The 57671-nt window shown below is 48.8% G+C and carries 57 protein-coding genes and 1 pseudogene (2 of these 58 cut by a window edge); 54 read left to right on the top strand and 4 right to left on the bottom strand.

Annotated elements, in window-relative coordinates:
* The 32 genes and pseudogenes from Gferi_RS03805 to Gferi_RS28435 form a co-directional block, all read left to right on the top strand.
* Positions 1 to 1757, top strand: partial view of a VirB4-like conjugal transfer ATPase, CD1110 family gene (locus Gferi_RS03805; protein WP_069974343.1) — the 3' portion only. The gene continues 715 nt to the left of window position 1, outside the view; the window shows 1757 of its 2472 coding nt (coding positions 716-2472); the start codon falls outside the window, past its left edge; it ends in the stop codon at positions 1755 to 1757.
* 42 nt (positions 1758 to 1799) lie between these two features.
* Positions 1800 to 2630, top strand: a complete 831-nt coding sequence (locus Gferi_RS03800; RefSeq protein WP_069974342.1) for a DUF6674 family protein — start codon at positions 1800 to 1802, stop codon at positions 2628 to 2630.
* Between the two features lie 57 nt (positions 2631 to 2687).
* Positions 2688 to 5117, top strand: a complete 2430-nt coding sequence (locus Gferi_RS03795; RefSeq protein ID WP_069974341.1) for a M23 family metallopeptidase — start codon at positions 2688 to 2690, stop codon at positions 5115 to 5117.
* A 25-nt stretch (positions 5118 to 5142) separates the two neighbouring features.
* Positions 5143 to 5379, top strand: coding sequence for a DUF4315 family protein (locus Gferi_RS03790; RefSeq protein ID WP_069974340.1), 237 nt, complete (start codon positions 5143 to 5145; stop codon positions 5377 to 5379).
* Positions 5369 to 6268, top strand: coding sequence for a DUF4366 domain-containing protein (locus tag Gferi_RS03785; protein WP_069974339.1), 900 nt, complete (start codon positions 5369 to 5371; stop codon positions 6266 to 6268). Before Gferi_RS03790 ends, Gferi_RS03785 begins: the two co-directional genes overlap by 11 nt.
* An 80-nt stretch (positions 6269 to 6348) precedes the next feature.
* Entirely contained in the window at positions 6349 to 6789 is a 441-nt protein-coding gene (locus Gferi_RS03780) for a hypothetical protein (RefSeq protein WP_069974338.1), read from the top strand.
* 92 nt (positions 6790 to 6881) lie between these two features.
* A complete protein-coding gene (locus Gferi_RS03775; RefSeq protein ID WP_330389572.1) occupies positions 6882 to 8975 on the top strand; it encodes a DNA topoisomerase 3 in 2094 nt (697 codons plus the stop codon).
* Positions 8972 to 9268 carry a DUF4316 domain-containing protein gene (locus Gferi_RS03770; protein WP_069974337.1) on the top strand — a complete coding sequence of 99 codons (297 nt, stop codon included), beginning with the start codon at positions 8972 to 8974 and terminating at the stop codon, positions 9266 to 9268. The genes Gferi_RS03775 and Gferi_RS03770 overlap by 4 nt, the downstream gene beginning before the upstream one ends.
* A 22-nt stretch (positions 9269 to 9290) precedes the next feature.
* A complete protein-coding gene (cpaB, locus tag Gferi_RS03765) occupies positions 9291 to 10001 on the top strand; it encodes a Flp pilus assembly protein CpaB (RefSeq protein WP_069974336.1) in 711 nt (236 codons plus the stop codon).
* Positions 9991 to 10725 carry an AAA family ATPase gene (locus tag Gferi_RS03760; protein WP_069974335.1) on the top strand — a complete coding sequence of 245 codons (735 nt, stop codon included), beginning with the start codon at positions 9991 to 9993 and terminating at the stop codon, positions 10723 to 10725. Before cpaB ends, Gferi_RS03760 begins: the two co-directional genes overlap by 11 nt.
* Positions 10722 to 12110: an ATPase, T2SS/T4P/T4SS family gene (locus tag Gferi_RS03755; RefSeq protein ID WP_069974334.1), complete on the top strand. Its 1389-nt coding sequence runs from the start codon at positions 10722 to 10724 to the stop codon at positions 12108 to 12110. Before Gferi_RS03760 ends, Gferi_RS03755 begins: the two co-directional genes overlap by 4 nt.
* Positions 12107 to 13021, top strand: coding sequence for a type II secretion system F family protein (locus tag Gferi_RS03750; protein ID WP_069974333.1), 915 nt, complete (start codon positions 12107 to 12109; stop codon positions 13019 to 13021). Before Gferi_RS03755 ends, Gferi_RS03750 begins: the two co-directional genes overlap by 4 nt.
* 12 nt (positions 13022 to 13033) lie before the next feature.
* Positions 13034 to 13939, top strand: coding sequence for a hypothetical protein (locus tag Gferi_RS28755; protein WP_236932686.1), 906 nt, complete (start codon positions 13034 to 13036; stop codon positions 13937 to 13939).
* 55 nt (positions 13940 to 13994) lie between these two features.
* Complete coding sequence (locus Gferi_RS03740; RefSeq protein WP_236932685.1) at positions 13995 to 14246, top strand: hypothetical protein; 252 nt, start codon at positions 13995 to 13997, stop codon at positions 14244 to 14246.
* A gap of 86 nt (positions 14247 to 14332) precedes the next feature.
* Entirely contained in the window at positions 14333 to 14542 is a 210-nt protein-coding gene (locus Gferi_RS03735) for a hypothetical protein (protein WP_069974332.1), read from the top strand.
* 92 nt (positions 14543 to 14634) lie between these two features.
* Positions 14635 to 14844 (top strand): hypothetical protein, encoded by a 210-nt coding sequence (locus tag Gferi_RS03730; protein ID WP_069974331.1) that lies wholly within the window; start codon positions 14635 to 14637, stop codon positions 14842 to 14844.
* Positions 14845 to 14933: 89 nt separating this feature from the next.
* A complete protein-coding gene (locus Gferi_RS03725) occupies positions 14934 to 15143 on the top strand; it encodes a hypothetical protein (protein ID WP_069974330.1) in 210 nt (69 codons plus the stop codon).
* Positions 15144 to 15189: 46 nt separating this feature from the next.
* Entirely contained in the window at positions 15190 to 15672 is a 483-nt protein-coding gene (locus Gferi_RS03720; protein WP_069974329.1) for a DUF4320 family protein, read from the top strand.
* A 25-nt stretch (positions 15673 to 15697) separates the two neighbouring features.
* Positions 15698 to 16183, top strand: coding sequence for a hypothetical protein (locus Gferi_RS03715; protein WP_069974328.1), 486 nt, complete (start codon positions 15698 to 15700; stop codon positions 16181 to 16183).
* Positions 16180 to 19317 carry a hypothetical protein gene (locus tag Gferi_RS03710; protein WP_069974327.1) on the top strand — a complete coding sequence of 1046 codons (3138 nt, stop codon included), beginning with the start codon at positions 16180 to 16182 and terminating at the stop codon, positions 19315 to 19317. The genes Gferi_RS03715 and Gferi_RS03710 overlap by 4 nt, the downstream gene beginning before the upstream one ends.
* Positions 19317 to 19730: a prepilin peptidase gene (locus Gferi_RS03705; RefSeq protein ID WP_236932684.1), complete on the top strand. Its 414-nt coding sequence runs from the start codon at positions 19317 to 19319 to the stop codon at positions 19728 to 19730. Before Gferi_RS03710 ends, Gferi_RS03705 begins: the two co-directional genes overlap by 1 nt.
* Before the next feature lie 24 nt (positions 19731 to 19754).
* Complete coding sequence (locus Gferi_RS03700) at positions 19755 to 20045, top strand: hypothetical protein (protein ID WP_069974326.1); 291 nt, start codon at positions 19755 to 19757, stop codon at positions 20043 to 20045.
* On the top strand, positions 20032 to 20427 hold the full coding sequence (locus Gferi_RS03695; RefSeq protein WP_069974325.1) for a hypothetical protein: 396 nt from the start codon (positions 20032 to 20034) through the stop codon (positions 20425 to 20427). The genes Gferi_RS03700 and Gferi_RS03695 overlap by 14 nt, the downstream gene beginning before the upstream one ends.
* Positions 20428 to 20462: 35 nt before the next feature.
* Complete coding sequence (locus tag Gferi_RS03690; protein ID WP_069974324.1) at positions 20463 to 22979, top strand: YodL domain-containing protein; 2517 nt, start codon at positions 20463 to 20465, stop codon at positions 22977 to 22979.
* A pseudogene (locus Gferi_RS28750) lies at positions 22976 to 23503 on the top strand (DUF3849 domain-containing protein). The gene Gferi_RS03690 and the pseudogene Gferi_RS28750 overlap by 4 nt, the downstream one beginning before the upstream one ends.
* Before the next feature lie 2 nt (positions 23504 to 23505).
* Positions 23506 to 23709: a transposon-transfer assisting family protein gene (locus tag Gferi_RS03675; RefSeq protein WP_069974321.1), complete on the top strand. Its 204-nt coding sequence runs from the start codon at positions 23506 to 23508 to the stop codon at positions 23707 to 23709.
* 765 nt (positions 23710 to 24474) lie between these two features.
* Positions 24475 to 24897 (top strand): TnpV protein, encoded by a 423-nt coding sequence (locus Gferi_RS27445; RefSeq protein WP_456297974.1) that lies wholly within the window; start codon positions 24475 to 24477, stop codon positions 24895 to 24897.
* Positions 24898 to 25070: 173 nt separating this feature from the next.
* Positions 25071 to 33593 (top strand): SNF2-related protein, encoded by an 8523-nt coding sequence (locus Gferi_RS03670; protein ID WP_083273813.1) that lies wholly within the window; start codon positions 25071 to 25073, stop codon positions 33591 to 33593.
* 146 nt (positions 33594 to 33739) lie between these two features.
* Positions 33740 to 34075 carry a plasmid mobilization protein gene (locus tag Gferi_RS03665; protein ID WP_069974319.1) on the top strand — a complete coding sequence of 112 codons (336 nt, stop codon included), beginning with the start codon at positions 33740 to 33742 and terminating at the stop codon, positions 34073 to 34075.
* A gap of 315 nt (positions 34076 to 34390) precedes the next feature.
* A complete protein-coding gene (locus tag Gferi_RS03660) occupies positions 34391 to 34711 on the top strand; it encodes a nucleotidyltransferase family protein (protein WP_028309363.1) in 321 nt (106 codons plus the stop codon).
* A complete protein-coding gene (locus Gferi_RS29380; protein ID WP_069974318.1) occupies positions 34704 to 35036 on the top strand; it encodes a HepT-like ribonuclease domain-containing protein in 333 nt (110 codons plus the stop codon). The genes Gferi_RS03660 and Gferi_RS29380 overlap by 8 nt, the downstream gene beginning before the upstream one ends.
* Positions 34982 to 35173: a hypothetical protein gene (locus tag Gferi_RS28435; protein ID WP_169832943.1), complete on the top strand. Its 192-nt coding sequence runs from the start codon at positions 34982 to 34984 to the stop codon at positions 35171 to 35173. Before Gferi_RS29380 ends, Gferi_RS28435 begins: the two co-directional genes overlap by 55 nt.
* A 128-nt stretch (positions 35174 to 35301) precedes the next feature.
* Here the strand turns inward: Gferi_RS28435 and Gferi_RS03650 are convergent, their stop codons facing one another.
* Positions 35302 to 35628 carry a helix-turn-helix domain-containing protein gene (locus Gferi_RS03650; protein WP_069974317.1) on the bottom strand — a complete coding sequence of 109 codons (327 nt, stop codon included), beginning with the start codon at positions 35626 to 35628 and terminating at the stop codon, positions 35302 to 35304.
* A gap of 146 nt (positions 35629 to 35774) precedes the next feature.
* Between Gferi_RS03650 and Gferi_RS03645 the strand changes: the two genes are divergently transcribed.
* The 22 genes from Gferi_RS03645 (at position 35775) to Gferi_RS03545 (ending at position 56097) form a co-directional block, all read left to right on the top strand.
* Positions 35775 to 36248 (top strand): SLOG family protein, encoded by a 474-nt coding sequence (locus Gferi_RS03645; protein WP_169832961.1) that lies wholly within the window; start codon positions 35775 to 35777, stop codon positions 36246 to 36248.
* A 106-nt stretch (positions 36249 to 36354) separates the two neighbouring features.
* A complete protein-coding gene (locus Gferi_RS03640; protein WP_069974315.1) occupies positions 36355 to 36756 on the top strand; it encodes a hypothetical protein in 402 nt (133 codons plus the stop codon).
* 143 nt (positions 36757 to 36899) lie between these two features.
* Positions 36900 to 38240: a relaxase/mobilization nuclease domain-containing protein gene (locus tag Gferi_RS03635; protein WP_236932683.1), complete on the top strand. Its 1341-nt coding sequence runs from the start codon at positions 36900 to 36902 to the stop codon at positions 38238 to 38240.
* A 310-nt stretch (positions 38241 to 38550) separates the two neighbouring features.
* Complete coding sequence (locus tag Gferi_RS03630; protein ID WP_330389571.1) at positions 38551 to 39462, top strand: LysR family transcriptional regulator; 912 nt, start codon at positions 38551 to 38553, stop codon at positions 39460 to 39462.
* Between the two features lie 122 nt (positions 39463 to 39584).
* Complete coding sequence (locus Gferi_RS03625; protein ID WP_028309357.1) at positions 39585 to 40850, top strand: O-acetylhomoserine aminocarboxypropyltransferase/cysteine synthase family protein; 1266 nt, start codon at positions 39585 to 39587, stop codon at positions 40848 to 40850.
* A gap of 183 nt (positions 40851 to 41033) precedes the next feature.
* A complete protein-coding gene (locus tag Gferi_RS03620; RefSeq protein WP_028309356.1) occupies positions 41034 to 41621 on the top strand; it encodes a LysE family transporter in 588 nt (195 codons plus the stop codon).
* 535 nt (positions 41622 to 42156) lie between these two features.
* Positions 42157 to 42375 (top strand): hypothetical protein, encoded by a 219-nt coding sequence (locus Gferi_RS29375; protein ID WP_330389569.1) that lies wholly within the window; start codon positions 42157 to 42159, stop codon positions 42373 to 42375.
* Positions 42314 to 42577, top strand: a complete 264-nt coding sequence (locus Gferi_RS29370; protein ID WP_330389689.1) for an RNA polymerase sigma factor — start codon at positions 42314 to 42316, stop codon at positions 42575 to 42577. The genes Gferi_RS29375 and Gferi_RS29370 overlap by 62 nt, the downstream gene beginning before the upstream one ends.
* Before the next feature lie 502 nt (positions 42578 to 43079).
* A complete protein-coding gene (locus tag Gferi_RS03610; RefSeq protein ID WP_069974313.1) occupies positions 43080 to 43280 on the top strand; it encodes a hypothetical protein in 201 nt (66 codons plus the stop codon).
* 145 nt (positions 43281 to 43425) lie between these two features.
* Positions 43426 to 43689, top strand: coding sequence for a DUF6870 family protein (locus Gferi_RS03605; RefSeq protein ID WP_028309353.1), 264 nt, complete (start codon positions 43426 to 43428; stop codon positions 43687 to 43689).
* 130 nt (positions 43690 to 43819) lie between these two features.
* Positions 43820 to 45517: a recombinase family protein gene (locus Gferi_RS03600; RefSeq protein WP_069974312.1), complete on the top strand. Its 1698-nt coding sequence runs from the start codon at positions 43820 to 43822 to the stop codon at positions 45515 to 45517.
* Positions 45518 to 45790: 273 nt separating this feature from the next.
* Positions 45791 to 46372: a TetR/AcrR family transcriptional regulator gene (locus Gferi_RS03595; protein ID WP_207640887.1), complete on the top strand. Its 582-nt coding sequence runs from the start codon at positions 45791 to 45793 to the stop codon at positions 46370 to 46372.
* 23 nt (positions 46373 to 46395) lie between these two features.
* Positions 46396 to 46743: a phasin family protein gene (locus tag Gferi_RS03590; protein WP_069974311.1), complete on the top strand. Its 348-nt coding sequence runs from the start codon at positions 46396 to 46398 to the stop codon at positions 46741 to 46743.
* A gap of 162 nt (positions 46744 to 46905) precedes the next feature.
* Positions 46906 to 47892 (top strand): 3-oxoacyl-ACP synthase III family protein, encoded by a 987-nt coding sequence (locus Gferi_RS03585; protein WP_069974310.1) that lies wholly within the window; start codon positions 46906 to 46908, stop codon positions 47890 to 47892.
* Positions 47893 to 47949: 57 nt separating this feature from the next.
* Positions 47950 to 49650 (top strand): 2-polyprenylphenol 6-hydroxylase, encoded by a 1701-nt coding sequence (gene ubiB / locus Gferi_RS03580; protein WP_069974309.1) that lies wholly within the window; start codon positions 47950 to 47952, stop codon positions 49648 to 49650.
* Positions 49651 to 49683: 33 nt separating this feature from the next.
* Positions 49684 to 50409: a putative ABC transporter permease gene (locus Gferi_RS03575; protein WP_083273346.1), complete on the top strand. Its 726-nt coding sequence runs from the start codon at positions 49684 to 49686 to the stop codon at positions 50407 to 50409.
* Complete coding sequence (locus tag Gferi_RS03570; RefSeq protein WP_069974308.1) at positions 50357 to 50878, top strand: HD domain-containing protein; 522 nt, start codon at positions 50357 to 50359, stop codon at positions 50876 to 50878. Before Gferi_RS03575 ends, Gferi_RS03570 begins: the two co-directional genes overlap by 53 nt.
* A gap of 54 nt (positions 50879 to 50932) precedes the next feature.
* A complete protein-coding gene (locus Gferi_RS03565; RefSeq protein ID WP_069974307.1) occupies positions 50933 to 51880 on the top strand; it encodes a YidC/Oxa1 family membrane protein insertase in 948 nt (315 codons plus the stop codon).
* Positions 51843 to 53774, top strand: a complete 1932-nt coding sequence (gene dxs, locus Gferi_RS03560; protein ID WP_083273345.1) for a 1-deoxy-D-xylulose-5-phosphate synthase — start codon at positions 51843 to 51845, stop codon at positions 53772 to 53774. Before Gferi_RS03565 ends, dxs begins: the two co-directional genes overlap by 38 nt.
* A 15-nt stretch (positions 53775 to 53789) precedes the next feature.
* Positions 53790 to 54107, top strand: coding sequence for a PadR family transcriptional regulator (locus tag Gferi_RS03555; protein ID WP_028309346.1), 318 nt, complete (start codon positions 53790 to 53792; stop codon positions 54105 to 54107).
* 190 nt (positions 54108 to 54297) lie between these two features.
* Positions 54298 to 54888: a dihydroxyacetone kinase transcriptional activator DhaS gene (gene dhaS / locus Gferi_RS03550; protein ID WP_069974306.1), complete on the top strand. Its 591-nt coding sequence runs from the start codon at positions 54298 to 54300 to the stop codon at positions 54886 to 54888.
* Positions 54889 to 54990: 102 nt separating this feature from the next.
* Positions 54991 to 56097 carry a DUF2974 domain-containing protein gene (locus tag Gferi_RS03545; RefSeq protein ID WP_069974305.1) on the top strand — a complete coding sequence of 369 codons (1107 nt, stop codon included), beginning with the start codon at positions 54991 to 54993 and terminating at the stop codon, positions 56095 to 56097.
* Between the two features lie 32 nt (positions 56098 to 56129).
* Here Gferi_RS03545 and Gferi_RS03540 read toward each other — a convergent pair whose 3' ends face one another.
* The 3 genes in view from Gferi_RS03540 to Gferi_RS03530 are tightly spaced (at most 44 nt apart) and all read right to left on the bottom strand, a layout consistent with a single transcriptional unit that may run on beyond the window.
* A complete protein-coding gene (locus Gferi_RS03540) occupies positions 56130 to 56837 on the bottom strand; it encodes an acyl-[acyl-carrier-protein] thioesterase (RefSeq protein WP_069974304.1) in 708 nt (235 codons plus the stop codon).
* 19 nt (positions 56838 to 56856) lie between these two features.
* Complete coding sequence (gene pgsA, locus Gferi_RS03535; protein WP_069974303.1) at positions 56857 to 57420, bottom strand: CDP-diacylglycerol--glycerol-3-phosphate 3-phosphatidyltransferase; 564 nt, start codon at positions 57418 to 57420, stop codon at positions 56857 to 56859.
* A gap of 44 nt (positions 57421 to 57464) precedes the next feature.
* A protein-coding gene (locus Gferi_RS03530) for a hypothetical protein (RefSeq protein WP_069974302.1) crosses the window boundary here: on the bottom strand, positions 57465 to 57671 show its 3' end. 828 nt of this gene lie beyond the right edge of the window; only the last 207 of its 1035 coding nucleotides appear in the window; the start codon falls outside the window, past its right edge; it ends in the stop codon at positions 57465 to 57467.

The raw sequence follows: 57671 nt of genomic DNA, 5'->3' as shown, positions 1-57671 counted from the left end.
CGTGGGAGGATATCCCCAAAACCGGACTTTCCACCAAGGACTATATCGCTCCCACCGGCTTTGACTTCCGGGACGGCAAGACCTTCCGCATGGGGGAACACTATGGCGCGGTCAGCTTTTTATCCATCCTGGCCCCGGAGCTTACCGACCGGATGCTGGCGGATTTTCTGGATTTGGATACGGCTGTCACCGTAAACCTGCACATCCGCAGCATTGACCAGGCGGAAGCCATCAAGACCGTCAAGCGCAAGCTGTCCGATCTTGACAAGATGAAAATTGAGGAACAGAAAAAGGCTGTAAGAAGCGGCTACGATATGGACATCATTCCTACCGACCTTGCCACCTACGGCAACGAAGCCAAAACACTTTTAGAGGATTTGCAGAACCGCAACGAGCGTATGTTCCTCGTCACCGTCCTTGTACTCAACACGGCAAAAAAGAGACAGCAGTTGGAAAACGACATCTTTCAGGCGGCAGGCGTCGCGCAGAAATACAACTGTGCGCTGAAACGCCTTGACTACCAGCAGGAGCAGGGACTGATGAGCAGTCTCCCATTAGGGCTGAACCAGATCGAGATCAAACGCGGGCTCACCACCTCGTCGGTGGCGATTTTTGTACCCTTTACCACCCAGGAGCTGTTCCAGCAGGGAGAAGCCCTGTACTACGGTTTGAACGCCCTATCCAATAACCTCATTATGGCCAGCCGCAAGCGCCTGAAAAACCCCAACGGCTTGTTTTTAGGCACCCCGGGCTCCGGCAAGTCCTTTGCCGCCAAACGGGAAATTGTCAACGTGTTCCTCTTAACCAACGACGACATCATCATTTCCGACCCGGAAGCCGAATATTTTCCCCTTGTCAACCGGCTGGGGGGCCAGGTGGTCAAGCTGTCGCCGGTATCGGCACAGCACATCAACCCTATGGATATCAACCCGGATTACAGTGATGATGAAGACCCTTTGACCCTGAAAAGCGACTTTATCCTCAGCCTGTGCGAGCTGATTGTGGGCGGCAAGGAGGGCTTGCAGCCGGTGGAAAAAACCATCATTGACCGGTGCGTCCGCCTTGTCTACCGGGAATACCTTGCCAACCCTTCCTCGGAGAAAATGCCCATCCTGCAGGATTTGTACAACCTGCTCCGCAAGCAGACCGAACCGGAAGCCCAGCACATTGCCACCGCGCTTGAAATCTACGTCACAGGCTCCCTCAACGTGTTCAACCACCGTACCAACGTGGACATCACAAACCGTTTGGTATGCTATGACATCAAGGAGCTGGGCAAGCAGCTGAAAAAGCTGGGGATGCTGATTTTGCAGGATCAGGTATGGGGCCGTGTGACCGCCAACCGTGCCGCTCACCGCACCACCTGGTTCTACCAGGATGAATTCCACCTGCTTTTGAAGGAAGAACAGACCGCCGCCTATTCGGTGGAAATCTGGAAGCGGTTCAGAAAATGGGGCGGCATCCCCTCAGCCCTCACGCAGAATGTCAAAGATTTGCTGGCTTCCCGTGAAATCGAGAACATTCTGGAAAATTCCGACTTCATCTATATGCTGAACCAGGCGGGCGGCGACCGGCAGATACTCGCAAAGCAGCTGGGCATTTCCAATCACCAGTTGTCCTATGTCACCCACTCCGGTGCCGGCGAAGGCTTGCTGTTTTACGGCAATACCATCATCCCCTTCATTGATCGGTTCCCAAAAGATACAGAGCTGTACCGCATCATGACCACAAAGCCGGATGAAGTAAAGGGCGCATGAGTCTGATCCTTCAAATATAAGCAACAGGAGGTGTCTTAATCTATGAACGATACTACAACCCAAAGCGCGCCGCTTTTGGAAAATGAACATGTAAAAGAGCTTTTAGCGATCCTGAAAGAAAACAGCGTAAGCTCCAAGGATTTTTTGGACGTCATCGGATATGTGGGCGCAATGGAACGTCAGCTTGACGCGGCAGTGGGCGAGCTTTCAGCCATGCGCCGGGAGCTTGCCGACATGCGGGAAGAAAAAAATCATCCGGTCAGGACTTCCCTGCAAAAGGCAATCCAGGCGCTGGAAAACAAAATTACCGAAACAAGGGAACGGCTGGAAGCAGTAAAGGCCGGCATCGTTGAGGGCTGTAAAAATGCTGTGGCTGCTTTTAAGGAAAAAGGTATCGCGGCACTGGACGGTCTTGCGTCCTTCTTCCACATCCGACAGGGACTGGAGAAGGTGCAGGAAAGTATGGACCGGAATATCCATTATGATGAACAGTCCATGAAAAAGATCGCGGCTGTCAGCACCGAATACCATGAGATCGGCAAACATGTAAAAAATATGGGCCGTGCAATCCAGGGAAAAGAATCCATTCAGGAGGCAAAGCCCATGGGCAGGCTGGCAAAGCTCATTCAGGCTCCCTACAAGCTGGATCAAGCCTGCTCCGCCGCAATTAAACGGCAGGCGGCTTCGGCCCTTAACAGTCTCGGAAAACTAGAGCAACGTGCTGTCAGGCACCGGGAAACCCAAAAAGAGGCAGGAAAGAGTGAGAAAAAACCGTCCGTCCTAAAAAACCTGCAAGCGTTCAAAGAACAGGCGGCACAAACAGCGCAGAACGCTCCTGCCCCCCAGCGGAAAAAGGCGGAGGTCAGTCTGTAAATCTGCATCAGGGCGTACATGCCGCCCGGTGCCTTGCAACGGAGGTGAGAAAACGAATTGTCACGCAAAAACAGGTTTAAGGCAAAGGATAAGATTACCCACAAAATGACCCGCGACGGGCTGGTGGAGGTCAACGCCTCTACCGGTGAAAAAAACCGTATCAGCCAGCGAGAGCAGGATTTTAATTTACAAAAGGGAAAAGCACTGCAGCAGGAAGCGTCTGCACATGAGCCAGGCAGACCGGACACCGCGCGCTTTCGTACTTCCTCTCCGTTTAAAAACACGGAACCGTCCAAACATGTGGAACCGGTGCCCGGTGCAGAGCATCCGGCAGGTAAGGTTAGTTCGTCTGATACCCCTCCGCATATAGTCCGGGGAATACCGGATGACCGAGCGCCCGACCGGACGGAGGAAAGCGGATTGCATCCGAAAACCCAGGCTCATTCCGGCAATCCCTTCGGCATCCGTTATGACCTCCCTATCGACAACAGCCAGAGCGGTCAGACGATACAAAGCGGCAAAGCCAACGGAAATCCACAGGATATTTACCAGACAGATACACCTTCTGAAAATCCGGCTGATGCTTCCCTTCATGGTCGGTTGCATTTTGACAGGAAACAGACTGTTCCGGTTGATAAACCTGAACCGCAGCAAGGAACGGCATATTACCAAAGGTTTAACCAGGATGCGCCTCGTCCTCCGGAAAGACAGCCTGCACCTCAAGCAGGCGGCAGCGACGTAAAGAATATCCTTCCGTCCATACCGTCTCCGCAGGACGTTCCGGTTTCGCGCCAGACCGCCCCATCAGAGAAAATCTCAAGCGGCGCTCCAAAACCGGGTAGGCTCCAATTTGCCCCGGAGGAACGGGCCACCCAAAATAAAAAGCTCGCAAAGGCGCAGCAAAAAGCCGAAAAGACCGCAGACAGGCTGGATAAGGTGAGGAATCGACTTCCGGCCAAGAAAAAGACCGGGAAAGAACGCATCTTTGACGAGAAAAAGAACAAATATGGACACAAAATCCGCTTTGAAGCAGAGGTTAAACCCCAACAGTCCCATCTCAAAGATGCGCTTCCGCTCCGTCCTGCAAAGGCCGGTGCGAACCTTTCTATTGGATATGCACATAATAAACTGTTTCAGGTTGAACGGGAAAATGTGGGCACACAGGCCGCTCATAAGGGTGAACTGCTTGCCGAAGGCGGGCTGCGCACAGCCTACCGCCTGCACAAAACCGCGCCCTATCGCCGTGTGGCGAAGCTGGAGCGGCTTTCGGCAAAGCACAATGCCAAACTAGCCTATCAGAAGCTGCTGCATGAAAATCCCCGGCTTAGAACCAATCTGCTGTCCCGGTTTATACAGAAACAAAAAATCAAGCGCCGGTACGCAAAAGCGGCGCGAGAATCCAAACAAGCGGCACAGTTGATGAAACAAGCCGGTGCAGCGGGCGGTAAAATTATTAAACTTGCGTCGGGCTTTGTACGCAGTCATCCGATGGTGATCGGCGGGATCGCGCTGCTGCTCCTGATGGTATTTTCTTTTTCAACGCTCCTTACCTCCTGTACCAACATGGCAATGGGAGGGTTTTCGTCCGTCCTGATGTCCAGCTACACCGCCGAGGATGAGGATATCGACGATGCGGAGCTGACTTATACGGAATGGGAAACCAACCTGCTAATGCGGATTCAGAACGCGCAGGCGGAACACCCCGGCTATGACGAGTACCGGTACAATGTAGACGATATCAGCCACAATCCATTTGAACTGATGGCCTACCTCTCCGCGAAATACCAGGACTTCACTTTTGCCACCATAAAAACTGAGCTTCAGCGGATTTCCAACGAACAGTACCGGCTTGAATTTGTGGCGCAAACAGAAATCCGCTACCGCACCGAAACCCGAACCGACCCGGAAACCGGAGAGAGCTATACGGTGGAAGTGCCCTATGAATGGCATATCCTTAATATCAACCTTACCTCCAAATCCTTCACCGATGTGGTTCAGCCGAATATGAACGCCGACGAGCGGGAAATGTACGGCCTGAATATGCAGACAAAGGGCAACCGGCAGTATATTACAAGTCCTTTTGACTTTGACTGGATACCCTATGTTACCTGTTATTACGGCTGGCGAATCCATCCTGTCACAGGCGCAAAGGATTATCACAAGGGCATCGACATCGGCGTTCCCGTAGGCACGGACATTTTGGCAGGGCATGACGGGAAGGTAATCCAGGCGGCCTTTGACGCAGGCGGCTACGGCTACTATATCGCCATCGAAGGCAAGGACGGGCTGGTTTCAAAGTATGCCCACTGTGACCGGCTGCTTGCAAGCGTCGGACAACAGGTAAAAAAAGGCGACGTAATTGCCAAGTCCGGCAACACCGGGCGCTCCACTGGGCCGCACCTGCACCTGGAGGTACTGAAAAACGGACGGTATCTCAATCCGCTGTTCTTTGCCGAAACTCCGGACAGCGCAAATGACCGTCAATAACCGATAAAAGGAGGAATTTTAGACTATGAACCCCAGAATACAAAAAGTTATGGGAGAAATCGAAAAGACGAAAACAAAAATCTCGGAATTTCAGGCCCGTTTAAGGGAACTGGAACGGCAGAAAATCGAGCTGGAAAATGCCGAAATCGTAGCCATATTTAGAAAGGAAAAAATGACGGAGGACGAGTTCGCAAGGTTTGTTAGCGCCCTGGGCGCAAAAGCCGCTCCCGCTTCCGGCAAGGAGGTCAGCCATGAGGAATAAAGTAATGACTCTCCTAGCGCTCATGCTCTTTATGAGCGCATTTTTACTGCACACGACAGCCTACGCGTCTGCTCCCACGGATACCAAAGCCCCGACGCTCACCGCCAGACTTTCCGGTGAAACCCTTCATATCGAAGCAAAAGATGAGGATTCCGGTGTAGAGGCAGTCTACATTGACGGCCACAAGATCAGTTACCCCGCAAAGGGATCGCTGGATGCCACTCTCTGGAATTATGCCGGAACCGGACAGTGTGTTTCGGTCTATGCCGTGGACTTTGCGGGAAACCGGTCGGGAACCGTGCAGGTGGAGAATCCGTATTACAAGGCTTCGTCAGCTGCCGCAAATACACCGGCGGCATCTACCCCGAAAACCTCGGAATCCGCTGTTCCGTCACAGGCCAAGCCCTTTACGCCGGAGGGCACCGGTACGACGGTGGATAATGCCACGGATGGCGATGGCAAGGAGTTTTTCACCATCACTACACCGGACAAGAATGTCTTTTACCTCATCATTGACCGCCAGAGAAAAAGTGAGAATGTCTACTTTTTAAATGCTGTCACAGAGGATGATTTGCGCTCCCTTGCCAAAAAAGGGAACAGCAATAGTGGCATAAGCGCCGTGCCTGCACCTCAGACCACCTCCAAGGCGGAAACAACATCCAAAACCGAACCAAAACCTCAGCCGGAAAAGGGCGGCGACAGCACGCCGGTCTTCGTGCTTCTGGCGGTTGCAGCCGCAGGGGGCGCGGGATATTACTTCAAAATATATAAGCCGAAACATGCGGCTGTGGATACGGACGAGGATGAACCCGAATATGAGGAGGAAGATACGCCCTTGTCCGGCGAGACTGTGCCAGGGGACGATCCGACCGCAGCGGAAGAAGAATAACCCTACGGCAATACGCGAAGCTGCGGGCTGGAACTATTATCCTGATTATGCTACAATATTTTAACAAGCAGGTGATGAAAATGAACAATGGAGATATTGTCGGCAAGGTACATGATTCCATGTATAGTCAGCTTCAAAAGAAAGGCGTGGCTTCGCCCGTTCAGGTGCTGATGGATTTAGGCGTATTATCCGCCGGGGATTATGAAAGCTGGCGTTTCGGACGTGTGGATTATCTGGAACGGGTATGCCGCGTGAACCTTCATAAGCTGACTTTCATTATGAAGGAAATCCGCGCCTATGCCCGAAAAAACAACCTGAAAGCGTCGTGGACTTTTTACAAGCAGTGGGGACGCAAGGGGAAAAAGCCGTTGGCCAAACTGCGTTTTTCCAAATCCGGTGACGAAAACATCGAGAAAATGTACGCCACCCATTATATTTCCCCAAAACGCATATCAGAGCGTCAGAGGAATGGCGACAACGCCTGTGACATCACAACACTCCCCGATACCCAAACCGAATAGCGTATACCATAGGCGAAAGCGCCGGTAATTTGCAAAACAGGCAGATTACCGGCGCTTTTCTCATGCACAGAAAGAAACGGAGGGATTACATTTTGAAACTGATTATCGCGGAAAAAAGCAGCGTAGGTCAGGCCATCGCTTTCGTCCTTGGCGCAACGGAGCGCGGGGACGGTTATCTGGAGGGCGGCGGCTATCTTGTGTCCTGGTGCGCGGGCCATCTGGTGGAGCTTGCACAGGCCGAGGCCTACGACGAAAAGTACGGCAAATGGCGCTATGAGGACTTGCCCATCCTGCCGGAACACTGGAAATATACCGTGTCCCGTGAAAAGGCAAAGCAGCTGAAAGTCTTGCGGGAACTGATGAAACGCCCGGAGGTGGACAGCATCGTCAATGCCTGCGACGCCGGACGGGAGGGCGAGTTGATTTTCCGGCTGGTGTACGAATATTGCGGCTGCAAAAAGCCCATGCAAAGGCTCTGGACATCCTCCATGGAGGAAAGCGCCATTGCGGAGGGCTTCCGCAGCCTGCGCCCCGGCACGGATTACGACCGGCTCTACCGGGCTGCCCTGTGCCGCTCACAGGCCGATTGGCTGGTGGGTATCAATGCCACAAGGCTGTTTTCGGTGCTGTACCGCCAGACACTCAATGTGGGACGCGTCATGACGCCAACCCTGGCTCTGCTCGTACAGAGGGAACAGGAAATTGCCGCCTTTGTCAGGGAGCCCTTTTATACACCTGAAATGGACTGCGGTACATTTACCGCTTCCGGTGAAAAGCATAAGGACAGGAAGGCCGCTGAAAGCATCCGTAGCGCCTGCAACGGCAAAACCGCCGTTGTAAAATCCGTGGAGCGGCAGAAAAAAACCGTTGCGCCGCCCAGGCTCTACGACCTCACCACACTCCAGCGGGAGGCAAACCGCCTGTTCGGATTCACCGCCCAGCAGACGCTGGACTATATGCAATCGCTCTATGAAAAGAAGCTGGCCACCTATCCCCGTACCGACAGCAGATATCTAACCGAGGATATGGCGGCGGGACTTCCCGCCCTTGTAGAAACTGCGGCGGCTGTACTGCTTTTTTCAACCGGAGCAAAGCTTTCCGTTGACGCCCGGCGTGTGGTGGACAACAGTAAAGTCACAGACCACCATGCCATTCTTCCCACCGGACAGGTCAAGGAAGCCGACCTTGCCGCGCTTCCTGCCGGTGAACGGAGCCTCCTGTTCCTGCTGGCCGTCCGGCTGATTTGCGCCGTGGGTGAACCCCACCTCTATGCCGAAACCGTTGTAATGCTGGACTGTGAGGGCCATTCTTTTACAGCAAAGGGCAAAACCGTCCTGCAAAACGGCTGGAAGGCCATCGAATCGGCTTACCGGGCCACGCTGAATAACAAGCCCGAGAAGGACGGAGAGGATAAGGCGCTGCCGGAGCTTTCCGAGGGGCAGGCATTTGCGAATGTCCGTACCGCTGTGAAGGAAGGCTTTACCTCACCGCCCAAGGCCTATTCCGAGGACACCCTGCTCAAGGCGATGGAGACAGCCGGGTCGGAAGATATGCCGGAGGATGCCGAGCGCAAAGGCCTGGGAACTCCCGCCACCCGCGCCGGCATCATTGAAAAGCTGGTCAAGACCGGTTTGGCGGAACGGAAAAACAGACAGCTGCTGCCCGCAAAAAAAGGCGTCAGCCTGATTGCCGTGCTGCCCGAGGTCGTCAAGTCTCCGGCACTTACCGCCGAATGGGAGCACCGGCTGAAGCAGGTGGAGCGTGGAGGGCTTTCCGGCCCGGAATTTATGGCAGGGATCGCAGAGCTGACGGTTAGCCTTGTGAAAAGCTACAGCGCGCCGAATCCCGGCTTCATGAGCCTGTTCCCCGCACCGGTGGGAAGCCGCAGTGAACCGGTGGGCATCTGCCCGCGCTGCGGCGGCAAGGTGCGGGAGGGCAAAAAGGGGTTCTTCTGCGAAAAGCAGGACTGCGGCTTTGCCCTGTGGCGGGATAACCGTTTCTTTGCCTCGAAGAAAAAAGAACTCACAAGAACCGTTGCCGCCGCGCTTCTTGGAGAGGGACGCGCCCCTATGTCCGGGCTTTACAGTGAAAAGACCGGCAAGACCTACAGTGCCGTAGTTGTCATGGAGAACACGGGCAAATACGTCAACTTCAAACTGGAGTTTGAGAAGGGAGCTAAAAAATGAGTAAGCGTAGAAAAAATCAGGAGCGAAGACTCCCTATTCAAAACGGCAACTATCTCAAGAACGCGGAAATGAGCCTAGAGGGCAACTACAATCAAATCGACGGTATCCTGGGGAACGCCCCCTCCTGTGACGCCGACTTAACGGACGGTCAGACCTATGACGATCTGCGGGAGCTGGCCCCGGAAACCTTGCCGGAGGAAAAGCGTTCGGTGCTGGAGCGGCTGGAACAGGCGCGGGAACGCCAAAGGGCTGCCGCCGAACCGGAGGATGCTTGCCGGTCGATGGAACGATAACTGGAAGGAGGAAGCATACAGCTTGAAACTATTAAAAAACCGAATCTTGTTAAGTGTCCTCTGCCTTGTACTGGCGGCGGGCATTTCTTTTTTACTCCTGCCGCGCTTCTATGGGGATAAAGGCGCGACGGTAACGGTGCTGCGGGCGGCCCAGGACATTCCTGCCGGAACGGAGCTTACCAAGCAGCACCTTGTATCCGCGGAGGTGGGCAGCTTCGGCCTTCCGGAGGGCATACTGAACGATCCGGCGCAGATTGTGGGCAAGGTGGCGCAGACCGCCATTGCCAAGGGGGACTATTTCTTCCCGCAGAAGCTGGGCAGCTATCTTGCCAACGAACAGCTTGACCGCATCGCAAAAAACAACCAGCGCCTTGTCACCATTAGTGTCGAGAGCATCGCAGCAGGGCTTTCCTCCCATCTTCGGGCCGGTGACATTGTGACGGTGGCCGTGTTTATGGAAAAAGCATCCGACGGAAAGGCTTCCGCACCCCAGGTCATTGTTTACCCCGAGATGAAAGGGCTGGAAACCTACAGCGTTGAGAACGCCAGGACACAGGACACCGCAAAGATGCGGGAGCAGCAAAAGGACAGCCAATCGGCAAACAGCGATCCAGTGGCCAGGGCCGTGACTCTCATTGTCACCGAAGCCCAGGCGGAAAAGCTCATTCAGGCGGAATACACCGGCAAGCTGCATTTAATCTTTGAGAAACGGGGTGTGAGCCATGGGAAGTAAAATCCTTGCCGTTTGGGGAGGCAAGCACAGCGGGAAAACCACCTTTGCTGTGAACCTGGCCTGCGCCCTATCAAAACGGAACGTGCTGGTGGGGCTCATTTCCTCCAATCTCACCTATGGAGAGCTTCAGACCTTTTTCGGTCAGACGGTTCCACCGAAGAAGGGGCTATTTGAAGCATTGGGTGCGGAGAATCCCAACACCGGGGAAATGTTCACCGCCTGCGGGGAAAGCAAAAATCTGTTTTTCCTGTCCGCACCCACCCGGTATTCCGGCCTGCTTAGCGACACCGTGACCCTGGAGGAAGCAGAGAGGATGCTGAATGCCGTTTCCCTTGTGTTTGATGTCCTGATCGTGGACACAAGTGCGGAGGTCAACAATCCGGTATCCGGTGTGGGCCTGTGGCTTGCCGATACGGTTTTCACCCTGCACAGACCGTCCATTGCTGCACAGATGTGGTATATAGCCGTCTCTGATTTTATACGGGAGCTGCACCTTGAAGAAAAGCAGACCCATATCCTGCTATCCCCCAACGGTGAATTTGACGAAAAGACCTACCGCCATATGACAGGGCTGGCCTTTGCTTACGAGCTGCCCCATATCCGGCGGGCCGCGGAGCTGGAGAACGCCGGGACGCCCCTGTATTTCTTCCGTGACCGTTCCTGCAAGCGTTACGGAAAGGTGCTGGAACAAATTGCAGGCAGGATTGGAGGCGGGAAGCCATGAACGGCAGATTTTCAGTTAATGACCTGATTTACCGGGCCAACAAGCGGCGCTCCGACACAGGGGAAAGCGTCCCGGCCAGGGATTACGGCGAAATCCTCGACAGACTCCAGCGGCTGATTGCTAAAAACCACTCTGCGGAGCTGGCGGAGGTGCTATATTCGGAGGAAGCCGAAGGAAAGCTGAAAGACCTTATCATGCGCTATCTCAACAGTGAACAGCTGGTAGCCAGGGATGTGCGCAATATCTCCGAGTTGACCGACGCCATCTATTTTGATATGGCTGGTATGGGCCTGTTGTCCCCGTACTTGCAGGACAGCGAGACGGAGGAAATCAATGTCAACGGCTCCGGGGGCATATGGGTGCTGTATAAAGACAGAAAAGTCAGGCTGAACGAAACCTTTGGGAACCCGGAAGCCTGTGCCAACATCGTGCGGAAAATGAGCCGCTTCGGGAATGTCATTCTGGACGGCTCTAAGCCCATCGGGGACAGCTTCATCGCCAAAGGTATCCGCATGTCCGGTGCAATCATGCCCTGCGTTGACCCCGACGCCGGGGCCATTGCCTCTGTTAGAAAGCAAAAGCCCTCGTATATTACGCGGGAAAACCTTATCGGCTGGGATACGGCCACCGCAGAGGAACTGGACTTTCTGACCCTGTGCGTCAACAACGGCGTTTCCGTTGCCATTGCCGGAGCCACCGGCAGCGGCAAGACCGCGGACATGGGCTATATTCTGAGCTGTGTACCCTATGAAAGGCGCATTGTCACCATTGAGGATACCCGTGAGCTGTCTTTAGCCCAATATGATGAAAACGGCGTGATGCTAAACGATGTGATCCACCTGCTCACCAAGGAGGAACCCAATCCCGTCACCATGCTGGACTTGTTAAAGCTGTCCCTGCGGCTGCATCCCCAAATCCTCGTCCCTGCCGAAATGCGCGGCAAGGAAGCCCTTACGGTACAGGAAGCCGGACGTACCGGACATATCATTGTCAGCACCCTCCACGCCAACGGTGCACGGGCGGCATATGACCGTATCCTGACCATGTGCTTGGAGGCCGGGACTTCACTTTCCGAAGAACGTCTCCTGAAAAACATTGTGGAAGCCTTTCCCATCATGCTGTTTAAGATGCAGCTTCCCGACAAGTCCAGAAAATACATGGAGATATTTGAAGCCACCGGCGTCAAAAACGGCGAAGTCACAGGCAACACCCTATACAAATATGTAGTTGACCACTACGAGAGAGACAAGGAAGGCAGGATTACAAAGGTTATCGGCAGCCACCGGCGCGTGGGCAATCTCTCCCCGGCCCTTGCCGAACGTCTTTTGGTGGGCGGCGTACCGCAAAGTGAAATCCGCCGTTTTTCAGAAGGAGGCGTAGCATGAACCCGATTACTATCACCCTTATGGCTGTGTTTGCCCTCATCAGCCTTGCCTTGTTTCTCCTGCTGAAGCTGAATCCCTTTATCATGGAGCAGAACCCTTTGAAAAAGCGCCGCATGGTTTTGACAGGGACAAAACTGAAATTCACCGAACGGATAGGCCTTCACTTTTCGACGCTGTTCCGGCAGACCCGTTGTACGGCAAAGAAATTCCTTGCCATGGTGTTTGCCTCCATGGCTGGGGGCTTCCTGGCAGGAGTGCTGCTGTTTGGCAGCGCGGGGCTTGCGGGGGTGATGGCTGTCTGTGTGCTGCCGGCCCCGTACTTTTACCTGACGGTGAAAAGCTCGGCGGCGGCCAGGGAGGAAATCGAAGGGTTAGAGAACACCATGAGCATCATCACCAACGCCTACGCGGGCTGTGATGACATCATCAAGGCGGTGGAAGCCTATGTGGAGAAAAAGAACCGGTATGTGCCGGTGCATTTGAGAACTGTCACACCCTTTGATGAATTCATTACGGAGATCCGGCTGGTCAATCCCAACGTGGAGCATGGCCTGTACCGGCTGGCGGCAAAAATCAAGAACCGCTACTTTAGCGAATGGGTAAAGACCCTGATTCTCTGCTATCATGACCGCCGCTTGAAATTCGCCCTGTTTCCTATCATCCGGGCCATGAATGACGCAAAATCCATGCAGGTCGAGAGCGACGGCATGATGGTTCGGGTATGGCGGGACTACCTGATGACGGTGGGCCTGATGATCTCTATTATCCCTATGATGAAATTCGCCAACGCCGAGTGGTTTTACCTGCTGACCCAAACCATGGTGGGCCGGCTGCTGATTGTCCTCATGCTGCTGACCGCCCTCGCCACCGCCTTCTATGTCATGAAGGCCACATTACCGAACAACCGATAAGGAGGGATGCCGTTGTTTTACCAAATCATTGTATTTATTCTGCTGACTGCGGCAGGAATTCTGATTTGCAGGCAGCTTTTAAAAATCCCGAAACTGAGCATGAAAAAGAACATCAAAAATGTACAGGCCGAAAAGGAAGCGATGGGCAATCGGCTGTTAAACCGCTTCATCATGCCCCTTGCAAGACCGGTTTCCCGGTTTGTTCCTCTCGATCCCGTCAAGGAAGCGAGGATGGCCTCCATACTGCGGCGGGGCGGTCTGGAGCTGACTCCGAAAGAATATTATGCCAGAGCCATTGTATGCGCGTCTTTCACCCTGCCCCTTGCGCTGCTGTTTATATTCCTCGGGGCGGTTAAGCTGGCACCCCTCATCCTGCTCCTTGCGCTGCTTGTCTACCGCCATTTTATGACCGACCTCAAAGACCGGATGAAAGAGAAAAAGAAGCGCATTGAAATGGAACTGCCGGGCTTTGTGCGCTCCATCCTGTACCGGCTGGAGGACAACCGGCACGACGGCAGCCGCCTGGTGGTGCAGGTGGATTTAATCCAGATTTTCGAGGATTATCTCAAGGTGGTAAGCGACGCTTTCCGGGAGGACGTGGCGATCCTTGTCATGGAAATGAAGGCAAAGGACATTGAAACCGCCCTGCGCAGCTTCAACGAACGCCTTGGCATCACCGACGTTTCTTTTCTGGTCAACGCCCTGATCGGCCTGCACCGGGGGGAACATCAGGGGGAGGCGCTTTCCTACCTGGCACGGGATATGGACATCAAGGCCAAAGAAGCAATGAAAAAGAAACTGGATACCCTGCCCCGCAGAGTGAAAATTGCCAGTATCCCCCTTGTAGCTATCACCATTGTAAGCCTGCTTTATGTCATTGGCTCCCACCTGATCCGTTCCATGGGGGGCCTTTTCTAATCCGTGAAAACGGGGCAATGCCCCTTTTCAAATACAATCTTAGAAGGTATGACCCATGCAAAGCATCAAAACTGTAATGAAAAATCCAGCAGAAAGGAGGACGATTTCCATGAGAAAATACATGTCAAACGCTCTTTGGGGAGCGAAAACCGCACTGATGAATCCCAGCGGCGATCAGATGACCGGCTGGCTCATCGTGGTACTGGTTGTCGTGGTAGTAGGTGCGGTGTTCATGACCCTGTACCAGGGTTCAATCACCACAATCTGGAACAGCATTGTTTCCAAAATCACCGGTTTGTTAGGCTAAGCCTGGCTTAACGGCACAATGTCATGGGAAGCAGCAGCTTCCCTTTTTCTTTTATTCAAAATCAAATTTACGAGGAGGTATGTACTATGTTTAAGACAATGAAAAACAAAATCCAGATGACGGCCATGAAGGCCCAGAATGCATTGATGAACCAGAACGGCGATCAGATGACCGGCTGGCTCATCGTTGTACTGATTGTTGTAGTTGTGGGTGCGGTGTTTATGACGCTCTACCAAAGCTCCATCACACAGATTTGGAACAGTATTGTTTCCAAAATCACCGGCTTGCTGAACTAGCAGACGGCTTAATCCTTGTTCGGGAGGGAGCGCAAAGCTCCTTCCTTTTCCTTACTCAAAATCAAAAAACAAATTAAATGGAGGTATGTACTATGTTCAAGAAAATGGAAAACAAAATCCAGATGGCGGCTGTGAAAGCCGGGAATACACTGATGAACCCCAGCGGCGATCAGATGACGGGCTGGCTCATCGTTGTGCTTATTGTTGTAGTGGTGGGCGCGGTGTTTATGACGCTCTATCAGAACTCCATCTCCACAATCTGGAATAGCATCGTTTCCAAGATTACAGGACTGCTGAACTAGCGGATGGTTATCCTTGTAGGTTCGGGAGGGGGCATACAGTTCCCTCCGCTTCTTTACCCAAAAAATATAAATTTACGGAGGTATGTACTATGTTCAAGACAATGAAAAACAAAATCCAGATGGCGGCTATGAAGGCCAGGAACACACTGATGAACCCCAGCGGCGACCAGATGACCGGCTGGCTCATTGTGGTGCTGGTTGTTGTAGTGGTAGGCGCTGTATTCATGACCCTGTATCAAAGCTCTATCACCACAATCTGGAATAATATCGTAACCAAAATCACCGGTCTGCTCAGCTGATGAGCGTTTCAAAGGCAAATTTACAGAAACAGGAGGTGCAAGGCCAATGAACAGCAGGCACCGGGGCATACGGGGGAGATTTTCTCCCCCGTTGTCCTTTCAAAAGCTGCTTTCCGATAAGAAAGGCAGCAGCTACTTCGATTTAATCATAAAAACTCTTGTAGTGCTATCGCTCATGGTTACGGTCATGAGCTTTTTAAGCGTTTTTACCACATATCTAAACCTGAACCATGTCTGCCGCCGCGTTGTCCGTGTGGTAGAACTGGAGGGGCAGGTTTCCGACCGGGCCTATGACGTGTTTTACAGGCTCAAGCAGCAGACCGGCCTATCGCCGGAAATGACCGTTGAAAATGTATCATATTGTGAGGATCAGAAAATCCAGCTGCGGGATACCTTTACCGTCACCATGACCTACAGCTATCCCTTTACCATTTTCACGCCAAGCTTTGCACCACCCGTAGAAATACGGATTCCCATGAAAGTCAGTATTACCGGAATGTCGGAAAAATATTGGAAGCTCGCAGAGTGAGCACACCGGAAAGGAGGTTAATGCCATGGGAAAAATCAAAGGGATACTGAAAAACTGCAGGGGTGACACCTTTGTGTTCATTCTTATTCTCGTCTTTTTTATTCTTACGTTATCGGCCATTTTAATCGAATATTTCCGCATGGAAAGCCTGTACCAGCAGGTGGAATATGTGCTCCAGCGGGGCGTAAACAGCTCTGTGGAATACGCCATGCGCGACGAATACCGCCGGGACGGCTATGCCTTGCTGGATACGGAGGCCGCAGAAGAAAAGTTGTATGAGTACCTGCATGAAAGCATGGGGCTGGATTCGGAGATGAACAAATATGCCGGTGAGGAATGGAACTACCGGCTTGAAATTCAAAGCATCCATGCGACGGAAAGCCCGCCCCGGCTGACGCTGGACGGGGAGATCAAAACCCGCAGCATTTTCAGCTTCCTGACCGGAGAAGTGCAGCTTCCCTTTAGCATATCCAGCGTCAACACGCGAATTACGGAAGGAGGTTCCGAATGAAACGAAAATATTTATTAATCCTGCCAATGCTGTTTATCTGTTGCCTATTGTTTTCCACCAAAGCCTTTGCAGCATCGGGCAGCGATATCCAAATCCAGGTGACTTCCCCCATCGACAACCTGACCAATGAAAGCGGTGTGGTGGCCGTGGAGCAATTCCCGGCTGAAATCCCCATAAATATTACAGCGTCCACCGGGACACTGACGGAAATAAAACTGGAATACGATGACGGGTGGCGGATCATACCGCCCGATTATGTTCTGGCGGTGGAAAGCAAGGAAAAATGCGGCCCCTACACCATTACGGCAAAAACCGATCAGGGCGCTGTCATGACGGTTACGGTCAACGTGGTGTTTCAGGTGAAGGCTACCTACGACACCCGATACCGCACCACTGGTATTAATGTGACCGGGATTTATGAAGGCGGTACGCTTCTAAAGTCCTTCCCGGAGCCCCAACGTATTGAACTTGTAAACGCTAATACCGTGGCAGACCATGAACAGGAGCGCATTGCCGCCTGGATCGGCAGGCAGGACGGCGGCACCTATACCTTAAAAGGCAGCCTCGTGGTGGAAATTCACAATATCTCAACAGGTGAAGTTTACGGTATCCATGATACAAACACGGATTTTGAAGCACTGACCGCCAGCTATTGCTGGACGAAAAAGGCGCTGGTTGCCTTTGAAACCATGCGGAATGCGGAGCTGACCTATCAGGCTCCGGTAAAAATGGACGTGGAAGCGACCTGGTGCGACGAGAGCAAGAAAGAGGTTTACGGTACGCTCACCGCTCATGACAAAGGAGTGCCGGAGCTGCTCTATCCCTACCAGACCACCTCTGTCACCTTCCATAAAGATGACATCAAGCTGTCCAAAAACTTTATATATAAGAGCCTTGAATGGGACTATACCCCGGAAACGAAAGAGTACACCGATGGAGAAAGAAAAACACAGACGGAAATCACACAAAAAATCAATTACAAAATTCCAACAACAGACTTTTATTTCAAGTTCAAGGCCTGTGACGGGAACGACCTGTCGGTTGCCATCCGCGCCCCTGCCACGGTGTACCGGGGCGACAGCTATTCCTTTACCGTAATTTACATGAACAGCGGAAAAAGTCCGGCTTATGACGTACCCCTCAAAGGTAAGGTGGACGACGTTCTGGTCAAGGAAATCCCTGCCGTGCAGGACTTTTCGCCTAATGAAAGCAAGACCTACACCATAAAGCGCACAGCCGATACTAAAGACGATGTGATACACTTGTGGGCAAATATCGGTGTGCCGGATGGTTTTATCGACGCCAACCTTTCCAATAACACGGCCACGGCAGACATACAGGTGATTGACAAGCCTGCTCCGAAGCCGACAAATCCACCGGAACCGAAGGACAATCCTGATAATCCTGTCCCACCGGGTGATAAACCCGAGCCGAAAAAGCTGTGTGACCTGTCTGCAAGCATTCTTGCACCACCGACTGTATATGAACATGAGACTTACAGCTTTACAGTCAGCTTCACGAACAATTCAGATAAGGAGCTTACAAACGTGACGCTACAGGGAACGAATAACGATTCTGCTTTGGAACAAATTCCGAAGACCTGCAGCTTCAAACCGCAGGAAACAAAATCATTTACAATCACGGATAAGGCAGGAAACAAAGGCGAAGTGTACAGGCTATGGGCAAATGTCGGTGTCCCGGAGAGCTTTATAGATGAGAACCCAAGCAACAACACCGCAGTTTCAAAAATCACCGTCATTGAGAGAACACCTAACAAGCCGACAAATCCTGATAATCCACCGGACAATCCGGATAAACCGCCTAAAGAGCCTGATAAGCCTCCTGTCAACCCAGACAAACCTCCTGTTAACCCGGATAAGCCCCCGGTTAATCCTGATGTACCAAAAGAAAAACTGTGCGATTTATGGGTTAACATATCTTTTCCACCGACGGTCTACGAACAGGAGGAATACAGCTTTACAGTATACTTTAGCAATGACACCGACAAAGCGGTGGCAGGAGCATGCCTGAGTACTACGGTTGATGGTACGGCAGTTAAGGAAGTACCCTTAACTGCAAGCTTTGAACCGCATGAAACAAAGGCTTTTGTTGTTAAAGGAAAAGCCGGAGAGAAAGGAACGACCATCAAGCTCAGGTCAGCTATTTCACCACCGCAGGAATATACGGATACAACCTTAAGCAATAACACTGCCGGTGCTGAAATTCTAGTGGCGGAACGTCCCTATGACATGGATGTGCAACGGATAACGCCCGACCAATACAAGGAAAACCAGACGGTCATCAGCACCATCAAGGTGTCCAACAAAGGAAGCAAGGACTTTACGCCCGGACAAAAGGTTTCAGTCCTGTTTGAAATTCCGGAGCTTTCGCTTAAAAAGCATGTGGATGCCGTGGTCATGGAGCAAAACACCTGGAACGTCGTCTCGGTTGGATGGGATACGCCCAATGTCCAGGCCGATAAGTACATCACCTTGATTGCCACCATCAATCCCGGCCGGAATTTAAATAATGAAACATCTTTTGCCAATAATACCTACACCCAAAAGGCCGTCATCAAAAATGTAACCTATGACGAGCCGGAGGAAAGCCGGACGCTGCCCGATCCGCCGAAAAGAAGTGAGCAGCCAAGAGTGACATGGTGGGAACAGCGGTATGAAAACGGACAATTTGTATGGCATGAGTATTATGCCGAGTTAAAGGTAAGCGCAGAACTGGATTATGCCACCAAGGACAAAGGGTATCTCAAATCCGGCTATGGCTATTCCATCAAGGTTTCCGCCTCCGTCAGCACCAATTATGACAGGCCGGAGCTGATTACCGCCCCACAGACGGCGGAGGTATATCTGCCGGAATACCGGTATAATACCGCCACTCCGTTAGTAAAAGAGGACGGCTTGTTTGTTTTCAAGGAGAATCCCGCATCTCCCTTTAAGTACCGGAAGCAGTATGTCCCCATCTGGTTCCCCGACGACAAGGATTACACCGTACAGCTGCTTGTCACCGACGTTCATACGCCGGGCGGCACCCTGTCCCGGTGGATCACGGGCGGCCAGCTTGCCATTCATGTAATGGACAGCATGTATTCCGACGATGTGACGGGTGGTGACTGGTAATGGTGCTGCTGTTTTGCACCGTCCCCCTCCTGTGGGCAGCGGTTACGGACTTAAAAAAGCGGATTATTCCCGACTGGACATGGCTTGCCATTCTCCTTATTGGGCTTGTATCCGCTTTTTTGCTGCCTGCCCCGGCCCTGTATGAACGAATCGCGGGATGCCTTCTGCCAGGGCTCTGCCTTTTATTCCTTGCCATGAAATACGGCGGCGTGGGCGGCGGCGACATCAAGCTGACGGCAGCCATGGGTTTCGCTTTCGGGCTGAATACCCTTGCGGCCATCCTCCTGCTTGCCTTGCTTCCTGCCTGCATTTACGCAAAAGCGGCAAAGCAACGGAGTGTGCCCCTGGCCGTCTTTTTATGTGTCGGCGCTTTCAGCTTTGCCGTTGTCGTATTTGTTTTCAGCCGGATTTGAGGATGAAATGGAGGTGCTTTTTATATGGCTGATGAAAAACGGATGATTGAAAATTATGAAGTGAAACATGCCATCCACCTTTCAGGCGGCGAGGTGGTGCTGGCTGAGGATGCTTCTGCCGCCGAGCCGTTCATGGTGTGTGACTGCTCCTGGGATAACCCGTTCAGTGTGGATGTATATTCCAACATTGCGGTCAGCGCCGATTATCTGGAAATCATGAAAGAATTTTTAAACCGGGCAGCAAAGCGTGTTGAGCTTATTGAAAAGGAACGTGCCCTGCGCGGTGTTTCTAATATCCCCCTTGACCGCCGATGATTGCATATCGGGCAGCCGGGGATGGAATTACGAAAACCGGCTTATCGTCATTGCCCCGGGAAAACTCACACCCGCAGCGCGCACTGCCGACCATCAACTGCTGCTTGCCACGGGCGGCAACGGCTGCGATCCGGATGCACAGGGCACCGCTGTTTTCTGCACGAACCTGTTCACCGGCAAAGCGACGCGTTGGGAACGGTATCACATAGCCGGCGTGATCCGGCCCGACCGTATGCCGGAGTGGGCGGCGGAAAAGCTGTCGGCGCTTCAAAAGGCGGAGGGAAAACAATCCGTGCTTGGGAAACTGGAAGCCGCAAAGAAAACTGCCGCGCGGGACAATCCTGCGCCGAAAGAACCAAAACACAGGAAGCCGGAGCGTTAATCCGGCTCTTTTCCATGTGAGAAAGGAGGCACACAATGGCTGATAAAGCCAGCAGCACAAAAAACCAGGTGAAGGAAATCACCGACCGCCTGGAACAGGGCATCAAAGACCTGTTTACCGGTGAAAAATATTTGTCCTACCTGCAAACCATGTCCCGGTTCCACCGCTACAGCACCCGGAACACCCTGCTCATTTATATGCAGAAGCCCGACGCCACGCTGGTGGCAGGATACCAGGCATGGCAATCCAAATTCGGCAGGTATGTCAAACGCGGCGAAACGGGCATCAAAATCCTTGCTCCCACGCCCTTTACCGTTACAAAAGAACAGCAGAAGCTTGACCCGGATACCCGCCGTCCCATACTCGGCGCAGACGGACTGCCCGTCACGGAGGAAGTGGAGGTGCGCATTGCGCGCTTTAAGGTCATTCCCGTATTCGACGTATCACAGACAGACGGAAAACCTCTGCCAAGCCTGGTGGAGGATTTGACCGGCGACGTGAAGCACTATGCGCTTTTTCTGGACGCTCTTAGGGCCGTATCTCCGCTGCCCATCCGGTTTGAACCACTGGAACCCGGCACGGACGGCATCTGCCGCATGGGAGACAGTATCGCCATCCGTACCGGAATGAGTAAAATCCAGACCGTTTCGGCAATAATCCACGAGATCACCCATGCCAGGCTCCACGATCTGGAGCGTTTGCAGCAGGAGGACGAGACAGCAAAGCCAAAAGACCGGCGCACCGAGGAAGTAGAGGCCGAAAGCGTTTCCTATGCCGTGTGCCAGTATTACGGCATTGAAACCGCCGCCAACAGCTTCGGGTATCTGGCCGAATGGAGTAAAACCCGTGAATTAAAGGAATTGAACGCTTCGCTGGACATTATCCGCAAAACGGCGGCGGAGCTTATTGACAGCATTGATGAAAATTTCCGTATGCTTGCCAAGGAGCGAGGGATTGATCTTACACCCAAAGAGCAGGACGAGACCGCGCCGGAGCCGTTGCCTGTGCCGGATGCCCCTGTTTCAGGCCAGGAGCCTTCACCCGCGGTAGAGCCCGAATTAAAGCCCAACCAGCATATTGAGGAAATCGGCGGCGTGGAGTATATCGTCACCGGCCCCGCACCGTCATACACACCAAAGCCTGAAAAGCAGTATGAATTGGGCTACGGTCATATGGGGAACGGCCTGACCGTCTGGAACCGTTTGGAGGAAAAGGACGGCGATTACGTCACCGTGGCGCATATTGCCACTGACCGCAGTGTGACGTTCTATGACAAGGATATGCCGGATGATGTGAAAGCTCAAATCGAGGAAACCGCCCGTACCACCGAAATGAGTGTGTCTGCTACGCAGGATGCACCGCTTTTCTCCGTACCGCCCGTTGCCGGCACACCAGAACAGGCAGCACCGCATCAGGAGCAGGATGCGCCCGTCGAACCGGAAACAGACGATTTCTTGCCCGACCCCGCTATCGAGCTGTCCGAGCGCGACCTGTACGGCTACACCGACCCCTCCATGCTTCCGCTGCTGAAAGACCGGGCGTTGGCGCTGTATGACGCCGACCATACCGTTTACATGCTGTACCCGGACAACACCGAGGCCATGGTTTTTGAACGGGACGAAATCGCCGGACATGACGGGATTTTCGGCATTGAGGCCGGGGAATGGCAGGCATCGCGGGAGCACGCCATGTTAAAAGACGCCTCCAGAAACAGTGAAGCATCGCGGGAAGCCGGGCTGTTATACGGTGACAGGGACTGCTTTGGTATCTTCCAGTTAAAGGGCGGCGAGGAACTGCATTTCCACCGTTTTACACCGCTGGAACAGCTGAAAAAAGACGGCCTGACCGTAGACCGGGCCAATTACGAGCTGGTCTATGTCGCGCCCCTGCCGCCGGAGGATACACTGGAAGGCATCTTTGAGAAATTCAACCTGCACCATCCCGCTGACTTTCGGGGACACAGCCTGTCGGTCAGCGATGTGGTTTCCCTGCAACGAAACGGCGGGATCACTTCCCACTATGTGGATAGCTTCGGCTTTAAGGAACTGCCCGCTTTTTTGGGAAATGAGAAGCAGCCGGAGCTTGACCCTGTAATAGAGCTTGCTACCCGCCTTGATAAATTTGCCGAGAATTTTGACACTTACGGCTACCGCGATGATGTGGAAGACAAAGAGGAAAATATCCGCTCCATAGCGCGGGATATTGAAAACGGCGAGCTTTCCGGCATGAAAGAAATGCTGCAATATGCCATCGAGGAAGAAACCGATGTGCCCGAAGCTGCAGCCCTGTTACAGCAGCTTGCAGCCTATGAAAAGCCAAAGGAACCGGAACCCGCTGCTCCCACCGTCTCCGAACCGGAGGAACAGGTTAAGGCCGGGAAGCAGATTTCCCTCCTTGACCTTGCAAGAACGGTCAAAAACGAACAAAAACAGCCCGGACGCACGGAAAAGCCCTCCATCCTTGCGAAATTGCAGGAAGGTAAAAAAGCAGTTTCCCAGGGAACCGACACACAGAAAACCGCGCCAAAGCGCGACGGAGCACGGGAGGTATGAGAATGGAACATCAACCAGTTTATAAACAGGATGCAGATTATGCAAGACAACAGGATGAGCTTGCCCTTTACCGGGACAGCAACCGTATAAATGGAGCCTGTGCCCAGGCAATCGAACAAGCCATAAAAGACAGCAACTATGCTCTCTACCGGTATGATTTAGATAGCTCTGCACAGAAGGTTATTGCGGAATACGGCGCGGAGCGTGTAGTCTGAGTATTGGCTGCCACCTTGCAGAATCTGGAGCATGACGGGCGTTTTTCCCGTGACAACAAGGATTGGGGTAAAGGCTTTTCCATACCCAAAGAAAGAAGCATTTATTATACGATAAATACCCACCCCACCGTACTGGACGGATTTATTGACGTGGCGCGGAAAGCGTTTGCAGCGCTGGAAAAATCCGCTCCGAAAGCTGAAAAAAAGACCTCCGTTCTAAATCGGCTGGAAGAAGACAAAAAGGCTGCCGTACAGGAGACAGAGCAACCGAAAGGCACTCCGAAACGCGACAGCGGACGGGAGGTGTAATAATGGGCTTTACCGTGGAAGAAATCAATCTTATGTGTGTCTATGACACAAGCGACAGAGACAGGCTGCTTACCGGGATACGGGAGAGCCTGCCTCACCTATTGGAACCGGAATTAAAGGAGCTGGCGCAGGGCGTAATCGGCAGGCTGGAAGCTATGACTGATCGGGAATTCGCCGCCCTTGTCCTTGCTCCGGACTATGAATGATACAAGAAACGGAGGTGTAGCACGGTTTGGCTACGAAATTTCAGATGTATTCCCAACTGGCGGAGCAGCAGGCCCGGCAGATTACGCAGGGGCGCAGGAATTGGACGCGCTTTCTGGACACGGCGGCAAGGCTGTACCGGTATTCCTTTGCCGACCAGCTGATGATTTACGCCCAGCGCCCCGACGCCACGGCCTGCGCGCCTATCGAAACCTGGAACAGCCCCATGAACCGCTGGGTGCGGCGCGGCGCAAAGGGGATTGCCCTTATGGACGACAGCGGCGACCGCCCGGCACTGCGGTATGTCTTTGACATATCGGATACTGAGCCCGCACGGGAGGATGCACGCGTCCCCTTTTTATGGGAGCTTCGGGAGGAACATCATGCGCCCGTCATGGAATACCTTGCAAAAACCTATGACAATGTAGAGAACGATTTGGGTACTTCCCTTTACAACATTGCGTCCCAGCTTGCAAGGGAGTATTATGACGATAACGCCCGTGAAATCGGGTACATTGCGGAAGGCAGTTTTCTGGAAGACTATGACGAGCTTAATCTTGAAGTGACTTTCCGGGAAGCGCTGACCGTCAGCATTGCCTACAGCCTGATATCCCGTTGCGGCCTGGACACGGAGGAATATTTTGAGGACGGGGATTTTCAAAAGGTTTTTGAATTCAATACCCCTGCCACCGTTTACGCGCTGGGTACGGCGGTCAGCGACCTGTCCGAACAGGTTTTAAAGGATATCGGAGCTGTTATTAAAAAATATGAAAGGCAGAAAGCCGCCGAAAGGAGTGCCCAATATGAGCAAAGAGACAGAAACAGACAACAGCCGTCCGCTGACCTACAGCCAGGCAGGGGATTATCTGCTTCCCGATCTGATTCTGGAAGAACAGGCTTCGCCGGTGACGGAGGAGACAATCGACAAATACGGACGGATGCGGAAAAACTTCCTGAAACAGCACCGGGCCATGTCGTACAATTCCCTGCTTCTGAGCGAAAAATTGTATCCCCACCTGCGGGAGATCGACCGGACGGCGAACGAGAGAATGGAACAGCTGATGAAGGAACTGACCGGGAAGAACCCGCCCCCGGACAAAACGGCAGATCAGATGAGCTGGGTGAGCCACATGAACAGCCTGAAAGCCCAAGCCGAGGAAATCATCCTGAACGAACTGATTTACAGTTAAACGAAACACCGGAAGAAATACCGCCCGAGCAGGAAACACCTGTACCAGGCGGTATTTCTTTGCCCGAAAAGGAGCCGGGAGCCGTCGCGGAAACATATTCCAAGGTTGGGAATACGTCCAGTGAGCCGAGGCCATCTGCTTCCATTGCCGTTCCCCCGCTGACCGATACACTGATGGGCTCCTTCCTCTCAACCGTTGAGCTGGACGCAATTTTGCGGGACGGCGGCAACGAGAGAAACAGTATCCTGCATATCGCCGCCTACTTTATGAAGGATAAAACGCCCGCCGAGAACGCGGAATTCCTGGCGTGGGAGTATCGTAAGGGCGGCAAGGGCTTTCAGTTTGGCGATAAGCAGATAGCCGTCTGGTTTGATGAAACCGGCCTGACCCTGGGGCGCGGCAAGTCCGCCCTCCAGGCCCGCGACAGCGTGCATATCACCTGGGAGCAGGCCGCTGTCCGCATCCGGGAGCTGCTTGACGCGGGACAATATGTTTCCCATGACGTGTTTGACGAGGCCATGGACAACGAGCATCATGAGCTTGCCGAACGGCTGCTGTACTTTTACCGCGACGATATGCGGGATTTCCGCGAAATGCCGGAAGCCTGGCGTTCCGAAACAGGCGGTTTTCCCGCCGATACCACGCAAGTGAAGGAACTGCTTCTCGACAAGGGAGGGCTTGGGGAATACAGCCTGATACTGGAACGGCTGGAGGAAGATATTGAGGCCCTATCTACCGACCCGGATGCGCCAAAACGCCTGTGGCACAGCCCGTCACGCCTGTTGCAGGCTGTACGGGATTTAGGCATTCCACCCCTTTCTTTTCCGGCAGGCGAACCGCCGACCGTAGGCTTCATGCCCTTTATCACCGAGGACGAGGTGGACGCTTATCTTTTACGGGGAGGCTCCTACCAATCGGGAAAATACCGGATATTATCCTACTTCCTGCACGATCACACCCCGAAGGAACGGGCGGATTTCCTGAAAACCGAGTACGGGCAGGGCGGCCAATCCCATGCCCTGTCCGGCGCGGATAACAGCTGGGCCGACAGTGAGCCGGGAAAGGGCATTATTTTAAAGCGCGGCAGCCTATCCAACCCCTATGACACCGTCAAGCTTTCCTGGAGCGCCGCGGAGAAGCGGATCGGCAAGCTGATTCAGGACGGGCGGTATATGACCCGTGCCGAGCTTGACCGTATCCCAGAATACGAGAAGGAAATGCTGGCTCGGAACGTGACCAATTTCTATTATAACCTGCCCGAGGATATCAAACGGCCATACCCTTCCTCCAATGACATTTGGGACGGCGAAGGCAGGCGCGCCGTCCGCGCCATGCTGGACAATCCGGCAAAGGTGGCGGAGCTCCTTACCGCCATGAAGCCCATTCTGGACGGCACCCATCCGGATGACCGGTACTATGCCACAAGACGGACAGGTTTTGAAAACCTCACTGCTTACCAAAACGGAACCTACACCCTGTTTCCCGGCTTGGACGGCCTGACACCGCCGGAAGCCGCCGCACAACGGCGGACTTCCGAACCGGTATCCCAGCCATATGCCCAGCTGTCTCTGTTCGACCTGCCGCAGCCCCTTCTGCCGGGCGTGTCGGAACAGCGGGCGGTCATTGAAGAAAAGCTCCGGGAAGCAGAGACGCCTGCTCTCTCCAGCACCGAGAGCATTTCACAGGAGGAAATCGACACCCTTTTGCTGGGAGCCGTGGAGACGCCGGAGCAGTATGACCGCATCATCAGGCAGTTCACGGAAAATCCCCGCTCAAAGGAAGCCGCACAGCTTGTCAAAGACATCTATGGCGACGGAGTGTACCTTATGCCCCGCACGGATGGGGCAGAAGGCTATTTAGGTCTGGTGGGAAGCGATACCGGCGTCACGCTTTCCAAGGGCGACCCTAAAACCGTCCCCCTGGCCCAGCGGAGGCCCGTTGTTTCCCTTGATTTGCCCTGGACGAAAGTCTACCGGCGTGTCTCCGAGCTTGTGCAGGCGGGGCGCTTTCTGGAAGCCTGGGAGCAGCCCCATGTTTTTTACAGCCCCCAAAAGAATATTCCCTACCGTGCGGGAGATGCCGTTGACGCGCTTTCCACCGACAACATCCATGTCCGGTTGGTAATCGACCGGGTAGATAAAGACTATGTGTATTACACCCTGCCCAGCGAACCCGAACAGGAGCCTGTGGAAATGTTCCGCTCCCGGTTTGAGGGATATCTGGACGATGGGCGGTACACCGTTCTGGAACCGGATACAACGCTGTCAGAACAGGAAGCAGACCTCACCAAACCAACACCGGGAGAACAAGCTATCTCTATGGAGCCATCACCACCGCATAAGGAGCCGGATGCTACGGATGTTCTGTCCCAACCGCAATCGGAGCAGGCACAGGAATCATCAGAGGCCACCGCTCCTGGACGCGTGTATGCCGTGGGGGACACAGTGTATCTGGAAAGCGACAAGCCCTACATCAATGACCGCATCGGAGATTATGATGTCAGCCTGCAAGACCCGTCCCTGCTGTATCCCATCTTCCGTGCGGAAAGCCGGGAAAGATTTGAACGGCTCCTTGCCCGCAATCCGAAGAATAAACCATTTACCGACTATCTGACCGCCGACCCGGACAATGCACACGAAGATTTACGGGATGTGCTGGAGAACGGCCTGCTGGCTGGACCTGACGGAGATGCGCTGGCAAGGCTGTTTCAGGACGGTGCGTCCAATTCCGGTATTATGGACTACCTTTCGCGCACCCTTTCCGGGGAAGCGGAGACAATGACGCTGAATACCGGAGAAACCGCAGACTACTTTGCCCAGGCCTCCGGACTTGTCATTGATGTGCAGAGCAGATTTATTTCCCGGTACAGCTTTGACTGGGGAGAGATTACGCCCGTCCTGCGGGGGATTTATGAGCGGGAACCGGAGCTTTTTGGGCGTTCCGGGCAGGAAAAGGAAACTACCCCGCAACAGGTGGAAGCTCAACAACAGCCGGAACCCCAACAGCAAACCGAAGCCCTGCCGGAAACCGGGCCTTCTGCTGCTCCCTCCGAGACCCCCGGGCCGAAAGAAGATTTTTTGCTGACACGGGAGGATATCGCCTATATCCGGGAGCGCTTGCAAAACCCCACCACCGAGGACATCGCCCGCATTGATGCGATACTGGCGGCTGCGCAGAAAGCTGCCGAACGTACGGAAAAAGAAGCGGACACTCACAGAACAGAGCCGCACGCACCGGCTGAAAACGAACTGCCAGAACAGAATATGCCGTCTGAAAGCAGCTTGCCGGAGCATGACGAGCCTTCCCATGATACTGCGGAATCGGAAGATGCAACAGGACGGACCGATGAGCCGCCTGAACCTGAAATCACCCAGACCGATCTGGACGAAGCCCTGATCCGGTGGAACGGCAGCCTGGACAGCAAAATACTTGTCTACCAGTATATGCAGGCCAGCCCCCGCGCGCGGGGAACCGCCGCCTTTTTAAGAGAAGAATACGGCGGCGACCTGCCTGCATTCCTTGTCACCAAGGAGGGCGCGGAGCCGGTAAACCTTTCCTGGCCCGTGGTACAGCGCAGTATTGCGCGGCTGATGGAGGAAGAACGCTTTCTGACGCCGGAGGAACAGACCTATGCCCAGCGGGAGTATACAGACTTTGCGGATGAGGAACTGCCGGACATTGACGAGGCAGAGCCCGCACAGGATGTGAAACCTGCACCGCCGCCCCAGAATTTCCGCATCACGGATGACCATCTTGGCGAAGGCGGCCAGAAAACAAAGTTTGGCTATAACCTTGCAGCCATCCGCATCCTGAAACAGATCGAAGCCGAAGACCGCCATGCAACTCCCGAGGAACAGGAAACCCTATCCCGCTATGTGGGCTGGGGCGGTATTCCTCAGGCGTTTGACGCCGACCGGGACGGCTGGCAGAAGGAGTACGCCGAACTCAAAGAGTTGCTTACGCCCGAAGAATATGATATGGCACGGGCCTCCACTCTGAACGCTCACTACACTTCCCCCACGGTCATCAAAGCAATCTATGACACGGTAGAGCGCCTTGGTTTCAAAACCGGCAACCTGCTGGAGCCGGCCTGTGGCGTGGGCAACTTCTTCGGACTTCTGCCGGAGAGCATAAAAAACGCCCGACTGTACGGCGTGGAACTGGACAGCATTACGGGCCGGATCGCAAAACAGCTTTACCCCAATGCCGATATCCGGGTGACTGGCTATGAACAGACCAACATGCCCGACGCCTTTTTTGACGTATCCGTAAGCAATGTACCCTTTGGCAACTATCCTGTCATGGATAAAAAGTACAAGCAGAACTTCCACGTCCATGACTATTTTTTTGCAAAAACTTTAGACCAGGTGCGTCCGGGAGGTATCGTGGCCTTTGTCACAAGCCGGTACACCATGGACAAGAAAAACCCGGAAGTACGCAAGTATATCGCCCAGCGCGCCGAGCTTTTGGGTGCTGTCAGACTGCCCAACAACGCGTTCAAAGCCAACGCCGGCACCGAAGTCACCACCGACATCCTGTTTTTGCAGCGCCGCGACCGGCTCACGGATATAGAACCTGACTGGGTGCATTTGGGTGTGACGGAGGACGGCATCCCCGTCAATCGCTATTTTGCCGAGCATCCAGAAATGGTGCTGGGTACGATGGAATACGACGATATGATGTACGGCGACCGCAGGGAAACCACCTGCCGTCCCATTCCCGGAGCCGACCTTGCGCAGCAGCTTAGGGAGGCTATGTCTATTATCCGGGGGCAGATCACCGAGGCGGAGCTAGACGACATTGAGGGTACTCTGGACGAGTTCATCCCGGCAGATCCCAATGTACGCAATTTCAGCTATACTGTTGTGGATGACCGGGTGTATTACCGCGAAAACTCATGCATGTATCCCGTAGACCTTCCTGCCGCGACCCTTGACCGCATCCGGGGTATGGTGGAACTGCGCAACTGTGTCCATGAGCTGATCGACCTGCAACTGGAGGAGTTTGGCGATAGTGAGATTAAAGCGAAGCAGGCAGAGCTGAACCGTCTGTACGACGCCTTTACCGCCGAGTATGGGCTGATTAACGCCACAGCCAACAGCCGGGCCTTTTCTGCGGATTCGGCCTACTTCCTCCTTTGTTCCCTTGAAATACTGGACGAGGACGGAAACCTTGCGCGCAAGGCCGATATGTTCACCAAGCGCACCATCAAGCAGAAAACCGTCATCACATCAGTGGATACGGCAAGCGAGGCACTGGCGGTATCCATCGGGGAGTGTGCTTGTGTGGATATGGACTTTATGCAGCAGCTGACCGGGTTCTCCAAAGAAAGGCTGATATCTGACCTGGAGGGCATCATATTCCGTGATTTAGGAGACCAGCCGCCCGAGAGCGTACCGAAAGCCTTTTATGACCTGGATAAGCTGCCCTTTGTCACCGCCGACGAGTATCTTTCCGGAGATGTGCGGAGCAAGCTGCGCCTTGCCAAAGCTTTAGCCGAAATGCGCCCAGACCTTGCACAGCAGCTTGCCCCTAATATCGCGGCGCTGGAGAAGGCCCAGCCCAAAGACCTGGATGCTTCCGAAATTTCCGTCCGTCTCGGTTCCACCTGGGTGGACAAGGAATACGTCCAGCAGTTCATGTTTGAGCTGTTGCAGCCGTCGTACAACCTGCGAAACAACCTAAAAGTCAACTATTTTGAGTATACCGGCGAATGGCAGGTGGCGGGCAAAAACCGTATCCCCTACAACAACATCCTGGCTACCGTCACCTACGGCACCGAGCGCATGAACGCTTACCAGATCATTGACGACACGCTGAACCTGCGTGATGTGCGGGTATATGACATCAAGTACGAGGACGGCAAGGAAAAGCGCGTCCTGAACAAAAAGGAAACCACCCTCGCCCAGCAGAAACAGGAGGCCATCAAGCAGGCGTTTAAGGACTGGATATGGAAAGACCCGAAGCGTCGTCAGGCCCTTGTGCGCCTGTACAACGACCGGTTCAACTCCACAAGGCTCCGGGAATATGACGGCAGCCACATCAATTTTTCCGGCATTTCCCCCGACATCACCCTGCGGACGCACCAGCTGAATGCCATCGCCCATATCCTTTACGGCGGGAATACCCTGCTGGCTCATGAGGTGGGTGCGGGCAAGACCTTTGAAATGGTGGCCGCCGCTATGGAGTCCAAGCGGCTGGGGCTTTGCCAGAAGAGCCTGTTCGCCGTGCCCAACCACCTCACAGAGCAGTGGGCGTCGGAATTTCTGCGGCTGTATCCCAGCGCTAATATCCTTGTGGCAACGAAAAAGGACTTTGAAATGCGAAACCGCAAAAAATTCTGCGCAAAAATCTCCACCGGCGATTATGACGCGGTAATCATAGGCCACAGCCAGCTTGAGAAAATCCCCATGTCCGTAGAGCGGCAGGAACGTCTTCTTAGGGAACAGATTTGGGAGGTCATGGAGGGCATTGATGAGTTAAAGCGCTCCCGTGGTGAGAACTTCTCCATCAAGCAGCTGGAAAAGACCCGCAAATCCCTGGAATCACGGCTGAAAAACCTGCTGGAAGGGAAGCGCCGGGACGATGTGGTCACCTTTGAGCAGCTGGGTGTTGACAGGCTGTTCATAGATGAAAGCCATTTTTTCAAAAACCTCTTTTTATACACCAAAATGCGCAACGTGGCGGGACTGTCCACCTCCGATGCGCAGAAATCCTCCGACCTGTTTATGAAGTGCCGGTACATGGACGAGTTGACGGGCGGCAAGGGCATCATTTTCGCCACAGGTACGCCCATCAGCAACTCTATGGTCGAAATGTATACCATCCAGCGGTATCTGCAATATGACCTGCTGGTAAAAAAGAACCTGAGCCATTTTGACGCCTGGGCGTCCACCTTCGGGGAAACAGTGACGGCTATTGAACTGGCCCCGGAGGGCACCGGCTACCGGGCGCGGACACGGTTTTCCAAGTTCCACAACCTGCCAGAGCTTATGGCCATGTTCAAGGAAGTGGCGGATGTCAAAACTGCCGATACGCTGGACTTGCCAAGGCCAAAGGCCAACTATGAAACCGTGGTGGTCAAGCCCACCGAATTGCAGAAGGAAATGGTCAAGGAGCTTTCCGACCGTGCCGCCGCCGTCCATGCCAACCTGGTTGACCCTACCATGGACAACATGCTGAAAATAACGTCGGACGGACGTAAAATCGGCCTTGACCAGCGTCTGATGAACCCCATGCTGCCCGATGATGAAAGCAGCAAGGTCAATGCCTGCGCGGGAAACATCTACCGGATATGGAAGGAAACCAAAGCCGACCGTCTGTCCCAGCTTGCCTTCTGTGACTTCTCTACCCCCAACCAGGACGGGCGTTTCAATGTTTATGACGATATCCGCGACAAGCTGATCGCCAAAGGCATACCGGAGGATGAAATTGCCTTTATCCACGACGCCAACACCGAGGCCCGCAAAAAGGAACTGTTCGCCAAAGTACGGCAGGGCAAGGTGCGCATCCTGTTCGGTTCCACCTTCAAAATGGGGGCCGGAACCAATGTGCAGGACCTCTTAATCGCCCTCCATGACCTCGATTGCCCCTGGAGGCCCTCTGATCTGGAGCAGCGTGCCGGTCGTATCGTCCGGCAGGGCAACTCAAACCCCGAAGTCTATATTTACCGCTATGCTACCGAAGGGACATTCGACGCCTACCTCTGGCAAACCGTGGAGAACAAGCAGAAGTTTATCAGCCAGATCATGACCAGCAAATCTCCTGTCCGTGCCTGTGAGGACGTGGACGAAACCGCACTGTCTTATGCGGAAATCAAGGCCCTGTGTGCCGGAAACCCACTCATCAAAGAGAAAATCGACCTGGACATTGAAGTGGCGCGTCTGCGGCTGCTCCGGGCTGACCATCAAAGCCAGCATTACCGGCTGGAGGACGATTTACTGAAATACTACCCCGAAAACATCGAAGCCGCCAAGAGCCGGATTGCAGGCGCGGAAAAGGACATGGCACGGTATATGGAAAACCTGCCGAAAGCCCCTGACGCGCAGCCGGAGGCATCCGATGCTCCCGAAACAGGTGCATCCGAGGTAGATTCCCATGCAGCACCGCCCTTTCCTACCATGACAGTGCTGGGTGTGGAGTATACGGAAAAGGAGCCTGCGGCAAAGGCTCTGCTGGAAGCCTGTAAGACTGTTGTGGGAAAAGAACCGGCGAAGATCGGCTCCTACCTGGGCTTTGACATGAGCCTTTCCTTTGACAGCTTCTACAAAAAGTTCAATCTGACCCTCAAGGGAGATTTGAGCTATTCCGTGGAACTGGGTATGGACACCTTCGGCAACATGACCCGCATCAACAATGCCCTGCGGGTAGATATTCCGGAAAGGCTGGAGACCTCCAAAAACCAGCTTGAAAACCTCTACCAGCAGGTGGAGGATGCAAAAAGAGAGCTGAAAAAACCCTTCGCACAGGAACGGGAACTGGCAGAAAAAGAAGCCCGTCTGGCCTTCCTCAATGCCCAGCTGAACATCGACAGCGGGCCGGAGCGTGTGATGGAAATGGCGGAATCTGACCTGCCCCAGCTGGCCTATGCCAAAAGCGCAAAACCGTCCATTCTGGAAAATCTGCGTTCCGGTACATCTGACGGCAAGCTAAAGGATTCGTCTGATAGACTAAAAAACCATGACATTACCCTATAGGAGGGATGCCGTTCTGACTATATAAAATGGTTCTCCATCGTCAAAAATAGCCGCCGGTGCGCTTTCTTGCGCCGGGCGGCAATCTCTTTTTATATCCAAAAACAAAAATACACCCACGAAAAGAATAGAAAGGCGGTGTTCTACCTATGCCGTGGAGAAGTAAAAACATCAACCTGCATTTTATGGTCAATGAGCAGGAACGCGACATGATTAAGAGAAAAATGGAACTGGCAGGTATCCGCAATATGAGAGCCTATCTTTTAAAAATGGCCGTAGATGGTTATGTGGTGCAGCTTGACCTGTCTGAGGTGCGGGAAATGGTGACCCTGCTGCGAACCGCGACCAACAACATGAACCAGATTGCCCGCCGCACTAATGAAACCGGAAACCTGTACGCTGCTGATATTGAGGATTTGCGCGTACATTATAACCGGCTTTGGGAACAAACAAATGGGATTCTCAGAAAGTTATCCGAGCTATAGTATATAAAATGATGGAAAATGGCGTATTCCCAACATGGGAATATGTCGCTTTCTCCGTGTTTCATTCTTCTGTATTCTCACATCATTCATTTGTTTATTTATTATCTATCAACCTTCTCATTATTTCTTTCATTGAAGCTCCGTCAACTTGCAATAGTAAAAATACAGATTTTGGTGTATAATATAATAAAAAAGGATTGCAATTTCGGCCATTGACAGCATAAAGGTTGTTCCAGACATCCAGTGCGGGATACCGTGAACAAGCATAAAAACATATATCGCAGCGCGTAGCATGGAAAAAGTGAGGTGAGGCGCATGATTTATTCCATAGACGAATTGAGAAAGAGGATAGCACCGGTGGCGGAGAAATACAACCTGCGCGCCGTGTACCTCTTTGGTTCCTACGCCCGGAACGAAGCGACGGAAAGCAGTGATGTAGACGTGCTGGTTGATCGGATGGGTTCCAAAGTGAAAAGCCTGTTTGACATGGGCGGTTTGTACAACGACTTGTGCGACAGCATCGGAAAGGAAGTTGATTTAATTACAACACAGACTTTGGAGCAGGAAAGTACCCAGCAGCGGACGCCATGGTTCGTTGAAAATGTACGAACGGAGATGATAAAGATTTATGAATAGCGGAGACCGACAGAGGATATTGCATATCCAAAACTATTGCCGGGACATCGCGGGATTTATCCAGAGATTTGGAAAGGACTATCAGTTGTTTATACAGGATAGGGCGTATTTCAACGCAGTATCCATGTGCATTTTGCAGATTGGGGAATTGGCAAACGGCCTTTCGGTTGAGTTTCGCGAGGAAACCAAAGAGCAGATGCAATGGGGTCTGATACGCGGAATGCGGAACTGGCTGGCGCACGCTTACACCGAGATGGATGAAAACGTCATTTGGGAAACACAACAAACAGCATACCGGGGCTTTTACACTTTTGTGAGAGGGTGATTGCACAGGAACACGGAAAAGATCTGCCACCTGTGGAAAAACCATCTATCCTTCAGCAGCTTACCGAGGGCAAAAAGGCGGTCGAAACTCCTGGCTCTGAATCCCAAAATAAGAAAAGCATCGACCCGGAACGTTAGCGAACTAAATAACTGCTGACCGGAAAAGGCGGCTCATGAGAAATCGTGAGCCGCCTTTTCCGGTCAGTTTTCCATTACTCAGAGGGCACAATGTACTCCCAAGTAAAATATTCAATCGTTCAAGCTTCTTATCCAACCCTTTCTTTCTTTCCTTGAAGCTCCCGTACAAAGTTCAACAGATTTTCAAGCGCTTTGTTGTTCAGCGGTTTCAACTCCGTGATCAGTTCGTTAAGCAGTGCAGGATTTGTAGTGCCTTCGTCAAAAAAATCTTTTGGTGTCACCTTCAGGTACTCGCAGATGCACAAAAAATTCTGCATGGAAGGCATGGATTTCCTGTTTTCAATATTGTTAATATAGTTGTCGGCCTGTCCCATCGACAGGCTCATGTCCCGCGCTGATACACCCATCTGTGTCCGCAGCTGCGCCAGCCTTTCCGATATATAGCTTTCATCCATTGGTATCAACCTCCTTCAATAGATTTTACTCTATAGAAGGAGCAATTTTGCCAATTGTGAGAGAGTATTATAATTGACATAATAGATAAAAGCTACTATATTTGTAAATGTACAAAATCATATTTAGTACGGAAAGGATGAAAGACATGAAAACAGTATGTGTCACAGGGCCTCGGGAGATACCCAAAAACAAAATCGAGTACGTCAGGCAGGAGCTTCAACGTGAAATTGAGCAGGCCATTGCGGACGGATTTACCAGATTCCTCAGCAGTATGTCAAATAACGTAGATTTGGACTTTGCCGCTATTGTTGCGAAAAAAAAAAAACAATATCCCGAACTGTATGTGGAGGCGGTTATCCCTTACTCCGACCGGGTAAAATCCAAAGATAAGCGGTTCCAAGAGTTGATGCCTCAGTGCAGCGGTGTCAAAGTAATCAGCAATGAGCGCGACCGGGATTGCTACTTCGCCAGAAATCGTTACTTAGTCGAGAAATCGGAAAGAGTGATTGCGGTTTCTGACGGAAAACAAAAAAGCGATGCTGCGCAGACCCTCCGGATGGCAGCGGCAAAGGGGCTGGAACTGCGCATCATTGATATCTCGGACGAGCGGATTGAATAAAAAATTAGAAAATCAGAAAGCAATTTTTCTGCGGAGCTGCCATCTTCCTTTTTATTGTGGAAACAGATCGACCTTGATGGTATAATAATCCAAAAGGAGGGGTGTTATGGGAATTTTAGCGGCGGCAGGCTTTGAACTGCTGATCGGCGCAGCGGTTGGCATTATAATCTTTATCATCGGCCTTTTTCTTAAACAGATTATTGTTTTTGACAGTATTGCACTTGGCGTTATTGCAGGCTTCGCAGCACATAGTATACTGCATGTTCACACGGTGCCGGCTATTGTAATCGGGATTGTCGTTTTCGGAGCTCTGCTTTGGCAGCAAACGACAAAGGCCGGCTTTTGGATTATTGCCATAATGCTGTCCATCCTTTGGGGGTTCATTTTTGGTATTGTGGCCTGGAGTGTCACAGAACACAATCTCTTTTGGACATACTGCATCTGGATTGCCGGGGCTTTGGTTATCCTGCTGCTGCATCTATGGTCAAGGAAGAACATGGACATATAACCGCAAAAAATCATACGAAAAAAGAGGTGCTTCTTTCCGATTTTTAGGGTAAAGCGCCTCTTTTTTTAGGAAGGAGGATTATTACGGCAACCACTTATTTCAGACCCAGGCATATCGACAAAGGCAGGAGCATTCTGGCAACATTGAAGAAAAGCCTCGACTATGGAAAGAACCCAAAAAAGACGCGGGACGGCTTGCTGATTTCCACGTATATGTGCGATCCTGCAACGGCTGACGCCGAGTTTCTGCTTGCCAAACGCCAGTATTATTATATTACCGGACGGGAGCAGAAACGGGACAAAAATATTCTTCTTTACCAGATCAGGCAGGCGTTCAAGCCTGGGGAAATTTCACCCGAAGAAGCGAACCGGATCGGCTATGAGCTTGCCATGCGTTTTACCAAAGGCCGTCATGCCTTTATCGTAACAACCCATGAGGATAAACACCATATCCATTCGCATATTTACTTCAATTCCACCACCCTGGACTGCACGGGAAAGTTTGATGATTTTCTTCATTCCGGTCGGGCCATTCGCAGGTTAAGCGATACAATCTGCATTGAGAACGGACTGTCTATTGTTGAAAATCCGAAGCCGAGTAAGGGAAATTACGGAACGTGGCTGGGTGATGAAAAGCCTCCTTCCTTTCAGGAAAAATTGCGCCGGGCCATCGACGCCGCACTGGAGAAAAAGCCCTCCGATTTTGAAGCGTTTCTTTCTCTCATGGAAGCATCGGGATATGCGGTCAAGCGTGGTAAGCACATTAAGTTTACCGGCCCCGGGCAGAAACGTGGAACCCGGTGTGATACCTTAAAAGGTGACTACACCGAGCAAGCAATCCGGGAACGGATCGAAGGTATCCGCATGGTGGTTTCCGGCGGCGGCAGCGCCTTTGAGCCAGCTACGACAAAGGTTAATCTGCTGATTGATATTCAAGCAAAAATCCAGGCAGGAAAAGGCTACGGCTACGAACGTTGGGCAAAGATTTTCAACCTGAAACAGGCAGCGCAGACGTTAATCTTTTTACAGGAAAACGGCCTAACCGAATATGCCGCTCTGGAGAAAAAAGCGGCAGAAACGACCGCAGCTTTTAACGCTCTTTCCGAAAAAATTAAACAGGTAGAAACCCGCATGAAGGAAATTTCTGAGCTGCAAAAACATATCTCAAATTACAGCCGGACACGGGAAGTTTATGTTCAATACCGCAAGGCTGGCTATAGCAAAAAATTCCTTGCTGAACATGAGGGAGAAATCATTTTACATCAGTCGGCAAAGAAAGCATTTGATGCTTTGGGGCTTAAAAAACTTCCCTCCATCAATACGCTCAAACAGGAATACGCCGCGCTCCTTGCCGAGAAGAAAAAGCTCTATCAGGGCTACCGTCAGGCCAGGGAAAATATGAAAAATCTGCTGACGGTGAAAGAAAATACAGACCGGCTTTTACGCTATTCTCCATCCGCGCCGGAGCAAGAAAATTTGCGGTGATAGGCTTCCCCTCATCTTCCCTTTTCCAGCATGTAAAAAGCGTCCAGGTCGGGACGCGCAGCAGCGCCGCAGGCGCTTAACAGACGACGCGAAAGCGGAGGTCTGACGGGGCTTGGGGCAGCGCACCAACAAGCAGAGCGGAGCCAGTCCGACCGGAGGGAGGAATGAGTGCAGCGTGCCTTTGTGGACACAAAGGCCCTGCTTGCCGTTTTGTGTAGCCCTGTAAACCGTTTTGTGTAGACGTGTAGCCCTGTAAATTGACTTTTACACCATATTCATATAAAGTATAATCAAAAGAATTAAGGGGGTGTTGACAATAACTCTACAACAACTAAAATACGTTTTATCCGTGGCTGAAAAAGGTTCTATCTGTGAAGCCGCCAAAGCTCTTTTTATTTCACAACCTAGCCTCTCTAATGCCATAAAAGATTTGGAAAATGAACTAAAGCTTTCTCTTTTTGTAAGAACTAATCGAGGTATTACGCTAACAAACGACGGTACAGAGTTTTTAGGATATGCCAGGCAGGTTATCCAACAGACAGACATGTTAGAAGAAAAATATCTGACAGGCACTCCTGCAAAACAGCGATTCTGCATTTCAACGCAACATTATACATTTGCTGCAAATGCTTTTGTTGAACTAGTTAAAGAGTTTGGTGGAGCGGAATATGAGTTTACTATCCGAGAAACAAAAACCTTTGAAATAATTGAAGATGTTAAATTGTTACACAGCGAGCTTGGCATTATTTATCTGAGTGAATATAACGAAACCGTTATACGCAAGATACTTGACGAGTCTTCCATTGAATTTTATCCGCTATTCACCGTAAAACCACATGTATTTCTTTACAAAGCTCATCCACTTGCAGGCTTAGGTTTAATCAATTTAGAAGATTTAGACGAATATCCCTGTCTATCTTTTGAGCAAGGTGCATATAGTTCATTCTACTTTTCGGAAGAAATATTAAGCACCCGTAACGTAAAAAAGAGTATTCGGGTAAGCGACCGAGCAGCAATCGTGAATTTTTTGATCGGATTAAACGCCTATACTATATCAACGGGAATATTTCCCAAATATCTACATGGTGAAGACATCGTTTCTATTCCTTTAAACATTAATGAACAGATTAGGGTCGGCGTACTAAAACATAAGGATTTGACGTTAACCCATTTAGGCGAAATCTACTGGGATGCCCTTAAAAATATTGCCAAGCAAATATAATATGAGATTTTTGCAAATATGGCCTTATATAGCTTTTAGCTATGTCAGGCCATATTTTATTGGTATTATTTATGGCGAGAAAATTGTGTTATGATTAAATAAAACAAAAGGAAGATGAATTTATGAGAGACGAAACCAAATGTTTACATGCAGGATATACGCCGCAAAACGCGGAACCACGCGTTTTGCCAATTATTCAAAGTACAACTTATGTATATGATTCCACAGAAGAAGTCGCCGCAGTTTTTGATGACCCAATGAAAAGTCTGATTTACTCCCGGTTTGGAAATCCGACTGTAATGGCGGTAGAACGTAAAATTGCTGATTTAGAGGGCGGTATTGGAGCTTTATGTACAACATCAGGGCAAGCGGCACTCTTATTATCTATTCTGAATATCTGTTCTGCCGGGGATAGTATTATCAGTGTTCCTGAAATTTATGGCGGAAGCATAAACCTGTTTTCTTTCACACTCAAACGGTTAGGCATTGAGTGTATTTACGTCAAACAGGACGCAAGTGATGAAGAATTTCATGCGGCTTTTTGCCCAAATACTAAGGCAGTTTTTGGAGAAACACTGGCAAATCCTGCATTAACTGTACTGGACATTGAGAGACTTGCTCAGATTGCTCATGCACATCATGTGCCGCTTATTGTGGATAATACTTTTGCAACTCCTATTTTGTGCAAGCCGTTTGAGTTTGGTGCGGATATTGTCGTGCATTCCACAAGTAAATATATGGACGGTCACGCGGTACAAGTCGGGGGCGCTATTGTAGACAGTGGAAATTTTGACTGGAACTCTGGAAACTTCCCTGACTTAACCGGGCCTGACGAATCCTATCACGGAATTTCCTATACAGAAACCTATGGAAAAAGCGCCTATATCATAAAAGCAAGAATGCAGCTTATGAGAGATTTCGGCGTATACCCTGCCGCCCATTCTGCCTTTCTGCTCAACATGGGTCTGGAAACCCTTGCAATTCGTATGAAACAATACTGTGAAAATGCAATGAAGGTTGCTCACTATCTGGAAAGCTCCGATTATGTGGAAAAGGTAATATATCCGGGTTTGGAAAGCAATGCTTCCTATACTTTGGCTCAAAAATATCTAAAAGGTGCAAGTGGTGTCATCTCTTTTGTGATTAAAGGCGGTAAAGAAAAAGCAATTCGATTTATGAATTCTTTACTTTTGGCATCAAATGAAGTACATGTTGCCGATATTCGCACCTGTGTTTTGCATCCGGCAAGTGAAACACACAGGCAATTAACTGATGAACAGCTACAGGATGCGGGTATCCATCCGGGAATGGTACGGCTTTCTGTTGGGCTGGAAAATGTAGACGATATTATTGAGGATTTAAATACTGGCTTTATATCTATACAGTGAGAATTGACTATTATAGAAGAGTATATAACTTTGCGACAGCGCTTTTATAAAAGAAACAGAGGCGTCTGAATAATACTATGCCAACCAAAGGTGTGAAAAAAATAGTTGGTTTATGCGTGTTTTTGAAAGACTATTGAACCATACCACTTAAAATAAGGCGCAAAAAGAAAGGATATTTATGGTATGGATATACAAACAATCTCTAGTTTTATTATTTATGCAATTATAAATGCTTTCACACCAGGTCCCGGCAACTTGCTCGCCCTTAATACTATAGTGCGTGTAGGTTGGAAAAAAGGAAAAAACTTATTGTTGGGTATTTTTACGGGATATTACGCTGTACAAGTTTTGTGTGCCATATTAGTGTATGGGATGCAAAGATTTTTAAATCCTGTTATAGCCATAATGAAATATGTTGGCGCCGCCTACATCTTATGGCTTGCAATACATATTTTGTTAAGCAAACCAGACTTAAACGGAATGAGCAGCAAGCCGTCCTTTTGGACTGGGTTCGTTCTGCAATTTGTCAATGTGAAAATTTATTTATTTGGAATTACAGCATTAACAGGATATGTATTGCCTTTCTATTCGCTTTTTGGTGCGTTACTGTTATTTGAAATAGTTATTGCGACAATTGGTACTATTGCGACTTTGACTTGGGCCACTTTAGGCGGCGTATTTCAAAGAACATATATAAAACATTACCGTATTATCAATATTATTCTGGCTCTGGCTTTATTGGAATGTGTTGTTAGTTTGCTATTACTGTAACCAACTTTACTATAACAAAAGCAAAGTGTTCATATCAACAATATAAACGATCTTTCTAACACGTTTTAGTACAAAATAGTGCACTAATATTTTAAAGGGTATTCTATTGGCCGATAGATTGAAATTTTAAAATTACTGCCAATCTAAAATTGGTAGGAATTAAATGCGCGCTTTTAAGGGCCTTCCAATGGCAGTTATGCGATTGGAGGGCTTTTATGCGCGCAAAAACCTTGCTCTGGCTAACGGAGGGGCCGCCAAGTAAACATGGCGGCTGGATGTAGCCGCAGTTCCCTTCTTTAAAAAATTAAAAAAAGCAATAAAAATTTCACGTGCGCTTTGCACACATTTTTCATTCGACACCTTTCGGGCTTATCCCCGTAAAGGTGTTTTTTGCGCCCTTTTTTGACCGTTTCTTTGTCGGACAAGCTCCGATACCACTTCGGGCCACCTTGGCCCGAAGTCCAGTTTCGATGCCGCTCCCCGCCGCCTCCATTTAGATTCGCCATCACCAAAAATCGAAATGGAGGAAAGCCATATGGCAAAGATCAATCTGCGGGATTATTACCCGTTTTACAATGCTGACCTTTTTATTGATATACCCGATGAAGTGGCGGCTACCTTAACAGAAGCCAAACGACTAGAGCGAAACTATATCCGCCGTATGTTCTGGAACAAAGCTCAATATTCGCTTGATGCGGGCGACGGTATTGAGCATGACGCGCTTTTTGTTTCTTTCTCCCTGCGAGGTTTATGAGCGCAAGGTAACGGCGCAGGAACTCCATGCCGCTCTCGATGCGCTCCCCAACAAACAGGGCCGGAGGGTTTATGCCCATTACATACTTGGCATGAGCAAAACCGAAATTGCGCGTACCGAGGGTGTGAGTGAAAAGAATGTGCGTCAATCCATAAACCGCGCTCTTCGCAGCATGGAAATATTCTTGAAAAACCGTTTGTGATACGGGTCGATTTTGCATCAAAAATCTCATGGTTATTGAGAGAGGAATTTACTTCGGGCTACGTTGGCCCAAAGTCGGGACTTCTCCCGTGCTGTTTGAAAACTGAATAAAAAGATACCCGGATACGAAGGGTGTGTGTGCCAAGTGACAGGCCCGCCATGACCTCCATTGCCAGAGAATGGGGAGAGCGACAAGGCCCATGCCACAGGCGGGTCGAAACTGGCCCCGCCAAATAAAGCACACAAGCCTTGACACTTGCGTTCAGTCACAGTCCGAGCGTTGAAGCGGCCATTAGGCCGTGAGCCGTCGCAGGCAATGAGGACGCCTCGCCATCAGAATGGGGAGAGGTGAAAATCCTATGGGGTGGATAAGCCGCCGCCCGTCTGGGTTATCTGTTTTGAAGAATATCATCAGGAGGAGGCCGCGCCGGGCCTTACTGTCTTACGACAGGCCGACGCTTTCCGGCGCGGCGCTCCGCCTATTTTACAATAGGAGAATCGAAATGGAAAAAGACATGATTTTAGATATGATGCTGACCGAGCGATGGAGCAACAACGCTTGCCGAGGCTATGTCATATGGGCTATGGAAAACTGCGGCTTCAAACCTGATGATATTCAGCGCGTAGTGATGGAGTTGTATGAGGTTTTTGATTTCAAGTCCATCGAAGAAGCCGACGAGCATTACCGTAACAGTCCCTATTGACTTCGGGCCGACTTGGACTGAAGTGTGAGGCAAGATCAAAGGCCAGCATTTGCAATTTGCAAAGTGCTGGCTTTTCGTGTTTCCTCACAGGACAATCAGGAAACTAAACATATATTTTATGGCTTTGAAAAGGAGGCGCAGAGTGATGTTGAATCAAGAAGAAATCAACATAATGCAAAGCGTAGATATTGCCACAGTAGATAAAGCGCAGTTAGCAGATGTTAGCGGCATAACATTTGACAACAGCCTGTCAAAAGGAGAACGCGCCGCTCGGATTTTGGCACAGGTGAAAAATCCTTATTGCTTCCGTCTTGGGGATACAGCGGTAAAAATTGAGTTTTCAGATGATGGGCCACCCCTGCAAGATATGATTGCCAATTTTCTGATACGGCAAAAAAGTGGTCTATAACAGGCCGCCCCCACTTCGGGCCAACATGGCCCAAAGTAGCATAAACACGCTGTTTTAGCGGCTCGACTACATTGTTCGCATTATGCCCAAATGGTATAATATAGGTGTAATGTGATAGGAAGGAGGATACATGGCACGCACAAAAAACAGGGGAACAAATATCGCCGTTTCCCTATTCTCAAAACAAGCTCCCAAATGGCGGTTAGGAAAATATCTAAGGCTTTCCAAAGACGATTTCAAGCGTGGCAATGCTAAGGACAAAGATAAGGAAGTTAGCGACAGCATAGAAAATCAACGGAAAATACTCAACGAGTTTGAGCAGATGAACGTGGATGAATTTGAATGGTCGGAAGAATACAAAGACGATGGCTTTACCGGAACAGACGCCGACCGCGATGATTTTCAAAGACTATTGTCCGACATTCGCACTGGGAAAATCAACTGCGTGATTATCAAAGACCTTTCGCGCCTTTCCCGCGACTATGTTGAAGCGGGCATCCTGATTGACAGGCTGTTTGTGCAGATGAATGTACGGTTTATCAGCCTGCATGAACGGATAGACAGCTACAATGACCCGGAGAGCGTTTCCAGTATGGTTGTTCCGATAACAAACGTGATGAACGACCAATACTGCTATCAGACCTCAAAGAAAATCCGGCAGGTGTTTGACTACAAAAAGCGTAACGGTGAGTTTATCGGCTCCTACGCTCCCTATGGCTACATCAAAGATCCCAACGACAAACACGCCTTGCTTGTAGACCGTGAAGCCGCCGAAGTGGTAAAACAGATTTTTGCCATGTTTCTAAACGGTATGGCGGTTAGGGCAATCGTAAACCATCTGAACGACCACGGCGCTATGTGTCCGTCCCTTTACAAGCAGAGCCAGGGCCTAAAGTACAGTTGCCCCAACGGACAGGCAAAGCCGATGTGGAGTACCATAACAGTCACCAACATGCTGAAAAATCCTGTTTATGTCGGGGATATGGCGCAAGGCCGAAACCGTGTCAAAAGCTACAAGATACACAAAATCGAGGCCGTACCCGAAGAAGATTGGATTGTCGTTCAGAATACCCATGAGCCGCTTGTTGACCGGGAAGCCTTTGAAAAGGTTAAGCAACTGTTAAAGCGCGATACCCGTACCGCGCCAAAGCAAAAGCAACTATACTTGTTCAGCGGCTTTCTCCGCTGTGCGGATTGCGGCAGGGCAATGTCACGGATAGCAAGTAAAGAACTGTATGTTTACTATCAATGCGGCACATACAAGAGCCTTTCAAAAAAAGCCTGCACCATGCACTCGATTAAAAGTACAAGGCTTGAAGCGGCTACGTTGTACGCCATTCAGCAACAGGTACACCTTGCGGTCAGCTACTCCGCTATCGTTTCCCAAATCAATATGGCCCCGCTTAAAAAAAGCCAGTCTGTGCGGCTTGAACAGCTGATTTCCGCAAAAGAAAAGGAGCTTGCCAAAATCATGCGATACAAGCAAGGGCTTTATCAGGACTGGAAAGACGGTGTCATTACGCACAATGATTACCGCCACATGAGCGAAGATTACGAGCGGCAAAATGAGGCCATCAGTGAGGTCATTGCCAATCTGAAAAAAGAGCGGGACGAACTGGAAAACGGCATAGACGTTGAAAATCCGTTTTTGACTACTTTCCGAAAATATGAGAACATCGACAAGTTGACAAGGGAAATACTGATTGAACTGGTTGACCATATCAAGGTATACGAGGGCGGCGACATTAGCATACGGTTTAAGTTTGCCGACGAGCTACGCCGCATTATCGAATACATTGAAGTCAACTCGCATTTGCAGGTGGTATAACCCCACCGCTTCAACAGTTTGTTGGTTTTCCTAATATATAACGCTCATATTGTAATCAGTTGGAGAAAATATACATTTTGGAAAACAGCCGTGCGAAATGCTTAAAATGTGATAATGAATTTAATATTTCTTTCAGGATGCACATTGATTAAATTGAACAAGGTTCTTTAGCATTGAAAACTAATGAATATCACTAATTGACAAAGTAGAAAAAGTGTAATATAATAAAACAAATTGGTCGGATGTCCGAATTAACAAGTAAGGAGCTATGCCATGAATAACGAAATGGAAAAAGCGAACCAATCCCAAAAAATATTACTTGCTGCATTTGAGTGTATTTCATCAAAAGGCTATGCAAATGTATCATTACGAGATATTGCCGATGAAGCAGGGGTGGTTCTAAGCCAGCTTAACTACTACTATAAAAATAAGGAGGGGTTGTTTACAGAGGTAATAAATATGATGATGCAGAAGTATCTGCAGGAAGTAGAAAGTCATTTAAGTAAAGGAACCACTGCCAAAGAAAAAATATTATCACTTATTATGTATTTTCAGGAAATGCTAGACGAAAATCCTAAGCTTTTCAGACTATTGTATGACTTTACCAGTATGGCACTCTGGTCCGCTTCATTTGGTAAACTGCTCCGCAGCCTGTTTGAAGATTTAGCAAACTTAATAGAAAAGCATGTCCTGAATAATATACCTGCAAAAAGCAATTTACGGGGCTATACCCCTAAATCCATCGCCCGAATGCTTTTTGGTGCGATGTTTGGAACTGCCATACAGGTCATTTTAGACCCTCAAGAAAAAAAACTGCCTGAAGCGTTAAGGGCAATCGAATTAGTATTTGAGTAAAAATATGAAAGGAGACATCATTTATGTCAAATCTGTTAGAAAAGTCATTCAATATGGGGTTAGGGCTCTTTGCATACTCAAGAGAAAAAATTGAGAATATGGTGGATGAGCTTGTTAACAAAGGCGAAGTTGCCAGAAAAGATGCACAGGGGTTTGTCAGCGACCTTGTAAAAAAAGGTGAGGAACAGCGGGAAGAATTAAAGAAAATAATCAGGGATGAAATCAAAGATTCTTTGGATCTAAGTAATCTTGTCAAAAAAGATGACATAAGAGAAATACTGCGTGAAGAGCTTTTGAGTGTGATAAACGATGAAGGAATCGCCAGAAAAGAAGACATCAGCAATCTTAAGAAAAGCTTGAATTCAAAGTAATAAATTTGTTTATATTTACCCTTTAGAACTTTTTTGTAGCGTTGTTAGTACGGACGTCCGATTATTGTTAAAAAAAGTATCAGAAGGCAATGCACGGAAAGATTGAAGGCTGAAACAAGGTCAGAAATTTAATAATAGGATGAAAAGGAGTTATATTCATCTGTGAGAAGCGTAGGAATTTTAGGATATGGATATTACCTGCCCGATTTGGTCTTAACCAACCACGAACTGGCCGGGCGTTTCGGGAAAACCGAAAACTGGATAGAAGAAAGGACGGGGATAAAAGAAAGAAGGATAACCGAATTCAACGTAGCTACATCGGACCTGGCTGTAAAAGCTGCGTTATCAGCGCTTGATAGGGCAAACCTATCGCCGGGAGATATTGATTTGATTATCGTTGCTACCACAACACCCGATATGATATTCCCTTCAACTGCGTGTCTGATTCAACATGGGATAGGTGCATGCAACGCAGCAGCATTCGATGTTTCCGCAGCGTGTACCGGGTTTATGTATGGGCTGGACATTGCCGTAAATTATGTATCATCGGGGCAGTATAACAATATACTCTTGGTTGGGGCTGACACCTATTCAAGAATTACTAACTACGATGACCTTAACACGAGCATTCTATTCGGTGATGGAGCAGGTGCGGTTATCGTAGGGGAAGTACCGGAGGGTTTTGGCACCCTGGGAAGCATAATGGGTGCGGACGGTTCAGGGGCGGATTTGCTAAAGATACCGGCAGGAGGTTCAAGACTGCCTCTGACTCATGACCTTTTAGACGGCAGGTTGAATACAATCGCCATGAACGGTAGAGAAGTTTTCCAGTTTGCAGTAAGGATTTTTGAAAAGATGATAAAACAGGTTGTTGATAAAACAGGGGTGGGACTGGAGGATATAAGCTTAATAATACCCCACCAGGCAAATAAACGGATACTGCTCTCCGTTTCGGAAAGACTGAAAATGCCCCCGGAAAAGATGTATTGCAACATCGAATATTACGGCAATATGTCTTCGGCTTCCATACCTGTCGCTTTGTCCGAGGCATGTAACAATGGCAAGGTTAAAAAAGGCGACATATTGCTGTTAACCGGATTTGGAGCAGGCTTAACCTGGGGAGCCAGCCTGATGAAATGGTATGACTGAAATCGGGTTACAATAGAATTAAAGCTACAAAAAATACTGGAACAGGCTGTGATATAATTGGTTGTTATTAGCCGCTACAGACATATTAAGAGGTACAGGCAGATTATCCTGGTATTTGCCAGGCATGGCTTTGGTACGCTTATCGATCAACTGGGGATCTTTGACTACCTCAATATAAAAATTAAGAAAAGATTCGGGAAGGACAAAGATGAGAATAGTAATGAAAAGCTTTCAATCGGCGAACGTTTGAGGCTTTCGCTGGAGGAACTCGGCCCGACATTTGTAAAGCTTGGTCAGATAATAAGTACAAGGCCAGACATTCTTCCTCCTGACGTAATTGCAGAACTCGAAAAGCTGCAGGATGCCGTCCCCCCTTTTCCCTTTGAGGATGTAAAGTCCCTGATAGAAAGTGAATTTGACGACAAGCTTCAAAATATCTTTAAGGAATTTAACGAGACACCCCTGGCAGCTGCATCCATGGCCCAGGTGCATCTTGCCCGGCTGAACTCAGGCAGAAAAGTGGTAGTAAAGGTGCAAAGGCCGGGGATTGAACGGAATATATACCTAGACTTAAAGGTACTGGCAGACCTTGCATCCTTTATCGATAACCACACCAAATTCGGAAAGCTTTACGACTTTACCAAAATGGTACAGGAGTTTGAAAGCACACTAAAAAATGAACTGGATTTCAGGGTCGAGGGGGAAAATGCTGAAACATTCAAGGAAAACTTCTCTAAAGACAAAGGTGTTAAAGTGCCTGATATTAGCTGGATTCATACGACAAGGCGTGTACTCACGATGGAGTATATAGAGGGAATACGCCTTAACGATTTTGCTGCACTGGATAAGGCCGGGCTGGATCGAAGAGTAATTGCCAGAAATCTTGCGGTATCAATATTCAACCAGATTTTAAGGGATGGTTTTTTCCATGGAGATCCCCACCCGGGCAATATTATGGTCATGCCCGGTAATGCGATTGTTTTCCTGGATTTGGGGATGGTAGGCAAGCTAAATGAAGAGCGCAAAGCCCAGTTTTTAAAAATGCTGATGGGAATCGCTTTTAAGAACAGCAGGTTGATTATACAGGCTATTGTTGGACTGGATGCCATGACACACCATATAAATATCAAAAAACTTGAAAAAGAAATTGATATTATGCGGGATAAATACCTGTCGGTACCTTTGAATGAAATAAAGGTAGGTGAAGTGTTCAACGAGATTTTCAATCTCGCATTTTCTTATAATATAGTGATTCCCGGCGAGTTTACGATGCTTGCAAAATCCCTTGTTACACTGGAAGGGTTGGTTGAAAAGCTTGATCCGGAGTTGAATGTCCTGGAAATTTCAGAACCTATTGCAAGGAAACTTATGTTCAAGACATTTTCCCCTGAAAAAATTGGCAAGGAAGTTTTTGGCGGAGTATTGGATTACGGAAGCTTATTAAGAGAATTCCCCTCCTTTTTGCTTAATTTTTTAAGGAAAATGGAAGATGACGAATTCACCATGCAGTTTAAAATGAAAGGTATTGAACGCATTGAAAAACGAATAGACAGGATTTTTACCAGACTATCCTTCAGTATCATACTGCTGGCTGTCAGTATAATAATTGCAGGAATTGTTGTAGGTTCAGGGATGAGTGCCCATACCGGTGCAGAAATATATGTTCTTAATATAACTGTCTTAAAAGTAGGCTTGGTTATAGCCGGCATAATGATTGTCGGTCTGATCCTTTCAGTGCTCAGGTCAAACCGCTTTTAAGGACTGCATTATAAATGAAAGGGGTATAGAAGTGTGAGTGGGTTTTCAGATTTGGTGTTATTCTTTGCAATATATTCTTTTTTAGGTTGGTTAATGGAAACAATATTTGCAAGCATAAACGAAAGAAAGCTAATCAATAGAGGGTTTTTAACCGGTTTCTTTTGCCCGATCTATGGATTTGGCGCTATACTGATTGTTCAATCTTCAAAGTGGGTTACCGTTGTTTTTGAAGATTATTCGACATCATTATTCATAAGCATATTGTTTTCGATTCTTTTGGTTACTGCATTGGAATATATCACAGGACTTGCTTTAGAGAAAGTTTTTAACTGCAAATGGTGGGATTACAGCAATAATGCTATGAATCTTAAGGGATATATATGCTTGCAATATTCACTTCTCTGGGGTATACTGGCATTTTTTTTGGTACAGGTGGCACATCCTGCTCTTTCAGAACTGGTTTTTTCCGTACCTGTGTCAACGAAGGGCTATATTGCAACGCTCATAATCCTGTACTTCCTGACGGATACCGCGAAGTCTGTACTTGATGCCCTGGATTTAAGAGAAGTGATTATTAATTATTCGAATTTACCGGTCAATAAATATTATGAAAAAATCATTAAATATAAAAGGTTTTTCCTTGCATTCCCCCGGCTGTTAATTTTAAATGCAGGTATTTTAAACCGTGATATAAGGAGCATTTTGAATGATAGAATTGATAAAATCAAAGTTGAACTTAAGAGCAGATTCCTCCCATGAGGAAGAATATAAAGAATGTATTCGTGATCTGATTCAACATGAGATGGTAGAATCAATGAAAAATTTTATACAGCATGGTGATATAAACTGCCTTGAGCACAGCCTATTTGTGTCATACATCAGCTATCTGGTATGCAGGCAGCTGGGATTTGACTACCGTTCAGCAGCCAGAGGCGGGCTACTGCATGACTTTTTCCTGTATGACTGGCATACAGGAAAGCCGTATAAAGGACTGCATGGATTTATTCATCCTCATATTGCATTACAAAATGCAAACAAATATTTCAATTTGAATGACAGAGAAAAGGACATCATACAGAAGCATATGTGGCCTTTAACCATAAGATTGCCAAGGTACAGGGAAGCTTTCGTTGTGCTGCTGGCAGATAAATATTGTGCATCTATGGAGATTGTCAAATTTGGCAGCGGGAAAAATGTTCATAGATTAAAAGAGATATTAGAAATATGAATTTACAAATATGTTTTATGTAAAAATGCTGTAATGTGCGAAAGAAGGTGTATAATGCTTGACTTTATTGCAATTCCCATGGGATATGTGTTGAAATTTATATATGATATGCTTGCGTTTAAAAATTATGGTATTGCAATCATACTGTTGACGGTTATGGTAAAAACACTTTTACTACCACTTTATATAAAGCAGTATCATTCAACATCAAAGCTTAGCGAAATTCAGCCTCAAATGCAGGAAATACAAAAGAGATATAAAAACGATAAGGAAAAGCTGAATGAAGAAATGATGAAACTTTACCAGGAAAATAAAGTAAACCCTGCTGGCGGCTGTTTGCCGCTGCTGATTCAGATGCCTATTCTTTTTTCATTATATTATGTAATCTCACAGCCTTTGAGGTATATGGTTGGAAAGTCACCGGAAACTATTTTGCACTTATTCGAAAAAATACCGATAGGTCCCGATAGAATATCAAATATACGTGACTTGAGCATTATCACTTACTTCGGGAAGCATACGGAGGAATTGGCAAGTGTTAGTCAAATGCTAAAAAAAGAAGAATTGCTTAATATGAATTTTCTTGGTATTAACCTTGGGGCAATTCCTACATGGAATTATCAAAAGCTTTTTGGAGATGTTGTAGGTGCACAAAATCTAATTTTGCTTCTAATTCCAATATTATCAGCAATTACGACCTATATCTCTGTTAAATATTCTATGCAGCAAACACCTCAGACAAGTGATAACCAAATGCAAGCATCCATGCAAAAAAGCATGATGTGGGTGTCTCCTGTCATGACCGCATTTATTTCTTTCAGCGTACCTGCCGGTCTGGGCCTTTACTGGATTGTGGGAAATATTTATCAGATAGCCCAGCAAATGTTTATGAACAGGTTTGTTATAAAAAAGAATGTGAAGGTGGAAGTGGAAAATAAAAAGGTGAAGGAAAGGAAAAACTCCGGTGGACAATCTATTAGGACGCATCAACGTGCCAAGTGATATCAAAAAACTGAATAGAATGCAATTGAAGCAATTGGCGGAAGAAATCAGAAAGCTTCTGATAGGATCAGTATCAAAGACGGGAGGTCATCTGGCTTCAAATTTGGGTGCAGTAGAGCTTACGATTGCACTCCATTTTATTTTTGATTCTCCAAAGGATAAAATTATATGGGATGTTGGACATCAGTCCTATACCCATAAAATTCTTACAGGCAGAAAGGAAAGATTCGGTACACTCAGGACGCTAAATGGCATCTCCGGCTTTCCCAAAGCAAGCGAAAGCGAGCATGATATTTTTAATACCGGGCACAGCAGTACCTCCATATCTGCTGCACTGGGTCTTGCAAAGGCAAGGGATATTAAAAACGAAAACTACTCCGTTATTTCAGTAATCGGAGATGGTGCCCTAACCGGAGGAATGGCTTTTGAAGCATTAAATGATGCCGGAAGGTCATTGAACAACTTGATTGTAGTCCTTAATGATAATAATTTTTCCATAAGACAAAATGTTGGAGGGCTTTCAAAGCATTTGGCGCAAATAAGGACAGAGCCCGCTTATTTCAAGTCAAAAGAGCTATTGGAACAGGCTTTTAACAGAATACCAGGTATTGGTGAGCCTCTTGCCGAAGGCCTGAACAGAATTAAAGGTGCAATCAAATATATGATCATGCACAGGACCTTGTTTGAAGAGCTTGGGTTTAAGTATTTCGGTCCTATAGACGGACATGATTTGAATGAGCTTATCGATATCTTTTCAAAGGCTAGGTTTATAAAAGGGCCTGTGCTGATTCATGTCCGTACCCAAAAAGGGAAGGGCTACGGGCCGGCGGAGGAAAAACCCCATGCTTTCCACAACGTATCCTCTTTTGAAATACGGTCCGGTGAAACATTGAATGATAAAAAAGATAGCTATTCGGCTATTTTCGGGAAAGAAATGGTGAAGCTCGCTGGAGAAGAAAGCAAACTCATTGCCATTACCGCTGCGATGCCGGACGGTACGGGACTCAACGAGTTTTCAAAAAAATATCCGAAAAGATTTTTTGATGTGGGTATTGCCGAGCAGCATGCCGTAACATTTGCGGCCGGCATGGCAAAAAGCGGTCTTAAGCCTGTTTTCGCAGTATATTCGTCCTTCCTGCAGAGGGCTTATGACCAAATTCTTCACGATGTTGCAGCGCAGAATTTGCATGTGACATTTGCCATAGACAGGGCTGGTGTTGTCGGTGAAGACGGTGAAACACATCAGGGAATCTATGATTTGTCTTATCTTAGCCATATTCCCAATATGTCGATTCTTTCTCCTTGTGACTATAGTGAGCTTGAACATATGCTGAGGTATGCAGTTATAGAGCATAATGGGCCCATTGCAATAAGGTATCCCAGAGGGAAAGGTAAAGTGATATTATCGGATGTCAAAAAGCCTGTAGCCTGGCATAAGGGGATAAAAATTTGTAATGGCACTGATGTTACTATTGTTACGGCCGGGAATATGGTGGAAACTTCCCTTCAAGTAGCGGCGACACTGAAAAGTGAGGGGATTTCCGTTGATTTAATCAACGTTAGATTTCTGAAACCCATGGATGCAGAATTGATCATCGGTTCTGCAATGAGAACAAAGAAAGTAGTGACGATTGAGGATCATTCCATAATAGGGGGACTTGGCAGCAATGTTCTGCAGCTGCTAAACAGGTATGAACTTAATATTGAGATTAAAATGTTTGGCTTTCCGGACCACTTTATCGGGCAGGGTACGCGAAGCGAGCTATTCAGAATATATAAGCTTGATGCGGATTCCCTGATTCACGGAATTTTACGACTGCTGAGAAAAAACAAATTAATATTGAAAGACAGTGTACATGGTGTTTATTTGGGCAATAGATCAAAACTCAAATAGAAGGGAAAAAGTGTTATGGACATTCATCTAAAAAAAGGCATAATAGAGATTTGCATTTTAGCAATTTTATTTAGTAAGGATGCTTATGAATGTGAACTGAGCATGACACTTCAAGATGCGTTTGAGACATCGGAAATTATAATATATTCTCTGTTAAAAAAAATGCAAAAAGAAGGATTTATTAAAAGTGGTATAAAAGAAACCTCCAACAAAACGATGCTGAAATTTTACGGCATTACATCCGAAGGGAAAGATCAATTTGAGAACCTGAAGTATGAGTGGTATGAATTAAATCAAGCTGCAAAGCAATTTATAGATAGATTTATAGTCTAGGCTAAACAGCTTTTAGATTAATAATTAATAATTATAAGAAACAGCCGAGGTAATATTTTAAACGCTGCAAATGTACTTACGGTATTTAGGCTTTCATTGGTACCTATGTTTGGATTTTTTTACATATGGGAAACTGTCCATTAGCGGTATTATGGGCAATTATGCCCGGCTTGGGGAGAGGAGGTTTATCATGTCGGATTCAAACATTACCAAGCTGGCACTTGCCAATTCCTTAAAGGGACTTATGGCAAAGAATGCCTTCAACAGGATCTGCGTGAGCGATATTGTTGAAAATTGCGGGCTGACAAGGCAAGCATTTTATTATCATTTCAAGGACAAGTATGATCTTATGAACTGGATTTACTATACCGAAACCGCCCGCTTGATAAGCTCCTATAACACGGTAGAGCATTGGATGGACGGTCTGGTGGATTTGTGTAACTATATGCGGCAGAACAAGACGTTTTATATTAACGCGCTCAATACAACCGGACAAAATTCTTTTCAGGAATATCTACATGACTACATCCGGGATATCTCGATATCAATAATAGAAAACCTTCAAAATGCAGAATTTGAAGAAGAAAAATGGGGATTTATTACCGAATTTATATCTACTGCTTTTGTCGGCATGATTGTACGATGGGCCAACAAGGGTATGAAAGAGGAACCGGCGGAGTACGTAACGAAAATTCGCAGCATTTTTGACGGAAGTATTTTTTGCGAACTTGAAAGCCTGAGCCAAACGGCGCCTGCGAAAGATCCGACAGAACCGGAATGAAAGCTGCTGGGCGTCCATTACTTTTGCTCTGATGGTAAATTCTATTTGTATGAAAACGGCGCTGCTTATAAAAAATTCTAAATTGAAACAGGAGCAGGTGATATGAAAAATATTATAGATTATGCAAAAGAAATAGAAGACACTTTTCAAAATAGACAATTTAACGCTGTTGACAGTCTGGTACTATCCCAATTGGCGTATCTGTATTACGATGGTGTCGTCCCCGGCTTATCGGATATCTCATCGACGGTGCCGATCCAGGAAGTTGCCGCTATAGAGAATCCTGATACATTATATCAAGATGTGAGAGATCGCAAAAGCAACCGGCAACTGCTCTTTGCGTTTGCAAACAGTCCGCGGTTTTGTGACACGAGACTGGCTTTTTATGTGAATCAAATAGATAACACGGCAGAGAAGCAGTTCTCCGCCGTCACCTATCTTCTGAGCGACGATTCAGCATATGTTGCTTACCGAGGCACCGATGCAACCTTTGTCGGTTGGAAAGAGGATTTTAATATGGCGTTCACAAGCCCTATTCCGTCGCAGGAGGAAGGCGTTGCATACTTGAATGCCGTTGCCGACAAAATTTCATGCAAATTAAAAATCGGCGGGCACTCAAAAGGAGGAAATATTGCAGTCTATTCCTCCATAAAATGCCGCCGGTCGGTTCAGGACAGGATCACACATATCTTTGATCATGATGGACCCGGATTCAAGGATGAGATATTTCAGAGCGACGGCTATTTGACAGTAAAGGATCGAATCCGCAAAACCATGCCGCAGTCCTCCGTGATTGGGATGCTTTTGCAGCATCAGGAAAAGTATTCCGTGGTGAAAAGCAACCGCATCTGGCTCATGCAGCACGATCCCTTTTCATGGCTGATTGACAGCGATGATTTTGAATATATTTCATCGATCACCAAAAGCGCACTCTATATGAATGAAACACTGAACCAGTGGGTTAGCTCCCTGAACGACCAAAAACGGGAGCTATTTGTGAATACTCTGTATAATGTGATCAAAGCAACAAATGCTACGACATTTTATGACCTGATGGGAGATTGGCAGAAAAGAGCTTATGCCGTGCTTGGTGCAATGAAAGAAATTGATGATGAAACAAGAAGGTTTCTGTTTCAGACCATACGCTCACTATTTATTTTAGCTATGAAGAACATTCGGGAAATAAGAAAACATGACCTAATTTTATGAGCGGTTATTGCCTGGATATGTACCGGCATACCTTAGGAAAATTCCATGATTACATACGGATTATCCTGTGAATCAAGCAGAAGCACATACCAATTTGCTGAAGGTGCCTTTATCATTTGGGGATACAACAGATCACCCAGTTTTGCAGGCCTCTTATATTCGATTCTTAATCTGTTGATTACGAAATTCTCCGGCAAAAGCTCCAGCGCCGCCTCAACATATTTCACATTGTTCATATGGTGATATATATCAATATCATTGCGTTTGACTGTAACAGCATCCATACGCTGACCTGGCATATCCGGGAGAATAATTTTTTTGTCCAGATACTCCATATCAATTTTTTCGTCGATGGTAACCTTGTCAATTTCACTTTGCGGCAGCCTTACCATTCTACCTGTATCCAGATTTACAAATGCTCCGAGGCTCCATGACAGTAGACAGGGCAGGCCGTTTTCACCATATAGGACCGTATTCCGATACCCGAAGAAACTCCGGCAGGCAAAGACACTGGTCTTCACAGTAATCTTTTCGCCGCATACCGGCAGCCGTATAATATCCACTTGCCTTGATAAGACAAACATACCCAGATTGTTCCCGACAAGAAAGCCTCGGAAGGAAGGCTCTGATTCCAGCCATAACAGTGAACAATCCTGAAGGATGTCCATAGCTCCCGTCAGCTTCATAGTTCCGTTACTGCCTGTCCTGCTGGCACAAACACGATCTTTTATTTCATACATGTCAAAACCACTCCCACTGTCATTGTATTGATCTTCTGTCACGCGCGGCTTTGGAAGCATCGATGGCATAAAATATCAGTGCCAGCAACGCCATGATTACAGCTATCCATAGTAGAATAACATCCAAAGGCAGTACCCAGATCGTAAAAAAATCATGGAAGAAACATAGACACAGCGCAGTAATCAATAGCCACTGAGCCGCTTTGCCGATTATCTGACTTTGTACCACGATGCCTCTGCTCAGCAGATAAGAACCGCCTATCAGCATTAGAAGTTCTTTTACTATCACAAGGATCACCGGGATACAATGTACTTTTCTCGACGCTGTAAGAGAAATCAGTACCGCCAGACACATCAGTTTATCGGCAATGGGGTCCATCAGCTTCCCTAAATTGGTAACCCAATTATACTTTCTGGCAATTCGCCCATCCAATAAGTCCGTCAAGCTGGCCGCAAGAAACACAATAAATGCCGCGTATTGATAGCCTTTTATATAGGCTGCTACATATATGGGTATTAAAGCAATTCTCAATATCGTAAGTATGTTTGCCAGATTCCAAATGTTTTCGGAAGCTTTTTTCATTAACTTTATGTGTCTCCTTATGCTTTTATTGCCGTAAAACAGGGTTAGAAGCTTATACAAAGCCGCGTGCTCTGAAGTATTTCAAAAAGCGATTTTGTAACCACATCTTTTGCTTTGATGTATTCACAATAAACCCTTTCTGCCAGATTAATCGCTATGTAACCGTCGCCGGAGAGGATTTTTTCACTGATAATTCGCATATCGCGGAACAATTCCAGCGTAATTAAGGGTTGCCCTTTTTCCCCTCTTTC

Source organism: Geosporobacter ferrireducens, assembly GCF_001750685.1.
GTDB lineage: Bacteria > Bacillota > Clostridia > Peptostreptococcales > Thermotaleaceae > Geosporobacter > Geosporobacter ferrireducens.
The sequence above is the reverse complement of the archived record's forward strand: the minus strand, read 5'-3'. Positions and strand labels throughout refer to the sequence as shown.

Excerpts from the sequence above, each read along its gene's own strand:
- Gferi_RS03540 (WP_069974304.1), bottom strand. The coding sequence starts at position 56,837 with ATGTATGAAATAAAAGATCGTGTTTGTGCCAGCAGGACAGGCAGTAAC.
- Gferi_RS03670 (WP_083273813.1), top strand. The coding sequence starts at position 25,071 with ATGGGCTCCTTCCTCTCAACCGTTGAGCTGGACGCAATTTTGCGGGAC.
- Gferi_RS03750 (WP_069974333.1), top strand. The coding sequence starts at position 12,107 with ATGAACCCGATTACTATCACCCTTATGGCTGTGTTTGCCCTCATCAGC.
- Gferi_RS03790 (WP_069974340.1), top strand. The coding sequence starts at position 5,143 with ATGAACCCCAGAATACAAAAAGTTATGGGAGAAATCGAAAAGACGAAA.
- Gferi_RS03665 (WP_069974319.1), top strand. The coding sequence starts at position 33,740 with ATGCCGTGGAGAAGTAAAAACATCAACCTGCATTTTATGGTCAATGAG.
- pgsA (WP_069974303.1), bottom strand. The coding sequence starts at position 57,420 with ATGAAAAAAGCTTCCGAAAACATTTGGAATCTGGCAAACATACTTACG.
- Gferi_RS03780 (WP_069974338.1), top strand. The coding sequence starts at position 6,349 with ATGAACAATGGAGATATTGTCGGCAAGGTACATGATTCCATGTATAGT.
- Gferi_RS03735 (WP_069974332.1), top strand. The coding sequence starts at position 14,333 with ATGTTTAAGACAATGAAAAACAAAATCCAGATGACGGCCATGAAGGCC.
- Gferi_RS03700 (WP_069974326.1), top strand. The coding sequence starts at position 19,755 with ATGGCTGATGAAAAACGGATGATTGAAAATTATGAAGTGAAACATGCC.
- Gferi_RS03570 (WP_069974308.1), top strand. The coding sequence starts at position 50,357 with ATGATAGAATTGATAAAATCAAAGTTGAACTTAAGAGCAGATTCCTCC.
- Gferi_RS03600 (WP_069974312.1), top strand. The coding sequence starts at position 43,820 with ATGGCACGCACAAAAAACAGGGGAACAAATATCGCCGTTTCCCTATTC.
- Gferi_RS03610 (WP_069974313.1), top strand. The coding sequence starts at position 43,080 with ATGGAAAAAGACATGATTTTAGATATGATGCTGACCGAGCGATGGAGC.
- Gferi_RS27445 (WP_456297974.1), top strand. The coding sequence starts at position 24,475 with ATGAAAGGCAGAAAGCCGCCGAAAGGAGTGCCCAATATGAGCAAAGAG.
- Gferi_RS03675 (WP_069974321.1), top strand. The coding sequence starts at position 23,506 with ATGGGCTTTACCGTGGAAGAAATCAATCTTATGTGTGTCTATGACACA.
- Gferi_RS29380 (WP_069974318.1), top strand. The coding sequence starts at position 34,704 with ATGAATAGCGGAGACCGACAGAGGATATTGCATATCCAAAACTATTGC.
- Gferi_RS03625 (WP_028309357.1), top strand. The coding sequence starts at position 39,585 with ATGAGAGACGAAACCAAATGTTTACATGCAGGATATACGCCGCAAAAC.
- Gferi_RS03730 (WP_069974331.1), top strand. The coding sequence starts at position 14,635 with ATGTTCAAGAAAATGGAAAACAAAATCCAGATGGCGGCTGTGAAAGCC.
- Gferi_RS03595 (WP_207640887.1), top strand. The coding sequence starts at position 45,791 with ATGAATAACGAAATGGAAAAAGCGAACCAATCCCAAAAAATATTACTT.
- Gferi_RS03650 (WP_069974317.1), bottom strand. The coding sequence starts at position 35,628 with ATGGATGAAAGCTATATATCGGAAAGGCTGGCGCAGCTGCGGACACAG.
- Gferi_RS29370 (WP_330389689.1), top strand. The coding sequence starts at position 42,314 with ATGCGGGCGACGGTATTGAGCATGACGCGCTTTTTGTTTCTTTCTCCC.
- Gferi_RS03755 (WP_069974334.1), top strand. The coding sequence starts at position 10,722 with ATGAACGGCAGATTTTCAGTTAATGACCTGATTTACCGGGCCAACAAG.
- Gferi_RS29375 (WP_330389569.1), top strand. The coding sequence starts at position 42,157 with ATGGCAAAGATCAATCTGCGGGATTATTACCCGTTTTACAATGCTGAC.
- Gferi_RS03740 (WP_236932685.1), top strand. The coding sequence starts at position 13,995 with ATGCAAAGCATCAAAACTGTAATGAAAAATCCAGCAGAAAGGAGGACG.
- Gferi_RS03605 (WP_028309353.1), top strand. The coding sequence starts at position 43,426 with ATGTTGAATCAAGAAGAAATCAACATAATGCAAAGCGTAGATATTGCC.
- Gferi_RS03710 (WP_069974327.1), top strand. The coding sequence starts at position 16,180 with ATGAAACGAAAATATTTATTAATCCTGCCAATGCTGTTTATCTGTTGC.
- Gferi_RS03800 (WP_069974342.1), top strand. The coding sequence starts at position 1,800 with ATGAACGATACTACAACCCAAAGCGCGCCGCTTTTGGAAAATGAACAT.
- Gferi_RS03770 (WP_069974337.1), top strand. The coding sequence starts at position 8,972 with ATGAGTAAGCGTAGAAAAAATCAGGAGCGAAGACTCCCTATTCAAAAC.
- Gferi_RS03565 (WP_069974307.1), top strand. The coding sequence starts at position 50,933 with ATGCTTGACTTTATTGCAATTCCCATGGGATATGTGTTGAAATTTATA.
- Gferi_RS03545 (WP_069974305.1), top strand. The coding sequence starts at position 54,991 with ATGAAAAATATTATAGATTATGCAAAAGAAATAGAAGACACTTTTCAA.
- Gferi_RS03590 (WP_069974311.1), top strand. The coding sequence starts at position 46,396 with ATGTCAAATCTGTTAGAAAAGTCATTCAATATGGGGTTAGGGCTCTTT.
- Gferi_RS03660 (WP_028309363.1), top strand. The coding sequence starts at position 34,391 with ATGATTTATTCCATAGACGAATTGAGAAAGAGGATAGCACCGGTGGCG.
- Gferi_RS03725 (WP_069974330.1), top strand. The coding sequence starts at position 14,934 with ATGTTCAAGACAATGAAAAACAAAATCCAGATGGCGGCTATGAAGGCC.
- Gferi_RS03720 (WP_069974329.1), top strand. The coding sequence starts at position 15,190 with ATGAACAGCAGGCACCGGGGCATACGGGGGAGATTTTCTCCCCCGTTG.
- Gferi_RS03645 (WP_169832961.1), top strand. The coding sequence starts at position 35,775 with ATGAAAACAGTATGTGTCACAGGGCCTCGGGAGATACCCAAAAACAAA.
- Gferi_RS03760 (WP_069974335.1), top strand. The coding sequence starts at position 9,991 with ATGGGAAGTAAAATCCTTGCCGTTTGGGGAGGCAAGCACAGCGGGAAA.
- Gferi_RS03640 (WP_069974315.1), top strand. The coding sequence starts at position 36,355 with ATGGGAATTTTAGCGGCGGCAGGCTTTGAACTGCTGATCGGCGCAGCG.
- Gferi_RS03620 (WP_028309356.1), top strand. The coding sequence starts at position 41,034 with ATGGATATACAAACAATCTCTAGTTTTATTATTTATGCAATTATAAAT.
- Gferi_RS03705 (WP_236932684.1), top strand. The coding sequence starts at position 19,317 with ATGGTGCTGCTGTTTTGCACCGTCCCCCTCCTGTGGGCAGCGGTTACG.
- Gferi_RS03555 (WP_028309346.1), top strand. The coding sequence starts at position 53,790 with ATGGACATTCATCTAAAAAAAGGCATAATAGAGATTTGCATTTTAGCA.
- Gferi_RS03690 (WP_069974324.1), top strand. The coding sequence starts at position 20,463 with ATGGCTGATAAAGCCAGCAGCACAAAAAACCAGGTGAAGGAAATCACC.
- Gferi_RS03715 (WP_069974328.1), top strand. The coding sequence starts at position 15,698 with ATGGGAAAAATCAAAGGGATACTGAAAAACTGCAGGGGTGACACCTTT.
- dhaS (WP_069974306.1), top strand. The coding sequence starts at position 54,298 with ATGTCGGATTCAAACATTACCAAGCTGGCACTTGCCAATTCCTTAAAG.
- Gferi_RS03785 (WP_069974339.1), top strand. The coding sequence starts at position 5,369 with ATGAGGAATAAAGTAATGACTCTCCTAGCGCTCATGCTCTTTATGAGC.